We start from the raw sequence: 55,970 nt of genomic DNA, 5'->3' as shown, positions 1-55,970 counted from the left end.
CGGCGGGCTCCTGCCCGCCGCGCTCAAGCCCGCAGGCAGCCAGTGGATGCACAGTGCGCGGGCTTTCGCCCCCACTGCGCGCCCAACACAACAACTGACTGACCCACGAAAGCACTCCGCATTGATGTTCGTTATCGCGCCCCACCGCGGGGCGACGTCGCCTGTGGTCTCGGCTCCTGCCTCAACTCACAAGCCAGCGGCGGGTGCCGAAACCCGCTGCCTTCCGCAAATCCATAGGGTGGGACTTGACCCACCGCCCCACGCACCCAGGCTGCCACCTCAACACCGGCGCCAGAAACGCCAAAGCCGGGGTTCGAGACCCCGGCTTTGCGAGATTATCCGCGAATTGCCATCGCACCGCACGACCCTCGATATCGCGAGGACCGTTGCCCTGAACACGTCAGTCCGACGCGAGCGTGCGGACGACCAGACTCAGCGCCATAACAGTCGGCCCTCATCGGACGAACTGCAGGGCGATCAGGCCGCTGATGATCATCAAACCACCGACCTGGCGCAGGGTGCGCTGATCCAACTGCTGCAGTTGTTCCGCCGCGCGCTTCCAGGTTTCCGGGGCAACGAACAGCAGAAGGCCCTCAAGCACCAGCACCAGACACAGCGCAGCGAGCAGATCGGTCACGGCGGGCCCCAGCGGAGACGCTCGGCAGCACCAAGCCGCCGAGCGCCGTGATCTCAGCGCGGACGCTGTTCGAAGTAGCGCAGGAAGTCGGCCTCGCGATCCAGCACCAGCACGCTGTCGCCGTTGGCAAACGCCTGCCGATAGGCCTGCAGGCTGCGATGGAACGCGTAGAACTCGGGATCGCCGCCATAGGCCTGCGCGTAGATTTCCGCGGAGCGGGCATCGCCTTCACCGCGCAGGCGCTGCGAATCACGGTCGGCTTCGGCCAGGATCACCTGGCGCTGGCGGTCAGCATCGGACTGGATCGTTTCGGAGATCTCGCTGCCCTCGGCGCGCAGCTCGTTGGCAACCCTCAGGCGCTCGGCGCGCATGCGCTGGAACACCGAGCTGATGACCTCGCTGTCTTCAGGCAGATCGATGCGCTTGATCCGCACGTCGACGATCTCGATACCAAGATCCTTGACGCGCTGATTGCCGACATCGACAAAGCGCTGCGCCATGTCGCGACGCTCACCCGACACCACGGCCTGCAGGGTGCGCTGGGCGATCTCGTTGCGGATGACTTCGGTGATGATCGGACGCAGGCGCTGCAGGGCCTGGGCTTCGATGCCGCTGGTGGCGGTGTAGAAGGTGCGCGCTTCAGCGATCCGCCATTTGACGAAGAAGTCGACGTTGACGTCCTTCTTCTCAAAGGTCAGATAGCGCTCGGGCTGGGAGTCGAGCGACAGGATGCGACGGTCGAAACTCAGCACGTTCTGGATCAGCGGGATCTTGAAGTGCAGGCCGGGCCGGATCTCGCTCTCGACCACGCGACCAAACTGGAAGCGGATGCCGACGTGGCTTTCCTCGATGCGGTAGAAGCTGCCCAGTGCGAGCAACACGACGACCGCGACGGCGATCAGGATTGAAGGTCTCATCAGCGGTTCTCCTCACGACCCGGACGCTGCGGTCGGGTGGTATTGCGTGCGCTGCCGCGATCTTGCGTCTGCGTGGTTGGTGCGGCGGATTGCGGCATCGACGGTGTGGCGGCGGCCGCGGCCGGCAGGCGATTAAGCGGCGACTGGCTGCCCGCTTCGCCGCCCAGCGGCAGGTACAGCACGTTGTTGCCATCACCGGCATACACGGTGCGGTTCGCCGCCAGTACTTCCTGCATGGTTTCCAGGTACAGCCGGCGGCGGGTGACCTCCGGTGCCTTGGCGTACTCCTGCAGCAGCAGGCTGAAGCGTTCGGCTTCACCGGTGGCACGGGCAATCGTCGACTCCCGATAGCCTTCGGCTTCGGCGCGAACGCGTGCAGCTTCACCGCGCGCTTCCGGCACCACCTTGCTGCGATAGGCCTCGGCCTCGCTCTCGATGCGCTCCTTGTCCTCGCGGGCGCTGATCGCGTCGTCAAAGGCCTGACGCACTTCCTGCGGCGGGCGCGCATTGGGAATGTTCAGTACCGTTACCTGCAGCCCCGTGTTGTAGCTGTCCAGGGTCGCCTGCAGACGGGTCTGTGCCTCGGCCGCCAAAGCGGCGCGCTCGCCGGTCAGGATGGTGTCCATCTTGTTGCCGCCGATGACGTCGCGGATGGCGCTTTCAGACGCCTGACGCAGGGTTTCATCGGGCTCGCGGGTGCCGAAGAAATACTTCTGCGGGTCGCTGATCAAGTACTGCACGCCGAAGTCGATCTGCACGATGTTCTCGTCGCTGGTCAGCAGACGCACCTGCGCGGACTCACTGCGGACGTCGGTGACATTGATCTTGCGCACGCTCTCGATCGGGCTCGGCCATTTGAAGTTCGGACCCGGCGCCATCAGTCGATCAAACTTTCCAAAACGCAGCACCACGCCGCGCTGACGCTCGTCCACCAGGGTGATCGAGTCGAACACGGCCCATGCGGTGATGGCGAGCAAAACCAGCAACAGCAGCCCGCGACCGATCGGGTCGGATTCACCCTTGCGCGGCTCATTGCCACCGCCGGAGCCACCGCCGAATACGCGGTTGAGGCTGGCCTTGAGCTTGTTCAGGAAGGCTTCGACATCGGCACCGGGGTCCCTGCCATTCCAGGGATCCTTGCCGCCGCCATTGCCACCGCCAGGTTGATTCCAGGCCATTGATCACTCCATCGTCAGATTTCGGTATCCGCCACGGCCTGTGGCGGAGGGGGTGCGCTACCTGCGGTCTACGCAGCGGCAGCGCGAATTCTCAAGCTGCCGGGCTGCTGCCTCTACAGGCGTGAACCCCGGGGCGCCGGAGTGTAGCAGTCGCTCATCCCGTGCTTCGTGGACGCTGCGTCGCAAAGTGTCAAGGGCTGGGCTCAGCGGAATCGGGCTGTTCCCATTCTTCGACCGGGCTGGCAAGCACATCGCCCAGCTGTGCCGCAAAGCTGGGGAACTCGGCACTCAATCGGGCCGCCTGTGCCAGCGGCAGATCGATCTCAAGCGTCCAGCCCTCCTCGTCGGCGTGTTCTGAGCGCACTGCAGCCAGCGCAAACAGACGTGCGCGCAGGCGACCGTCGGCCGGGCCGAGTACCAGACGTGCGATACAGCGCGCCAGCGCGAAGCGTTCGCTGATGGCGGATTTCAGCAGGTCCAACCCGAGCTGATCGCGCGCCGAAACGAACACGCGCTCGCCAGCACCGGCCTCGGTCCTCTCGCGCCGCGGCTGTGCGCCTTCGAGGCGATCGATCTTGTTGAAGACCTGGATCTGCGGGATGTCGCCCGCGCCGATTTCGGCCAGCACGGCTTCGACGTCCTGGATGCGTTCCAGCACCTGCGGGTCGGCGGCATCGATCACGTGCAGCAGCAGGTCGGCTTCGCGCGCTTCCGACAGCGTCGAGCGGAAGGCGGCGACCAGCTCATGCGGCAGGTTGCTGACAAAGCCAACGGTATCGGCCAACACCAGCTCACCGCACTCCAAGCCAGCCAGCTTTCGCACCGTCGGATCGAGCGTCGCGAACAGCTGGTCGGCGATGTACGCGCCGGCACCGGTCAGCGCATTGAACAGGGTCGACTTGCCGGCATTGGTGTATCCGACCAGGGCGACACGCGGAATCTGGTTGCGCAAGCGGGCGCGCCGCGACTGCGCCTGCCGACGCTCGGCCTGGTCCAGCCGTTTGGACAGGATCTTGACCCGCTCGGCCAGCAGCCGGCGATCGGTTTCAAGCTGGGTTTCGCCGGGGCCACGCAGGCCGATCGAGCCACCGCGCTGGCGCTCAAGATGAGTCCAGCCACGCACCAGCCGCGTTGCCACGTGTTTCAGCTGGGCCAGTTCGACCTGCAGCTTGCCCTCGAACGAGCGCGCGCGCTGGCTGAAGATATCGAGGATCAAGCCAGTGCGATCGACCACCCGGCATTCGAGCTGGCGCTCGAGGTTGCGCTCCTGCACCGGTGACAGCGTGCAGTTGACCAGCACGAGGTCGATGTCGTGCAGGGTGCGAAGTTCTTTCGCCTCCTCGGCCTTGCCGGTGCCGATGTACAGCGCCGGGTTGGGACGGTCGACGCGCGCGTTCAGGGTGGCGAGCACCTCGGCACCGGCCGAACGCGCCAGCTCGGCGAACTCCTCCAGCGCGTCGAGGTCATTCACGCCCGGCGCCTGCGGATGGATCAGCAGAGCACGTTCACCACGCTTCTCACGTTCAAACATGCGCACGCGACCTCAGCGAGGCGACGGCCCGGAGGCCAAAGGACGCGTTCAGTCGGTCTCTCCGCCGACATCGGCACCGTCAGCCCCACCGGGGCCGATCCGCACATTGCGTGCGGGCACCACGGTCGAGATGGCGTGTTTGTAGACCATCTGGCTGACCGTATTGCGCAACAGGACCACGAACTGATCGAAGGACTCGACGGTGCCCTGCAGCTTGATACCGTTAACCAGATAGATCGAAACCGGCACGCGCTCGCGGCGCAGGGCGTTCAGAAACGGATCCTGCAAAGACTGGCCCTTGGACATGGTGGCTCCTTATGTTCGATGTGCTTGTTGTTCTGTACGGCCCAGCTGGGCGTACGGACTCCACCTTCGGCAGCCCAAGGGTGGGCCGATCCGGCGGCAATCGTGGCGAGTCTACAGGCTGGACCGCGTGATCGGATGTCAAGGCCACGACGGGCGCGCTATCGGCGCTGACTGCCGGCCGGCCGGCTGAGCGTGGCGATGGGTTCGTGAAAGGGCTGCGCTCGCAGGCACACCCGGACCTGACGGGGCAGGACTCGCGCGCTCAGCCCAGCGCGAGCCGCAGCAAGCCTTCCGCCCGCGCCGGGGCCAGCAGCGGATCGACCCAGAACGCATCAAGCTCGCCTCGCAGCCAGGTCAACTGCCGCTTGGCCAGCTGGCGGGTGGCCGCAATGCCCTCGGCGCGAAAGCCGGCCCGGTCGGTCAGCCCATCCAGGTGGCGCCAGGCCTGCCGATAGCCGACTGCGCGCATGGCGGGCAGGTCCGGATGCAACCCCGGTCGCTGTCTGAGCCCGCGAACTTCGTCCAGGAAGCCCTGCGCCAGCATCTGGTCGAAACGCTGCTCGATCCGTGCGTGCAGCACGCCGCGATCAGCCGGCGCCAGAATCAACTTGAGCACCCGGAACGGCGCCCGCGCGGCCGGCGCCGGCTCGCTCTGCCAGGCGCTGATCGGGCGGCCGCTGAGCCTGAACACCTCCAGCGCGCGGGTGATGCGCTGCGGGTCGGTGGCGTGGATGCGCGCCGCTGCGATCGGATCGATCCGCATCAGCTCCGCGTGCAGATCGGCCCAGCCGCGCGCTGCGGCGTCACGCTCGATCCCGGCCCGCACCTCGGGATCTGACGCGGGCATCACCGACAGCCCGCCAAACAGGGCGCGAAAGTACAGGCCGGTGCCGCCCACCAGCAGCGGCAGTCGACCGGCCGCATGCACTTCAGATACCGCCTGACGCGCGTCCACCGCGAAGTCACCGGCCGAATAGGCCTGCTCGGGCTCACGGATGTCGATCAGCCGATGCGGCGCCTGCGCCCGTTCCGCAGTCGTGGGCTTGGCGCTGCCGATGTCGAGTCCGCGGTAGACCAGGGCCGAGTCGACGCTGATGATCTCGCCGCCGTAGCGCTGCGCCCAGTCGATCGCCAGCGCCGTCTTGCCGGACGCCGTCGGCCCCATCAGGGCGATCACCCAGGGCCGAGCGTCCGCGCCATGCATGCTCAGGCCCGCCGGCAGCCGGACAGAGCCAGGCGCTGACCGGGCTTGATCAGGTAGCGCGGCGCGCGAACGCCGTTGCCGCGTGCCAGCTGCTCGACCGAGCACTGGTGACGACGCGCGATGCTGTGCAGGGAATCGCCGCTGCGTACGGTGTAGGCGTTGGCCGCAACCGCAGTGGCAGTTGCGGGCGCGCTGGGGCGGTTGGACGCCGCCAGTTCGCGCGCCCACGCCAGCCGCTCGCCTTCAACACAGCGCGCGGCGTACGCCTCGGCCATCGACTGCGGGCCCTGCATCACCGTGCCGGCCGGAATCACCGCGTGCGGCTCATGCCGCGGGTTCAGATTGCGCAACACCCGGAACCAGCCCTCGCGTGTGCCACCCTGCCCCAGGCAAAGGGTCAACTCATTGAGCGTGCTCGGGTGCGCCAAGGTGAAGCTTGCCGGGCGCGTGTCGACCTGGGGAAATTCGAGGCCGACTTCGTCGGGATGCAGGAACAGCCACGCCGCCGCCAGCACCATCGGTACGTAGTCCTGAGTCTCACGCGGCAACTGGCGATAGACCTGCGCGTTCCAGAACGGTTTGCCGCCGGTCGCCTGGTGCAGTCGGCGCGCACGGCCTTCGCCGCCGTTGTAGGCCGCCAACGCCATCTCCAGGCTGCCGTTCAACTCACGGAAGCGGTCGTTCAGGTAGCGAACGCTGGCGCGCGAGGCCAGTTGCGGGTCGAAGCGGGTATCAAAACCGTCGACCCGGCCGAGCCCATAGCCCATGCCGGTCTGGTACATGAACTGCAGCGGGCCGCTGGCGCCGGCGCGCGAAACGGCGTGCACGCGTCCGCCCGATTCCTTGGCGAGGATGCCGAAAAGCAGCGCTTCGGGCAGGCCGGCTTCGTCATACGCGGGCCACATCAGATGCCGCATCGCCTGGTAGTTCTCCCAGGCGGTGATCAGTTGCGGACGCATCCAGGTCAGCCACTCGACCATCGCCGACTTCACCGGCGTGTTGAGCTCGATCAGATCACGCAGCTCGCGGCCATTCAGCAGCGAAATCGAGCGCGCCGCCTCCGGAAGATCCGTCAACAGGGGCGAATCGGCGCGGGCTTCGGGCGCCGCGTTCGGCGCACTGGCGTCGAAGCCCTCGCCTACCGCCAATCCCATCGCCACCAGCTGCTCGTAGCCGCGCAGTACCCGCTCGACCTCGCAGCCCGGCTGCTGGATACACGCACGCGAGGCATCGCGCAAACGATCGCGGGCGGCCTCCAGCTCGGCGACATCCGGCGTCTCGCCGGCACGCAGACGTTCGGCCTGACCGAGCGCGACTTCCATCGCCGCATCGAACGCGCTGCGGGCCGCATCGGCCTGAGCAACGTCGACGACCGCCGCGGGCGGCGCCTTGGCTGAGCTGGCGCAACCGACCATCCCGCCCAGCAGCGCGATCAGCAGCAGGGTGCGCAACCCGATGGTGAATCCAGATGTTGTGGACATGCGTGAGCGCTACTTCCTGAGGATCGCGCGCCGCCCCAAGCAGCGCACACAGCCGGGCAGTGTAGCCGCTGGCGCGGGATCGACGCGCAGCGCGGCTAGAATGCAGCCCGTTCTCACCAACACGAGCGTGCGGATGGACAAGATCCTGATCGGCAAGGGCGATACCGCGGTCGAGCTGCTGGCGAAGTACGGCAATCGACACGGCCTGATCGCCGGCGCCACCGGCACCGGCAAGTCGGTGACCCTGATGGTGCTGGCCGAAGGGTTTTCGCAGTTGGGTGTCCCCGTCTTTCTGGCCGACGTCAAAGGCGATCTCGCAGGTCTGTGCCAGCCCGGTCAGCCGTCCGAGCGCATCAGCCAGCGGGTCGAGCAGATCGGCATCGAGGGCTACCGGCAGGAGGGCAACCCGGTGGTGTTCTGGGACATCTATGGCGAGCTTGGCCATCCGGTGCGCTGCTCCATCACCGAGATGGGTCCGAACCTGCTCGGCCGCGTGCTGGAGTTGAACGACACCCAGTCGGGCGTGCTCGACATCGTGTTCAAGCTGGCCGACGAGCAGGGCCTGCTGCTGATCGACTTGGACGACCTGCGCGCCCTGCTCGGTTTCGTAGCCGACAATCGCAAGCAGATCAGCACCGAGTACGGCCTGGTCAGCGCGCAAAGCATCGCTGCGATCCAGCGCCAGCTTCTGCGACTGGAAGCCGACGGCGCGCGCGAGTTCTTCGGCGAACCGGCACTGGACCTTGCCGACTTCATGCGCCAGGACATGTCGGGCCGGGGCCTGGTCAATGTGATGGCGGCTGACAAGCTCATCCTCAAGCCGCGTCTGTATTCGAGCTTCCTGCTGTGGATGCTGTCGGAGCTGTTCGAGAACCTACCGGAAGTCGGCGACCTTGATCGACCGAAAATGGTGTTCTTCTTCGACGAGGCCCACCTGCTGTTCGGCGACTGCCCGCCGGCCCTGCTGCAGCGGGTTGAGCAGGTGGTGCGCCTGATCCGTTCCAAGGGTGTCGGCGTGTATTTCTGCTCGCAGAATCCCGATGACATTCCCGGCAACGTGCTGGGCCAGCTCGGCAACCGCGTGCAGCACGCGCTGCGCGCCTTCACTCCGCGCGACCAGAAAGCCGTGCGCACAGCAGCCGAGACGTTCGCCAGCAACCCGAAACTCGATGTGGCGCGGGTGATCAGCGAACTCGGCGTCGGCGAGGCGCTGGTGTCGACCCTGCAGGACAAAGGCATTCCGATGCCTGTCGAGCGCACGCTGATCTGCCCGCCGCGCTGCCGGATCGGCGCGATTACGCTGGAAGAACGCGCCACCCAGAGAACGCGCAGCCCGGTGGGCGGCAAGTACGACACGGCTGTAAATCGTGAGTCGGCCTTCGAACTGCTGAACAAGCGGGCCGAGGCTGCCGCGACGGCGGCACCGCCCGCGCCGCCCGCCAGCACACCGCGTTCGAGCACCGGTGCGCCTGCGCCCAAGCCTGCCGAATCCGGCGGCATCGGCAGCAAGCTGAACGAATGGCTGTTCGGCACCTCACGCAGGCAGGGCGCAGTGGAGGCGATGGCGAAGTCGACGATGCGCACCATGGGCAATCAGCTGGGGCGCACCCTGCTGCGCGGCGTGCTTGGCAGCCTTGGTGGCAAACGCTGATGTGCTGACGACGGCGTGTTTGAGCGCTCAGCCGGACGAGCGCTCGGGCAGTTCAGGGCTTCAGGCTTGTCAAGGGGATGGACGTTCACTACAATGCCGCGTTTGTCGCGCCCAATTCAACGAAGGCAACCCCATGAAAGTCCTGAACTCGCTCAAGTCGGCCAAGACCCGTCACCGTGACTGCAAAGTCGTGCGTCGTCGCGGCAAGGTCTTCGTGATCTGCAAGAGCAATCCCCGTTTCAAGGCTCGCCAGCGCTGAGCGCAGGCCGCAGCAGCTGCCGCCACGGCAGCGCTTGAAGCGACAGAAGGCCGCCGAGTGCGGCCTTCGTCGTTTCTGTGCCCCGCAATACAAGCGTTCAAGCTCGGCCCCGCATACAATCCGCGCGGGGAATCCGCTCACCTCGACGGAGATCGACACATGTTTCGCAGCGCTGCCTGTCTAGCCCTTGGCCTTACCCTTTTTGCGTGTGCCGCCGAGGCGCAGGAAACAACCACTCAGCGAGTGATCGAAGGCGATGTGCTGCTGATCGATCGCGCCTCCCGCACCCATGCGACCGCCCGCCTGCCCAATCGCGGCATGCTGATGAACCAGGTCGAATCGCAGTTCGGCGCGCCCAGCGAGCGCCGCGCCGCGGTCGGCGGCGGCAGCGCGCAGACGCCGCCGATCACGCGCTGGGTGTATCCGGACTTCACCGTCTATTTCGAGAACAACCACGTCGTCAATGCCGTGGTGAACCGTGCCGGCCCGCTCGAGAAAGGCCCGAAGCGCACGGGGCAGCCGAACGGATGAATGCGGCGGTATCGCGTTTCCCCGCGGAGTGGGAACTCCAGTCCGCGGTCTTGATTGCCTGGCCGCATGCCGACACCGATTGGGCGGCTCGACTGCAAGCGGTCGAAGCCACCTATGTCGAGCTGGCAGCGGCCATCACCCGCCTGCAGCCCTTGGTCGTTTGCGTGCGCGATCTCGAACTGCAGCAGCATGTGCTGCAGCTGCTGGCCGCGCGCGGCGTTGGCCTCGCCCGCGTGCACTGCGTGCTGGCCGAGTACGACGACACCTGGCTGCGCGATTCCGGCCCGATCACCCTGCGCACGGCTGAAGGCTTCGAGCTGCTCGACTTCCGCTTCACCGGCTGGGGCGGCAAGTTCGAAGCCAGCTCCGACGATCGGCTGGTCCAGCATCTGGTCGACGCTGGCGTGTTCGCGCCCAACGCGCGGCGGCGCCGGATCGATTTCGCGCTGGAGGGCGGCGGCATTGAAACCGACGGCGCGGGCACCCTGTTGTCGACTTGGCATTGCCTGTCCGAACGCCACCCCGAACGAACCCGCGAAGACATCACCGTCCTGCTGTGCCGCGAACTGCAGCAGCAGCGCGTGCTGTGGCTGGACCACGGTTACCTCGAAGGCGACGACACCGACGCGCACATCGACACCTTGGCGCGTTTCGCCAGCCCGTCGCGCATCGTCTACCAGGGCTGCAGCGATCCCGCCGACAGCCACTTCGACGAGTTGGCGAAGATGGGTGAAGAGATCACCGCCCTGCGCCAGCGCAATGGCGAGCCCTACGAGGTGTTCGTGCTGCCCTGGGCCCAGCCCATCCTGGATGAAGGCCGCCGGCTGGCAGCGTCCTACGCCAATTTTTTGATCATCAACGGCGCCGTGCTGATGCCGGCCTATGGCGATGCCGCCGATGCCGCCGCGCAGGCTGTGCTGGCGCGCGCCTTTCCCGAACATCAGATCATCGCCCTGCCCTGTCGGCCGCTGATCTGGCAGAACGGCAGCCTGCACTGCATCACCATGCAGCTGCCGAATGGAGTGCTGAATGCCCGCGCCTAAGCCCGCAGCGACGCTCAAAGTCGCGCTGATCCAGGACCGCGACCGCAGTTCGGTTAAGGCCAATCTCGCGCGTATCGAAGCGCGCCTGGCCGAAGCCGCCGCAGCTGGCGCGCGTCTGGTGCTGCTGCAGGAGCTGCACAACGGTGCCTATTTCTGTCAGCACGAGAGCGTCGACGAGTTCGACCGCGCCGAGCCCATTCCGGGCCCCAGCACGGAGCGACTGGGTGCGCTGGCGAAGCAGCACGGCTTGGTGATCGTTTCATCGCTGTTCGAGCGTCGCGCGGCCGGCCTGTACCACAACACCGCGGTGGTGTTCGAAGCCGACGGCAGCATCGCCGGCAAGTACCGCAAGATGCACATCCCCGACGATCCGGGCTTTCTGGAAAAGTTCTACTTCACACCAGGCGACCTCGGCTTCGAGCCGATCAACACCTCGGTTGGCCGCCTCGGCGTGCTGGTGTGCTGGGATCAGTGGTATCCGGAAGCCGCTCGCCTGATGGCCTTGGCCGGCGCCGATCTGCTGCTGTATCCCACCGCGATCGGCTGGGACCCGAACGATGCCCGGGACGAGCAGGACCGCCAGCGCATGGCCTGGATCCTCTCGCATCGCGGCCATGCCGTGGCCAACGGACTGCCGGTGCTTTCCTGCAACCGCACGGGCTTCGAGCCCTCGCCGACCGGCGGCAGCGGCATCCGCTTCTGGGGATCGAGCCTGGTGCTCGGCCCACAGGGAGAGCTGCTGGCTGAGGCGGACACTGACTCCGACACGCTGCTGCTGGCCGATGTCGACCTCGGCCGCAGCGAGCAGGTGCGCCGGATCTGGCCCTTCCTGCGCGACCGCCGCATCGATGCCTACGCCGACCTGCTGAAGCGCTACCGTGATTGATCTCCTGCACGCGGGTGCTGACATCGAGGCGGGTTCGCCCCCAGTCGATGCGCTGACGGGCCAGCCGATTCTGGAGGTCGAGCGCGACGGTGTGCGCTACACGATCCTCGGCACTGCGCATGTCTCGCAGGCCAGTGTTGATGCGGTGCGCGCATTGCTGGCTCAACGTGATTTCGACGCTGTTGCGGTGGAGCTGTGCGAGCCGCGCTACCAGGCGATGCGCGATCCGGATGCTTTGGCCAAGCTCGATCTGTTCCGGGTGATCAAGGAAGGCAAGGTCGGCCTGGTCGCCGCCAATCTGGCTCTCGCCGGCTATCAGCGACGCCTGTCCGAGCAACTCGGCGTCGAGCCCGGCGCGGAAATGCGCGCCGCGATCGACGAAGGCATCGCGCGGGCACTGCCGGTGTGGCGGATCGATCGCGATGTCGCGATCACCCTGAAGCGCGCCGCCGCTGCGGTCGGTTTCTGGGAACGCATGCTGATGATGAGCGGCCTGTTCACCAGTCTGTTCGTCAGCGAGAAAGTGGAAGAGGAAGACATCGAGCGTCTGAAAGAAGGCGACCTGCTGGAGAGCACCTTCAGCGAGTTCGCTCGCCAGCGCGAGCCGCTGTATCGCGCCCTGATCGCCGAGCGCGACGCCTACATGGCTGCGGCGCTGCGTCAGGAAGCCAGCACGGGCACGCGCCCGAACGCGGTTCTGGTGGTGATCGGCGCCGGTCATCTGGCTGGCCTCGCCAAACAGCTGGAATCTGCAACCGAGGCACCGGCCGAGTTGCGCAGCCGCCTCAAGGAACTGCCGCCGGGCACGAACTGGGGCACCTGGATCACCGTGATCGTGGCCGCGCTGGTGATCGGCGGCTTCATCTACGGCTTCAGCCAAAGCCCGGAACTGGGCTTCAACGTGGTGCTGAAGTGGGTGCTGACTACCGGCGTGCTCGGCGCCGTCGGCTGCGCGATTGCCGGCGGCCACCCGCTGTCGATCCTGGGCGCCTTCCTGGCCTCACCGCTGACGCCTCTGCACCCGGCGCTGAGCTCGGGCATGGTCAGCGCCATGATCGAGGCGTGGAAGCGCAAACCGGTGGTGCAGGACTTCGCCCATCTGCGTGACGACGTCACCACCCTCGGCGGCTGGTGGCGCAATCGAGTCTCACGCGTGCTGCTGAACTTCTTCCTGACCAACCTCGGCACCATGCTCGGTGTCTATATCGGCGGCTGGGCGATGATCAAGACCCTGCTGGGCAGTTGAAGCATGCAGGTCGAACTGCCCTTCTCGCCCGCCTGCGAACGCAACCGCGGCCCGATTGCCGAGGTGCTGACTCGGCACTTCGCAGGCTGCCACAACGTGCTTGAGGTTGGCAGCGGCACCGGCCAGCACGCCGTGCATTTCGCCGCTCAGCTTACGCATCTGCGTTGGCACAGCAGCGACCGTGCGGAGTATTTGCCTGATCTCGCCGCGCGCATCGCACAGGCCGAGCTTGCCAACCTGCCGGCGCCTATCGAACTCGATGTCGCGCTTCGCGCACTTTGGCCGCGGGCGCGTTTCGATGCGGCCTTCAGCGCCAACACCCTGCACATCATGGCCTGGCCGGAAGTGGAGCGCTGCTTCGCGATGCTGGGCGAGACTCTGCAAGCTCGGGCTACGCTCGTGGTGTATGGCCCGTTCAACTACGGCGGCCGCTTCAGCAGCGACAGCAACGCAGCTTTCGATGCCCAGCTGCGCAGCACCCACTCAAGCCGTGGAATCCGCGACTTTGAAGCCGTGGATGCGCTGGCGCGCGCGCAGGGCTTGGCCCTGCTTGAGGACATCGCCATGCCGGCAAACAATCGCTGCCTGGCGTGGGCGCGCTCGGGCTGAAGCTTCGTTACGTCGACCAAGCGCGCCCGCTCTTCTATCAGCCTGCTGCCGCGTAGGATTCCTCGTACGGCTGCACCACCACCCAGCCCTCGCCCTGGAACTTCATCTGCAGTGACTCGCCCGACGCACGACCGAGGAAGGTGCCGATGGTGATGTCGGTGACGAAATCCGGGGTCAGATTGCCCGACCAGGCCACCGTCGCATTGGGGTCGGTGAATACCGGCGCATTGCGCGTCACCCGCAGGGTCAGCGGATCGAAATGCGAGGTGATCGCGACCAGGCCCGAGCCCGAAAGGCGGATGCTGAACAGGCCGCCGGCCATCATTCCGGCGACGCGGCGCATCAGGGTGATCTTGTTCTCGATGCCGTCCTCGAACGCCAGTACATCGTTGCCATTGACGAAGATCGACTCGCCCTGCAGGCGCAGCAGCGTGACCCGCTTGCCGGAATCGGCGAGATAGACCCGGCCCTGGCCTTCGATCTTCATCAGTCGCGTGCCCTCGCCGCTGACCGCCTTCTTCAGCAGGTTGCCAATGCCCTGCTCCAGCACGCCCTCGCGTTTGAACTTGGCCGAGCCGTGGTAGGCCACCATCGAGCCCGCCTTGGCCCAGACCCGGCCATTGAGCTTCAGCTCAAGCAGATGGGGGTTCTCGAGTTCAAAGGCGTCTGCGCTGACGTCCTTCTGGGCGGTGGTTTGCAGAAAATCACTGACGGTTTTGATTGCCACGGGACAGGCCTATCGAAAGGGAGGCGGGAAGATATCAGCTTGCCTCGACGCGCGTCCGCCACTGGCCAAATGCGGGCTCCCTCGCTAAACCACTAGCCTCGCTGTCGCGTCGGCGCTGATCCGGTGACTGCTTCGAGTCGATCCCGGCCGGTGTCCGCAGGATTCCCGCTGCGGGCACTCAGCCGCCGCGATGATACGGATGGTTCGCCAGCAGGCTGCAGGCCCGGTACAGCTGTTCGGCCACCACCACGCGCACCAGCGGATGCGGCAGGGTCAGCGGGCCTAGCGACCAGCTTTCGCCAGCGGCTTTGCGAACGCTGTCGTCGAAGCCGTCCGGGCCGCCGATCAGAAATGCGAGGTCCTGGCCCTGCATGCGCCAGGCCTGCATCCGGGTTGCCAGTTGTTCACTGGCATGCGCACGTCCACGACCATCGAGCAGCACGACATGCGCGCCCTTGGGCACGGCCGCGAGCAGGCGTCTGCCTTCGTCTTCCATCGCGCGAGCGGGGTCTCGGCCCTTGCCGCGGTCGCCGGGTGAGAGCTCCACAAGCTGCAGCGGCAGCCAGTGCGAGAGACGTTTGAAGTAGTCGGTGCAGGCGATCTGCACCCACTCCGGCATGCCGGTACCGACGGCGATCAGGCTGGCGCGCATCGGCCCGGCGCGCGATCAGTCTTCGGCGGTGTCAGCGTTGGCGGCCGAAGGGGTGTCGCCATCGACGCTCCACAGCCGCTCCAGCGCATAGAACTCGCGCACGCGCGGCAGGAACACGTGAACCACGGCGTCGCCAAGGTCAACCAGCACCCACTCGGCTTCGCGCTCACCTTCGACGCCGATCGGCATCGCGCCAATCGATTTCGCCTGTTTCTGTACTTCGTCAGCGATCGACTTGACGTGCCGGCTGGAGGTGCCGGAGGCGATAAAAAGGTGATCGGTGAAACCGGCCTTGCCGCGCACATCGATCTCGCGGATGTCGCGCGCCTTGAGCTCTTCCAGCGCAAAGCGGATGCGCTCAAGCAGGGCTTCGGCGCTCGGGCCCGCGCCGGTGCGGTCCATGGACTTCTTGGTGCCGCGCGCGCGCGTCGGCAAGGCTACTGGGGATTTGGGATTCAAAACGGACTGACCTGTTGCGGCTGGGCGCCGGCTGGCGCGTGGGCGCAAGTATAGGCGAGGCCCACGCGGGACGTCTGTCAGGGCGACTCTGGCGCCGGCCCGCAATACAGGCCGTGGCGCCGAATGTAGTCGGCGACCGCAGGCTCCAGCAGTGCGTTGGCCAAGCCCGGTTCGGGCGACGCCAGCGCAGCACGCACGGCGCTGGCCGAGGCTGGGTGCGGCGGCACGGCGAGTGTGACAACCGCCCCGGCCGGACGCTGCTGCAAGGCGTCCACGCCGGCCCGATGGCTGCGCTCAAGCTCCTGCAGAGCCGCACTGGGCGGCGGCGTGGTCTGGTCTGGGCGGTCGACCACCAGCAAATGCGCCAGTTTGGGAATCGACTGCCAGCGCTGCCAGCGATCAAACCCGCACCAGGCATCGAATCCCATCAGCAGCACCAGCGGCGCATGCGCGCCCAGTTCCGCGCGCAGCTCGCCCAGCGTATCGACCATGTAGGAGGCCCCGCCGCGGCGGATCTCGCGCAGATCGATACCGAAGCCGGGCGTCTGCGACAGCGCCAACCAGAGCATCGCCACGCGGTGCCCGGCATTTGCACCGGGCGCCTCGCGATGCGGCGGGTCTGCGTTCGGCAGAAAATCGAAACGCAGGCCATGCACGCCGTGCGCCAGCAGCAGCGCGCGCACCGCGCTGGCAATTGCCAGATGGCCACGATGCGGCGGATCGAAGGTGCCGCCATACACAAGATGCAGCGGCAGCGAGTTTGAATACTCAGTCATCGTGGAACGTGGTGCAGACGGGCCGCTGAGCATGCCGCAAGCGGGCATTTTGTGCGCGCCTGCGGCATCGGCGAAGGATTGCCTGAGATCACCTCGACCCTGCATCGATGGCGCGCGCCATCAGCGTGCGTCCAGCGCGAAGCCCGACCAACGCACCTTGCGTGTCGCCAGCATGAACACCGACAGGCAGCCGAACAGTGCCAGCGCGCCGAGCAGCAGGGCGTGATCTTCGGCCTTGAGCAAGCCGTACAGCAGCGCGTACAGCACCGACAGCAGCAGGGCCGAGGTCAAGGTGCTGCGCCGGCTGTCGAGCACGCCACCCAGGTAGCTGGAGATAAGCGCAACACAGGCCAGCGCGGCGAGCAGGTAGGCCAGGCCGAAGCCGATGTGCTCAGCCAGCGCGAGCAGCAGCAGGAAGAACATCGCCAGCGCCAGGCCGGTGAGGCCGTAATGCGGCGGATGCAGCTCACCCTTGCCGACCACCTCCATGAAGAACACCGCGCCGAACACCAGCACCAGTACCAGCAAGGCGTACTTCATCGCGCGGTCGGTCATCAGATAGCGGTCCACCGGATCGACCAGACGCAGGCCGAACGAGACCGCGTCCACCCCATGGCAGCTAGTGCCTTCGACCCCGCACTGCATGATCGTCTGCTGCGCCTGGCTGGCCAGGCGCGACACCGACCAGTCGGCACTGAAACCCTGCGCACTGATCTGCGGCGCGCCGGGCAGAAGATCACCGCGAAACGAAGGATGCGGCCAGTCGCCACTGAGTGCGATCCGGGTATCCGCCCCGACCGGCACGAAGTCCAGGGCTTCGGTGCCGGTCAGCAGCAGATCGAGTTCAATGCTCAAGGCCTTGCCATGCAGGGCTGTGGGCTCGATGGCTGCCTGCAGCCCGTTGCTCAACCAGGGCAGACGCGCTCCCGGCTCGATCGGTAGCGCGACCCCACCCGCGCGCAGCTCGACCTGCTTGATGCCGCGGTTATCGCCCAGACCCATCACCAGGTCCGCGCGGCGCAAGCTTTGTCGCGGGCCCAGCAGGGTGGTCAGATCGAACTCTGCGCTGCCTTTGAAGCTGGCGTGGTACAGCACGGCGCTGAACAATGCCCGCCCACGCAGCTCGGTCTTGAAATCGCCGGTCAACGCCAGCGACGCCGGCAACAGCAGGCGCTGCTCGCGCACTGCCTTGATCTCGGTGATCTCACGGGTCGTGCCATTCTCAAGCACCATCCGGCGCTCGTCCTTCTCTGTTTCAATTTCGACCAGAAGCAGCGGCCCGAGCAGACGCTGGGCGCGGCTGCTCGACTGCGCCACTTCGGTGCGCACCTCTTCGGCGCGCTGTTGGCGCTCCCACACCAAGCCCTTCAGCAGCAGGATCGGAACCAGCAGCAGCACCATCACCAGGCCGATCACCAGCAGCTTCAATCCAAGTTTCATCGCGGCTCTCCAAAGGCGTTCAGAGTGAGCATGCAAACCCATGCAGCGGGCAGAACACGGCGACACATCTGGCAAACCGCGGGCACCTGGCCCCAGCCGGCGCCCTGCTGCATTCACTCTGCTTTGTCAGGTAACCTTCACGGGCTGCGTCGCCGCTGCTTGTCCTTTGGCGGTGATTGCGCAGCCACCTCATCTAGCCGGAGGCATTCGCATGAAGATTTCGATCGCATTGGTATTCACCTTGTTGATGACGGCCATGGCAGGCACCGCCGCGCAGACGGAGCAGAAGCCACCGCTCGATGGTCTGCAATCTGGCGGCCGCGACAGCTTCATCTACCCGCGAAACGCGCTTTCCTCGGCCGACCCGGTGTTCGTGCTCTACGGCGACAATTGCGGCCGGCCGCACATCGATCCAACCCGAGCCGCGACCGTTACCGAAGTCGCGCATCAACCCTCCTTCGAGGCTTCGGCGCGCGTCGTCGATATCTATCTGGTGTGGAACCCGGAAGAGATCTGCCTCGCCGTAGTCATGCCGGATGTGCTGGTGCCGATCGCACTGGGTTCGCTGGGCAAAGGACTGCATCGGATCGAGCGCCGCCTGCACGTGCGCGAAAAGCGCGAAACCACCCATCGCCTGGTGGAGTCGCACCTCGGCTTCCTGGGGGTCGGCGATGTTCCGCACCAGTCGCTGTCCGGCGCCTGGTTTGACCCGAGCGCACCCGGCACCGGCGTCTTCATCAGTCTGGTTGATGTCGCTGAGGGCAGCCCCGGTGCAATCGTCCACATCACAGGTCTCGATGTCGCCGGCAAGCCGGTATGGCAGGTGGGCATGGGTCAGTTCGAGAATGCGCGGCTGCGCGTCGATCTGCAGACCGGTGGCACCAGCGACAGCGCGGGTCGACGCACCCTGGAGCTGACGTATCAGGGTTGTGGTCGCGCACAGATGCGCTTCATGGATGCTCCAATCGCGGTCAAACAGCTGACCCAGCTGACCAGCACCTACGGTGTCGAATCCTGCATGCCGCCCGCGCTGCAGCGTCCGTAGCGCGTTGGCGCCGGTCGCGCCGGCGTCGCCGCAACCAGCGCAGCCCAAGGAGACAGGATTTCGCATGCGCGCTCTGCTCCACGCAATCTCCCGCTCGCGGTTCTGCGCACCGCGCCTGCGGCTGCTGCGCTGGCTCGTTGCAGGTGTGTGCGCGCTGGCGCTGACCGCCTGTGGGCCGCCACCGATGCCGGTCGAAGCCGGGCGGATCGAGGGTGTGCAAATCGAAGACACCCGCGCCGGGAATGGCGAGGTCGCACGTGCCGGCCAGCGGGTCCAGGTGCACTACCGCGGCTTTCTCTACGACGAGCGCGCGCAGCACGCTCGCGGTGAGCAGTTCGACGAATCCTATGCGCGCGGTCGACCGTTCGAGTTCGTGCTTGGGGCGGGGCAAGTGATCCGCGGCTGGGATCAGGGCATCGAGGGCATGCAGGTCGGTGCGATGCGCGTGCTCAAGATGGGCCCCGAGTTCGGCTATGGCGACCGCGGCGCCGGCAACGCGATTCCGCCCGGCGCCTCGCTGGTTTTCGAACTTGAGCTGCTGGCTGCAAAGAACGACTGAGAGCTGCTGAGACTTCAGCAGCGTCCGCGCCTGCGCGCGCATGGGATAATCCGCGCCCGTTTGTTCCGGCTGTCTTCTTCCCATGTCCCACCAAGCTCCGCTGCTCGTCACCTGCGCCCTGCCCTACGCCAATGGCCATCTGCATCTTGGCCATCTGGTCGGCTACATCCAGGCGGACATCTGGGTGCGCGCGCAGCGCATGAACCACACGGACGCGTCGAAGAACCAGCCCGCTTGGTTCGTTTGCGCCGACGATGCCCACGGCACGCCGATCATGCTGGCCGCCGAGAAGGCCGGCGTGGCGCCTGAAGAGTTCATCCGCGGCATCCAGGCCAGCCACGAGCGCGACTTCGCCGAGTTCGGCGTCGCCTTCGATCACTACCACAGCACCCACTCAGACGAGAACCGCGCGCTCGCCGAGCTGATTTACGGCCGGCTGGAGCGCGACTACATCAAGCCCAAGAGCATCCTGCAGCTGTTCGATCCCGAGCGGCAGATGTTCCTGCCTGACCGCTATATCAAGGGCGAGTGCCCGAAGTGCGGCGCGGCCGACCAATACGGCGACAACTGCGAGGTCTGCGGTGCCGCTTATGCGCCCACCGATCTCAAGAACCCGCGCTCGGTGGTCTCGGGTGCCGTGCCTGAGCTGCGTGAGAGCGAGCACTACTTCTTCGATCTGCCTAAGTTCCAGGGCTTCCTCAGTGAGTGGCTGGACGAGCGACGGGAAAAGGCAGCGATCGCCCCAAGCGTCCACGCAAAATTGAGCGAGTGGCTGGTTGCAGGCCTGCGTGACTGGGACATCTCGCGCGACGCGCCCTACTTCGGCTTTGCCATTCCTGGAAAGGAAGGAAAGTTCTTCTACGTCTGGCTGGACGCACCGATCGGCTACCTCGCAAGCTTCAAGGCCCTGTGCGACAAGAACTCGCACAGCATGAACTTCGAGACGCTCACTGCCGCAGGCAGTTCCCTCGAGATGCACCACTTCATCGGCAAGGACATCATCAACTTCCACGGTCTGTTCTGGCCGGCGATGCTGAAGGGCGCGGGCATGAAGGTGCCCAGCGCGCTCCACGTTAACGGCTACCTGACCGTCAACGGCGCCAAGATGTCGAAGTCGCGCGGCACCTTCATCCAGGCCCGCACCTATCTCGACGCGGGCCTGAACCCCGAATACCTGCGCTACTACTTCGCCGCCAAGAGCTCGGGCGGCGTCGACGATCTCGATCTGAACCTCGAAGACTTTGCCCAGCGCGTCAACGCCGACATCGTCGGCAAGTTCGTGAACATCGCCAGCCGCTGCGCGGGCTTTATCGAGAAGCGCTTTGGCGGTCAGCTGTGCGCGCTCGCCGGGGAGTCAAAGGCCTACTGGACGGAGGCGAAGAATCGCATTGGGGACGAGCTGATCGGCAAGTATGAGAGCGGCGCCTTCGGCAGCGTTATCCGCGTACTGATGGCTGAAGCAGATCGCATCAACGAGCGCATTGCTGAGAAGGCACCTTGGGCGCTAGCCAAACAAGAAGGGAAGGAGGCGGAGCTGCACGATATCTGCAGTCTGGGTCTTCGCATATTCGGGCTGATCGCTGCGGACCTCTACCCGATCGTCCCAGGCCTGAGCGGTGCCACGCGTTCCCTCTTTGTCAATCAAACGATCAATCTTCCAGAGCAAAGCGAAGACCTCCGTGCCGACCGATTTAAGCGCCTTATGCGCAGCCCTACTGAGAGCCTCGCGCTACTCCCTTTCACCCCGCTCGCCACCCGAATCGACCCCAAACACATCGAAACCATGATCGACAACAGCAAAGAATCCCTCGCCCCCGCAGCGGAAGCCACCAAGGCCAATGCCCAGCCGGCCGCAGCGACCCAGCCCCCAGCTTCCACCCCGCCGCCGGCGAAATCCGAATCCCCAATCCCGAATCCCATCGCTATTGAGGACTTCGCCAAGCTCGACCTGCGCATCGGCAAGGTGCTCGAATGCGCCTTCATCGACGGCAGCGACAAGCTGCTGCGCTTCAAGCTCGATGCCGGCGATCTCGGCGAGCGCCAGATCTTCTCCGGCATCCGCGCCGCCTACGCCGACCCTGACAAACTCGTTGGCCGCAGCGTCGTCTTCATCGCCAACCTCGCCCCGCGCAAGATGCGCTTCGGCATCAGCGAAGGGATGATCCTGTCCGCTGGCAGCGGTGGCGAAGACCTGTTCCTGCTGGATGTCGATGCCGGCGCACTGCCGGGTGCGCAGGTCAAGTAATCCAGTGCTGCCGCGCGCTGAACGTGCGGCCCTGTCGTTCGTGTGTCGTTTCTCCAGCTGGATTCCGAATACAGAGATGCAGAAGCGTTCTGCACCCTCTCATTTCTTGGAGAACACACATGAAAACCCGACTGATGCGCCACAGCCTCGCGGCAGCCGTCGCCGCCTGCGTCCTGCAGCTGCCCATGGTCTCAACGGCCTTCGCAGCTGACTTTCCGGTGGTGCGGCCCGGCGACGGTGAACGCATGCAGATGCTGGCCGAGATCGAAACCGCCGATGGCCGCTTTGTGCAGTTCATCGCCTTCCCGGAGGACGGCGAAATCGTCTACGGCGAAACGGTGTCCGCCGGGGCCGACGAGGCGCGTCTCAGCGTCCCGACCGGCACGGCGCTGGACCGCTTTCTGGAGCTCACCCCGGAGCATGCCCCGGTACCGCGGCTGTTGGCGGAACTCGACGGACTGTTCGAAGCACCCGGTGACAGCGTGGGCGATGGTCGCGTCAACACCCGTGAGGGCGCAGCGGAAGGCACACCACGTGAGTCCGAGCTGAGCGCCTACAACCGCAGGGTGGCCGACAGCATCGCGCGGCGCGGCCTGGTCGAGCAGCTGTCAGCGCCGCTGCGGCTGAACCTGCTGCGCTCCGGGTCAGCGGCGAAAGCCGGTGGCGGCTCCTGCGGCGCGGACGGCAAAAACTTCTTCGAGCAGAACCATTGCGACACCCTGGGGCCGGGCGGCTACGGCGTCGGCCAGGGCCATTGCGACAGCAGCCTCAGTGCGAGCATTCAACGCACCAGCACGATCCGCATGCGCCATACCTATACCCGCATGGTGACCTGCGGCACCAGCGGCACCGTCAAACATCGATACAGCAAGGTCGGCGGCTGGCATCTGCAGTTCACCTCGCTGCAGACGCCGAACACGGTGACCAGCTGGGCCACATCCAAAGGCGGTGTCGCACGCTTCCGCCGTGCCAGCTTCGAGCGCATTGGCAACGTCGGCGGAATCCGCGGCTGGACCCATTTCTTCAAGCAACTGACTGATTGATCGCGGCTGCAAGCTGCGAGCGGAGTCCAGCGCCAGGCCGGCAGTCACTGCCGAGCCTGGCGCTGCAGCGGCGGCTCAGGCGTGCTTGGCCTGTGCGAGGCTCGCGTAAACTCCCGCGTTTTTCGGCGGGGACTTTTCGCGCATGCTTTTGAAGATCAGCACCACCCATCGGCCTGCGACCGACCTTGGCTATCTGTTGTCCAAGAACCCTTCGCGGCCGCAGTCGCTGAATCTCAGCTTCGGCGTCGCCCACGTGTTCTACCCGGAGGCGACCGATGAACGCTGTTCGGTGGTGCTGCTGGTCGAGGTGGATCCGGTTGGTCTGGTTCGCGGCCGTGGCGAGAACGATGGCCCCTTGAGTCAGTACGTGAACGATCGACCGTTTGCCGCTTCGTCATTCCTGGCGGTGGCGATTGCGCGCGTGTTCTCCAGCGGCATGGCAGGCACCAGCAACGCCCGCGCCGAGCTCGCCGCCAGCGCAATTCCGCTTGCGGTTGAAATCCCGGTGCTGCGCTGCGGCGGTGGTGAGCTGCAGCTGCGGCGCTGCTTCGAGCCCTTGGGCTATCTGGTCGAGGTTAGTGCACTGCCCCTGGATGAGCGCTTCCCCGAATGGGGCACCAGCAACTACTTCAGCCTGAGCCTGAAGGCCACGCTGAGGCTCTCCGAGCTGCTCTCGCATCTGTATGTGCTGCTACCGGCATTGGACGGTGACAAGCATTACTTTGTTGGCAGCGACGAAGTGCAGAAGCTGATCGACAAGGCCGGCAGTTGGTTGCCGACCCACCCCCAGCGCGACTGGATCATGGCGGCCTACCTCAAGCGGCAGCGCTCGCTGGTTCGCGAGGCCCTCGGCAAGCTTCTGAGCACGCCCGACGAGGCGATCGAAGCCGAGCAGACACAGCGCGACAGCGGCGAGCAGGCGCTGGAACGCGGCCTCAATCTGAACGACCAGCGCATGGCTGAGGTGGAGCGCGTGTTGCTGGCCACCGGTGCACATTCGGTGCTCGACCTGGGCTGCGGAGAAGGGCGGCTGCTCGGCCGTTTGCTGGAGCACACCCAGCTGCATCGCCTGCTGGGGGTCGATGTGTCCTGCGTAGCGCTGGAACGCGCGGCGGAGCGACTCAGTCTTGAGCGACTGCCGCCGACCAAACGGGCGCGCATCGAACTGCTGCAGGGCAGCCTGACCTATCGGGATACGCGGCTGGCCGGCTTCGACGCGGCCTGCGCGGTCGAGGTCATCGAGCATATTGATCCTGAGCGACTGCTGGCCTTCGAGCGGACGGTGTTCGAGTTCGCCCGACCGGGCACGGTCGTCATCACCACGCCGAACATCGAGTACAACGCGCGCTTTGAACGGCTTGAGCACGGCGCCTTCCGGCATCGCGACCATCGCTTCGAGTGGACGCGGGCCGAGTTCCAGCAGTGGGCGCAGAAGGTCTGTGATCGGCACGGCTACACGGTCGAGTTCTCGTCGATCGGTCCGGTCGATCCCGAGCTGGGTGCACCGACCCAGATGGGAGTGTTCAGCCGATGAATACCATCAAGCTGCCGAACCTTTCGCTGGTCGCGCTGATCGGCCCATCGGGCGCCGGCAAGTCAACCTTCGCGCGCAAGCATTTTCTGCCGACCGAGGTGATCTCCTCGGATTTCTGTCGCGGCTTGGTGGCCGACGATGAGAACGACCAGGCGGCGAGCAAGGATGCGTTCGAGGTGCTGTATTGCATCGCGTCCAAGCGGCTCGCGGCCGGCCGCTTCACCGTCATCGATGCAACCCATGTGCGCGCAGAAGACCGCAAGCGGCTGATTGCACTGGCGCGGGAGTTCCACGTACTGCCGGCAGCGATCGTGTTCGATCTGCCGGAGCGGGTCTGTCACGAACGCAACGCGGCACGCGCCGACCGCAGTTTCGGAGCACATGTGGTCCGCGGCCAGATGCAGGCGCTGCACAGATCGATGCGCGGTCTCGAGCGCGAGGGCTTTCGCAACGTCAGCATCCTGAAATCGGTGGAGGATGCCGAACTGGCGAGCATCGAGCGCCAGCGTCTATGGAACGACCGCCGCGAAGAACGCGGCCCGTTCGATATCGTTGGCGATATCCACGGTTGCCTTGATGAAGCCATCGCGTTGCTGACCCGGCTCGGATATCGCGTCGGTGGCACGCGCGAGACGCCAGACGTACAAGCGCCCGAAGGTCGCCGCGCGATTTTCGTGGGAGATCTGGTCGATCGCGGCCCCGACTCACCGGGTGTCCTGCGGCTGGTCATGCACATGGTCAGCACCGGCACCGCGCTGTGCGTGCCCGGCAACCACGACGTCAAGCTGATGCGCAAGCTGCGCGGCAAGGACGTTCGCATCAGCCACGGTTTGGCGGAAACCCTGCAACAGCTGGAATCGGAGCCCAGCGAGTTCCGCCAGCAAGTCGCCGACTTCGTGTACGGCCTGGTCAGCCACTATCTGCTGGACGATGGCAACCTCGTGGTCGCCCATGCAGGTCTGAAGCAGAGCCTGCAGGGGCGCGCCTCGGGCGCGGTCCGCGAGTTCTGCCTGTACGGCGAGACCACCGGCGAAACCGACGAGTACGGCCTGCCGGTGCGCTACGACTGGGCTCGCGAATACCGTGGCCATGCCATGGTCGTGTACGGCCACACCCCTGTACTTGAGCCCGAGTGGGTCAACCGCACGCTGTGCGTGGACACCGGCTGTGTGTTTGGCGGCCGCCTGACCGCGCTGCGCTACCCGGAGCGCGAGCTGGTTTCGGTGCCGGCGGCGCGCGTCTACTACGAGCCGATCAAACCCCTGGCGGGGCCGGCCCCGGCGGGCACGGCGCGCGACGCCAACATGCTCGACATCGACGACGTGCTCGGCAAACGGGTGTTGAAGCCACGGTTGGGAAACAGCATCACCATCCGCGATGAGAATGCCCGTGCGGCGCTGGAAGTCATGAGCCGCTTCGCCGTCGACCCGCGCTGGCTGATCTATCTTCCGCCGACCATGGCGCCACCGGCGACCGCGCCCGACGGCGATCTGCTGGAGCGCCCCAAAGAGGCCTTCGACTACTACCGGAACGAGGGCATTACCCAGCTGGTGTGCCAGGAAAAGCACATGGGCTCGCGGGCGGTCATCCTGCTTTGTCGTTCGGAGGCCGTGGCCGCGCAGCGATTCGGTATCAGCGGCGATGGCCGCGGCGTCATCTACACCCGGACCGGGCGGCGCTTTTTCAACGACGCGGCCATCGAAGTCGCCTTGCTTGACCGCCTCGACCATGCGCTGACGAGCGCTGGCCTGTGGGATGAGCTCGACACCGACTGGATCGCCCTCGATGTCGAGCTGCTGCCATGGTCAGCCAAGGCGCAGGAACTGTTGCGTACCCAGTACGCGCCGACCGGCACGGCCGGCCGCACGTCGCTCAGCCAGGCGGACGCCTGGCTGTCGCAGGCGCAGGCGCAAGGGCTTGATGTCGAGGCGCTGTCGGCACGCGTACGGGCGCGTCAGCAATCGGTTGATCGCTACATCGAGGAGTATCGGCGCTACTGCTGGAGCGTCGGTGGCGTGGAGGATCTACGCATCGCGCCTTTCCACGTGCTGGCCTACGCAGGCGTCGTCGGCCTGGTTCGCGACCACCGTTGGCAGCTGGACCTGATCGACCGGCTGTGTGCTGCAGATGCTGGACTGCTGCGCAGCACCCAGCGCCGCTACGTTGACCTTGCCGACGCGAGCAGTGAAGCGGAAGCCAGCCTCTGGTGGGAAACGATCACCCACCACACCAGCGAAGGCATGGTGATCAAGCCGGTTGACGCGGTTGCCAGCGGCCGCAAAGGGCTCGCTCAGCCCGCCATCAAATGCCGCGGACGCGAGTACCTGCGCATCATCTATGGCCCGACCTATACGGAGCCGGAAAACCTCAGCCGTCTGCGACAGCGCGGGCTGGGGCCAAAACGCTCGCTGGCGCTGCGGGAGTTCGCGCTGGGGCACGAGGCCTTGCATCGCTTCGTCGAGCACGAGCCGCTGTATCGCGTGCACGAGTGCGTGTTCGGCATCCTGGCACTGGAGAGCGAACCCGTGGATCCGCGCCTGTGAGCGCGGTGAGGCACTTCATCGAGAGGACAACGCATGCATCTCCGCCCCGTTTCGCCTGCTGACTTCCCCGCCCTGCTCGCGCTCAATGCCGAATCGGTGCGGTTTCTCAGCCCGCTGGATGCGTCGCGATTGGCGCATCTGCATGCGCAGTGCAGCTGGCAACGGGTGCTGGAGGACGCCGATGGCATCGCAGCCTTTCTGCTGGCATTCGCGCCGGGGGCGGACTACGACAGCCCCAACTACCGCTGGTTTGCTGCGCGCGGCGGCGCGTTCATCTACATCGACCGCGTCGTGGTGGCGCCACGCGCGCGCGGACTCGGTGCGGGGCGGGCGCTGTATGCGGCGCTGTTCGAACATGCACGCGCAGCGGGGGTCGCCGAACTGACCTGTGAGTACGATCTCGATCCACCCAATCCGGTATCGGCCGCGTTCCACGCCCGCTGCGGTTTTCGCGAGGTGGGGCGGCAGATGGCCAATGGCAAGCAGGTTTCGATGCAGGCGGCGTCGCCAGGCGGGGGATCATGAGTCGCAAACCAGGCGCAGCGCCGCCGGCACCTCGGCCACTGTGGACGACGACCTCGCCGCACTCGACCGCCCGCAGCTGGCCTTGATGGATGCCTCGCCTGCGCTGCTCAGGCGCGATGAGGCGCGCGCGCCACGGCGCTCGCCCCCGTAGCAGGCCTGCAAGCGGCTCGGACAGCGGTGGGTTGTTCGCCGTCAGCTGCGCCGTTCGTGCCCACCCAGCCCTCAGCCCTCGTCGTCGACGGTCTCGTAGTCCGGCCGCGGTGATGCCGCGGCCAGCGCATCCCCCTGCAGGTAGTCAACGCTCAATCCCCACAGGCTGCCGACCGCGGCCATCGACTCGACCTGGTCGACCAGCACCTCACGGCCCAGCGATTGCCAGGCCTTGATCATCGGCGCGAGTTCGTCGACGTCAGTCTGCGCCACCATCTGCTGCGACAATCGCAGCAGATGCACAGGCAGATCCGCCAGTTGCTCGAACAGTGCCAGGCTGGGCGCATGGCTGCTGGCGCCAATCGCGATTCCGCTCGTATGCAAGCGCTGCAGCATCGGCTGGTGCTCGGGCGCCTGCAGGGCGGCCGCATCAAGTTCGACCCGCAGATCGCTGTGCAGGTCGGGACGGCGACGCAGCTCGGCGTCGATCCAGGCCAGCTGGCGGGCGTCGACCGCCGCCAGATCAAGCGGCACCAGAATGCTGCTGGCGCGGCCGCGCTGGCGCTGCTCGGCAATCGCCTCGAAGGCATGGAACAGGCACATGCGATCGATGGTGGCCAGCATGTCCTGTTCGCGCGCGAGACCGAGGTACTCGCTGCGCGGATAGCCCTGCAGCGGCGCGCGCAGGTCGCGCAGCTTGGCGATCAGCGCGCAGCTGCCGCGCTCGCCGTGCAAGCGCAGCAGGGGCTGGAACTCGAAGCGCAGACTGCCGCCGCGGGCGAGGTCGCGCAGGGCGTGGTGGATCACCATCACCCGCTCCGGCGGCAGCGCATTCGGGTCTTTCGACAGCACGCCCTCGGCTCGATTGCCGCCGAGCTGACTGGCGACGCTGGCGGCAGCGAAGGCACTTGCGATCCAACGCTCGCTGTCGCGCTCGCGGCGCTCGCGCGGTTGCACGGCCATTCCGATTGAAAGTGTCAGCGCCAGGGCCTCGCTGCCGATGTCGAAATCCTCGCCGCGTGCCGCGCGCAGCAGGCCAGCGACGGTCGATTCAACCGCGTCGCGACGCTCGCGTTCGATCAGCACACCGAAGCCAAACTCCTCCCACAGGCTGTAGCGGTCGCCCTCGCCCAAGCACGCGCGCACGCGGGTCGCGAGGCTACGCTCCAGCGTATGCGCGCCGCCGAGGCCAAGCCGGTCGCGCAGGCCCGGGGACTGATCGACCCGCACGGCCAGCAGCACCCGCCAGGCGGATTCCGGACCGTCCTGACGGCGTTCAAGCTCCTGCAGAAAATCGCCGCGGCGCAAGCGCGGGCCAGACTCGTTCTGCGGGCCTGGCAGGCGTGTGCCAAAGCTGCGCGCGCGCTTGGCTCGACTGCGCACCGCGGCGATCAGGGCCTGCGGGCGCATCGGCTTGACCAGGAAATCGTCGGCGCCCAACCGCAGCGCATTCAGACGCGCCACAGGTCGCTCTTCGCCGGACAGAAACACGATCTGCGGCTGCGGCGCAGTGCGGCTGGCGCGCAGGCGATCGGTGACCGCCAAGCCGTCCATCCCTGGCATGTAGAGATCGAGCAGGACGATGTCTGGCCGGAAGCCGTCTACCGCCTGCAGCCCCGCCTCAGGATCGCCGAAGGTTTCCACCTGCATGCCCACCCGGCGCAGGATGGTGCTGCAGTACAGGCGACTCTCGGCATCGTCATCGATCACCAGCACCCGGAACGGCGCGTTGTCCTGTGCGCAGATCCAGTCGCCCAGGTGCGCTCCGAGCAGTGGCGCATTCGGGTCGGACAGAAACCAGTCGGCCCCCGCCAGCAGTGCGGGCAGCCGCTGATCCGCGTCGCCATAGCCCACCCTCAGCACCGAGGCCATGCGGGGATCGCTCAGCGCCAGCTTGTCCAGCACATCACCCGCCGCCGCGACTGCCGGGGCCGCGGTCAGCAGTGCACAGGGCACCTCGAACTGCAGTGCCTGCAGCCAGTCTTCCACCCGGTCAAAGCGTCGCGGCAGCAGGCCGCGCTGGCGCAGATCAGCATCGATGCGCTCGGCCAGGGCCGGGTCAACCCGCAGCAGATCGATCCAAAGCGAGCCCGCGGCGGGCGCAAGCGAGGGACTGTCGGTCATGCGGGGGCTTCATCGAGGGCGATGGCTGCCATCGTAGTCAGTCGCGACAGCGCCGAAACGGGCGCGAACCGCAGTTGCGGGCGGACTGCGGCCGGATCAGGCCCCCGAACGCTCCGCCCCTGCGCGCTCAGCAATCGTCTGCGCGACCTTCTCCCGCAGGTAGACCGGCTGCACGTCCTCAGGCCGAGCGGGATAGTCGCCGTTGCTGAAGCGGCGCGCGGCGATGCGGGCAAGGTCCTCGGCGTTGGGAAGGGCATCGGCAGCTAGGGTCCAGCCCTGCGTCGACAGACGTGCGCCGAGCGCGGCATCGACGGCCGCAAGGCCGGTGCCACGGGCGTGGCCGCGTGGCCCAGAAGGCAGCTCGATCGCTGCCGGGGCGCCCAAGCGCGCCGGGCCGATCTCGGTCGGCAGGCCCTCGGCGTCGAGCTCGAATTCGGCCGCGTAGACCTCGGCCATGCGCGCATCAATGCTGGCGTAAACGCGACTGCCGGCGGCAAGACCACGGCTGCCCGCAGCCAGTACAGCCAAGGTGCTGACGCCGATCAGTGGGCGATCCAGTGCGCGCGCCAGGCCTTGGCCCAAGGCCACCGCAAGTCGCACGCCGGTAAACGCGCCAGGGCCGATGCCCACGGCGATGCAGTCGAGCTCACGGCGCCCGATACCGGCTTCCGCCAGCAGTGCCTCGGCCCAGGGCAAAGCGAGCTCAGCGTGGCGACGCGGCGCGATCTCGAAGCGATGCAGCAGCCCGCCGAGGTAAAGCACGGCAACGCTGCAGGCTTCAGTAGCGGTTTCGATCGCAAGCAGTTTCATGGGCGGGACACGAACAGCAGGGGGCGGCGAGTGTACGTGCTTGGGGCCGTTGCAGCGTTTCCGAGACGGCGTGGCTGCTGGAACGCTGCGGGGGAATCGGGATTCGGGAGCGGCGCCCCGCGCTTCACGGCGCCCGTCGATCTAGACGCAGTCCGGCTCGTCGATGTCAAAGCTGCGGATCACGCTCAGGTTCGCCAACGGCTCCGGTTCCGGTTCCGGTTCCGGTTCGCAGATTTGCGGGGCGCTGAAGAACGCGCGCACATCCTCGATATCGGCCGTTCGCGGCAAAGGCGGCAGGCTTTTCATGAAGCTGCGGCCGTAGCTCTTGCTGGTCAGGCGCGGGTCGCACAGCACGAGGACACCGCGATCGGACTCGGTGCGGATCAAACGCCCCACACCCTGCTTGAAGGCGATCACTGCGGTTGGCAGCTGCCAGTCGCGGAACGGGTTGCCGCCGCCCTGTTTGACGTGATCCAGCCGCGCTTCCAGCACCGGATCATCAGGCGCGGCGAACGGCAGCTTGTCGATCAGCACCACCGACAGTGCGTCGCCGGCCACGTCCACGCCTTCCCAGAAGCTCGCCGCGCCCAGCAGCACACCATTGCCGGAATCGCGGAAGGCCTGCAGCAGGGTGTGGCGTGGCTGGCTGCCCTGCACGAACAGCGGGAAGTTCGTCTTCGCCTGCAGCCAATCGGCCGCCTCGCGCAGCGCGCGGTGGCTGGTGAACAGCAGAAAAGCGCGCCCACGTGAGGCCTCAAGCACCGGCAGCGCTGCGCGCAGGATCGCCTCGACATAGCCGCGTTCGGCCGGGTCCGGCAGGCCCGGCGGCAGGTAGGCCAGCGACTGCCGGGCGTAGTCGAAGGGGCTCGGCTCCAGCAGGGTTTGCGGCGCTTCCAGTCCGAGCTGGCGGGCGTAGTGATCAAAACTGCCGCCCACCGCCAGGGTGGCCGAGGTGAACACCCAGGCGGCGCGCGCCTTGGCGCGGAACTCGCTCAAGGGACCGGCAATGTCGAGTGGCGTCTGGTGCAGGCTGAAGCCGTGCCGGGCAAGTTCGAACCAGCGCACGCACGGCCCGTCTTCGGCACCGGGATGCAGGGCATTGAAGCGCTGCTGCAGCGCCTGGCCGCGGGCGAAGCAGGCCGTCAGCCCGGTACTGCGCTCGGCCTGGCCTTCCAGCGCCAGCACCAGCGCACGCAGGGCGTCTTCCAGTGCTTCAAGGCTGTCGGCGCAGGGGTCGTGACGCACTGCCTGGGCGATCGGGCCGCGCGCAGGCAACGGATCCCAGGCCAGTCGGAACTCCTTGAGGCAGCGCTCGAGATCATCGACGACGGGCTGCAGGCTGGAGATCGCGCCCGAGGCCTGCAGCGCTTCGGCCAAGGCGTCGCGGCCGAGCTCCTGCAGCTGGCGCGAGGTCACCGTCTGGCCGAAGAAGCGCGTCGCAAGCTCCGGCAGCTGGTGGGCCTCGTCGATCACGAAGGCATGCGCGCCGGGCAGGATTTCGCCGAAGCCCTCGCGCTTCAGCGCCAGATCGGCGAACAGCAGGTGATGGTTGACCACCACCACGTCGGCCGCCTGCGCCAGCGTGCGCGCCTTGACCACGAAGCAGTCGGCATAGAACGGGCATTCGCTGCCGAGGCAGTTGTCGGGCGTTGAGGTCAGCTGCGGCCACAGCGCCGAATCCTCGGGCACGAAATCGATGCCGGCGATATCGCCATCCGCGCTGGCGCCCGCAAACGCGGCCACGCGCGCCAGCTGTGCGGCCTGTTCGCGGCTGCTGAACAGTCGATCGGTACGCGCACGCTCCAGCCGATACCAGCACAGGTAGTTGCTGCGGCCCTTCAACAAGGCCGACTTGAGGCCCACACCGAGCGCTTCGCGCAGGCGCGGCAGATCGCGGTGGTAGAGCTGATCCTGCAGCGCGCGGGTGCCGGTGGAGACGATCACCCGTAAACCCGACAGCAGCGCCGGCACCAGATACGCGTAGGTCTTGCCGGTGCCGGTGCCGGCCTCGGCGATCAGCTCGCCGCGCGCAAGCAGGGTGGCGGCGACAGCATCGGAGAGGCGCTGCTGCGCGGGGCGCGCACGGAAGTCGGGCCAAGCCCGTGCCAGCGCACCCTCGCCGGCCAGCGCAGAGGCGGTCGCGTCGAAAAGATCCATCCGCGAAGGATACTTGGGAACGCGGCGATGGCGGATCGGGCCGAACCATCAGCACCCGCCCACGCCTCGCCGCTTCTGCATCTCGGAAGCGCGAGAGCCGCACCCGGCATCGCTGCCCCAGGTTCTCCGAGCCCGCACTGACCGCATCTGCCCGCGGACCTCAGACCCAGGTCCCGCACTTCATCGCGCCCGCTCTGAATCCCCAATCCCAACTCCCGAATCCAGCCCCACCTACTTGTCCGGCAACGGAATGAACTCGGTCTCACCGGGCACGCGCTCGAAGCGGCCTTCGCTCCAGTCGAGCTTGGCCTGTTCGATGCGCTCGCGGCTGCTGGCGACGAAGTTCCACCACACGAAGCGCGGTCCCAGCGGCGCGCCGCCGCACAGCATCAGCCGGCAATCGCTCAGCGCGCGCAGCACCGGAGTGGTGTCGGCATCCAGCACCACCAGCGCCCAGGGCGGCAGCGGCATGGCGTCGAGTTCGGCCTCGCCTTCGACCAGATACAGCGCGCGCTCGACGTGCTCGGGTGGAATCGGCAGCGCGGCGCCGGCGGCGAGGTCGATCGCCACGTACAGGGTGTCGGACTGCACGCTGACCGGCGAACGCAGGCCGAAGCCATGGCCGGCCACGCAGACCAGACGCACGCCATCACGCTCGCTGCTGGGCAAGCTTGCGGCAGGATGATGTTCGAACGCGGGCGCCATCTCGGCACGATCTTCCGGCAGGGCGATCCAGGTCTGCAGACCGTGGATCGGATGGGTCTGATCGGCGAAGCGCTCGGGGCTGCGCTCGGAGTGGACGATGCCGCGGCCGGCGATCATCCAGTTGACGTCGCCGGGCAGGATGTCCTGCTGGCTGCCCAGGCTGTCGCGGTGGCTGATTGCGCCCTCCCACAGGTAGGTCACCGTGGCCAGACCGATGTGCGGATGCGGGCGCACCGCGATGCCCTCGCCCACTGGAAACCGGTGCGGTCCCATGTGATCGAAGAACACGAACGGGCCGACCCGGCGCCGCTTCGCATCGGGCAAGGCGCGGCGCACCTTGAAGCCGCCCAGGTCGTGCTCGCGCGGGTTGATGATTTCAGGCATGAACAGCTCCCTTCTCTGGAGAGGACGTGAGCATGGCAGAGCCGCCGCGACGAACAAACCGTGCGCGCGGAACGCTGCGTTGCAGGGTTCCGCATGGGTGCATCGATGGTTCGGATCCGGCAGCGGGGCCGCTGCGGCCGCCGAATCAGGCGCCGGGAATCTGCAGCCGCTCACCCACGCGCACCACATCGCCGCTGCGCCGATTGACCGAACGCAGGCTGGACAGGCTGACCCCGTGGCGCACTGCAATGCCGCTCAGGGTTTCGCCGCGCGCGACCACATGCTCGCGGGCGCGTGCGCTGACGTTTGCGGCCACCCAGGTGCCCGGCGGAGGCTGCAGACTGAAGTAGTCGCGGATGCCGTCGAAGACCGCGGTCGACAGCCGCTCGCGATAGTTCGAATCGTTGAGCTTGCGCTCCTCGCCCGGGTTGCTGATAAAGGCCGCCTCGACCAGCATCGAGGGCACATCCGGTGAGCGCAGCACCACGAAGTTGGCGCGCTCCACCGCCGGCTTGTGCGCCTTGCCGACCCGCTTCAGCGCGCTCAACACGTGATTGGCCGCGTCGTCCGAGGCCTTCATGGTGGCGCTTTGGGCGAGGTCGAGCAGGACCGCGGCGAGCGTGTTGTCCTTGTCGTCGAGCTTGACTCCGCCGACCAGGTCGGAGGAGTTCTCACGGTCGGCCAGCCAGCGCGTGGCCTCGTTGGTGGCGCCGCGGGTCGACAGCACATACACCGAAGAACCCGCTGCCGTCGCGCGCGGCGCGGCATCGGCATGCACCGAAACAAACAGGTCGGCCTGGGCTTCGCGGGCGATGCGGTAGCGGTCCTGCAGCGGGATGAAAACATCGCGCTCACGGATCAGCACCGCCTTGTAGCCGCGGCTGGCATTGATCTGGCGCGCGATCTCGCGGGCCACCGCCAGGGTAATGGTTTTCTCGTAGGTGCCACCGGGGCCGATTGCGCCGGGATCCTGCCCGCCGTGGCCCGCATCGATCGCGACGATGATGTCGCGGTCGGCGCTGGGCACTGATGTCTGCACGGTACGCGCCGGCGCCTCGGCCTCAGTGCGCGCAGCGGTCGGCAAGTCGATCACCAATCGGTGGCCGAGCCCGCCCTGGGGAGACTGCAGAAAACTGCGCGGACGCACGCCGCGGTCGAGATCGAGCACCAGCCGCAGATCGGTGCGGTTCTGCACGCCAGTGCGAACGCGCTGCAGCAGGCTCGGCTGGAAGTTCGGCACGCGGAAGCCCGAGGCCAGGCCAACACCCTTGAAATCGAGCACCAAGCGATCGGGGTTGGCGAGCGCGAACAAGCGGTAGTCGATCGGTCCTGACAGGTCCAGCACGATCCGGGTTTTGTCGGCCGCGGTCGCCACGCGCATGTCGCGCACCTCCGCTGCCCCGACGCTGAAAGCGACGAGGACGAGCAGCAGCGCGCACGCGGTATGGAGAAGGCCCCTGGACATGCCGCACATTCAAGCCCATGGCGAATCGGATCGCAAGCAAAATCGCTTTCAAATCCACTACATGCAGCGGGTTTCTAAACGCAGGCTGAGCATCGGAATGGGAGTCGAGTGCAGGACAGCCGCGTGCGGCGACGCTGAACCCTCGCCGCGAAGCACTGCAAACAATTGATTCAGCTGCCTTTTTCGCGCAGATCGCGCAGCCAGTCGCTGCCGACAGGGCTCAGCGCAGTCAGTACCGCACGGCGCCCCGTACCGGCCACCTCCAACCGAACCTGCAGGTCAGCCGGCGGCAGAAAGCCACGCCCACGCGCCGGCCATTCGACCAGCCACAGCCGCGCCGACGCGTGCAGCTCGTCCAGGCCGAGGAATTCGAGTTCTTCAGGATCGGCGATCCGGTACAGATCCAGATGCGCGGCTTCACCGCCGTAGACCGAATAACGCTCGATCAGGGTGTAGGTCGGGCTCTTGACAGCGCCTTCGACGCCGAGTGCGCGCAGCAGCGCCCGTGCAAGCGTCGTCTTGCCCGCGCCCAGATCGCCTTCCAGATGCGCCACCGCACGCCCCGGCAGGGTCGCTGCCAGCCGGGCGCCGAGCGCTTGGGTTGTGGCCTCATCGATCAGATCAAGCTGCAGCTCAAGCTCAGGCAAGCCCGCGCTCATGCGCGGCCACCGCGGTCGCGTGCAGGGCTGCGATTGCCCGGCAATGCAGCAGCGCCGGCATCGTTCAGCAGCTGACGCATGGGGCTCAGCAGATCCGAAGGCAGCAGTCCGCGCTCACCGCCCTCGCCCGCCGCGAGGTCGCCAGCGGCGGCATGCAGCAGCGCTCCGGTATACGCGGCCTCGAACGGCGGCAGGCCTTGCGCGAGCAAGGCCGCGATAACGCCCGTCAACAGATCGCCCATGCCACCGACCGCCATGCCCGGGTTGCCGGCGTCGATCAGGCGCGGGGTTTCGCCGGGCGCGCCGATCAGGCTGCCCGCGCCCTTGAGCACCACTGCGCAGGTGTAGCGCTGCACCAGCTGGGCCAGCGCGGCGAAGCGGTCGGCCTGGATCTCCGCCGTGCTGACGCCGAGCAGGCGCGCGGCCTCGCCGGGGTGCGGCGTCAGCACCGCGCCGGACAGTGTGCGTGGTGCGTCGGCGAGCAGATTCAGCGCATCGGCATCCAACACCCGCGGCCGCGAGTCAGCCAGCACCCGCGCGAACAGCGACTGCGCCCATTCGCCGCGGCCAAGGCCTGGGCCCAGCGCGATCACGCTGGCGCGGGCCAGCATCGCGTCGAGTTCGTCGGCGGCTTCGAGCCCGCGGACCATGCATTCGGGCTGGGCCGCGACCAGGGCAGCGGCATGCTCGGCGCGCGTGCCGAGGCTGACCAGGCCGGCCCCGCTGCGCAGTGCGGCGCGCACACACAGCAGGGCCGCACCGGCCATGCCGCTGTCGCCGCCCAGTACCAGCACGTGGCCGCTGTCGCCCTTGTGCGCATTCAGATCACGCGCCGGCAAGGCCTGTTCAAGCGCGCTGACCGACAGCGCGAATGCCGCCGGCGGCAGCGGATCAGCCGCGGCTTCGGCGGCGGATTCGAGCAGATTCGACAGCACCCGGCGCCCCGACAGCGCGCGGCCTTGGCCGGTGTACAGGCCACACTTGGCGGCGACGAAGCTGACGGTCAGATCTGCCCGCACCGCCGCGCCCGGCGCAGTGCCACTGTCGCCCATCAGGCCCGAAGGTAGATCCAGCGCGAGCACGGGGCGCTCGCAGCGGTTGATCGCCTCGATCAACGCGGCGTGCAGGGGCTCCGGCGCGCGGCGCAAACCAATGCCAAACACTGCATCGACCACCACGTCAGCCAAGGCGAGTGATTCCGCCGTGCCGTCAGGGTCGTCTTCCCACACCAGGCTGCGCCCATGCCAGTCGCGCCGCGCGCGCTGCGCTTCGACGCTGCCGCGGCTCTCATCCGCGCGCAGCGACACCACCCAGGCGTCGAAACCGGCGTCTTCTGCCAGCCGCGCCAGCACCCAGCCATCACCGCCGTTGTTGCCGGGGCCGCAGACCAGCGCCAGCGTGCGAGCGCGCGGCCAGCGCTGCCGCAGGGCATCCAGCGCGGCCCAGGCGGCGCGCTGCATCAGCACGTAGGGATCACCGCCCACGGCCGCGATCAGGCGCGCATCGATCTCGCGCACGGCAGCTTCGGTGAACAGTTCGGTGACGCGGGGCGGGCGGGATTCAGGGATGTTCATCCGCGAAAGTGTACGCATCGCCTCCGGCACATGGACCGCCACGCTGCGGCCCGATAACATCGATTCTCATTTCCAACCCCGCCGAGCCCCATGCGCACTCTCGTCGCCGCCCTCTGCCTCGCCTCTGCCTGCTTCGCCGCCCACGCTGCTGATCTGGTGGTCTACACCGCCCGCAACGAGCAGCTGGTCAAGCCGCTGTTCGAACGCTACGAGGCCGAAACCGGCCTGAAAATCGAATACCTCACCGACAAGGAAGCGCCGCTGATGGCGCGACTGCAGGCCGAAGGCGCACGTACGGAAGCCGATCTGTTCATCACCGTCGACGCCGGCAACCTGTGGCAGGCGGCAAACCTCGGCCTGCTGCGCGAGCTGAATTCACCCGCGCTGGACAGCGCCATTCCCGCACATCTGCGCGATCCGCAGAACCGCTGGTTCGGGCTGTCGGTGCGCGCGCGGACCCTGGTCTACAACACCGACAAGGTGCAGCCCTCCGAGCTCAGCACCTACGAGGCGCTGGCGGAGGCGCAGTGGAAGGGCCGGGTCTGTCTGCGCAGCTCGAAGAAGGTCTACAACCAGTCGCTGGTGGCCGGCCTGATCGAGGCCCACGGTGCCGAGGGCGCTGAAACTCTGGTGCGCGGCTGGGTCGAGAATCTGGCCGCCGACCCCTTTGCCAGCGATGACGAAGTGATCCTCGCGGTCGGCGCCGGCCGCTGCGATGTCGGCGTCGTCAACACCTACTATTTCGGCCGCCTGCAGCGCGACAACCCGGCCCTGCCGGTGGCGCTGTTCTGGCCCAACCAGGGCGATGGCGAACGCGGCGTGCATGTAAACGTGTCCGGCGCTGGTGTCACCACCCACGCCAAGCGGCCCGAGGCCGCGCAGGCCTTCCTGGAGTGGCTGGCCGCGGGCGAAGCACAGGCACAATTCGCCAGCGCCAACCTGGAGTTCCCGGCCAACCCGAGCGTGCCGGTGGACCCCGCAGTTGCCGCCTGGGGTGAGTTCCGCCAGGACCTGATCAACGTCTCGCGCGCCGGCGCACTGCAGGCCGAAGCGACCATGCTGATGGACCGTGTCGGCTATCGCTGAGCGCTACCCACGGCCGCGCACGCGGCGCATCGGCGGGCTGAGCCTCCTCGCGCTGGCGCTGTGTCTGCCCAGCCTGGTGCCGCTGCTGTCTGCCCTGCTGGCGCTGCTGAATCCGGACCCGAAGACGCTGGCCCACCTGTGGCAGTTCACTCTGCCGCGGGTGGCCGGCAACACCTTCTGGCTGCTGCTTGGCGTCGGCATCGGTACGGCGGTGCTGGGCACCGCACTGGCGGCGCTGATCGCACTCACCGATTTCCCCGGCAGGCGTCTGTTCCGCTGGGCGCTGGTGCTGCCGCTGGCCCTGCCCGGCTATGTGTTCGCAGTCGCCATGATCGGCCTGTTCGACTACAGCGGCGCGCTGGCGGCCGCGCTGCGCGAACTCGGCCTCGGCCTGCCCGAGGTGCGCTCGCGCGGCGGCGTAATCGCCGTGATGACGCTGGCGCTGTATCCCTACGTCTACCTGGTCGCCAGCGATGCCTTCGCCAGCCAGGGCGCACGCGCGCTGGAGGCGGCGCGCGCGCTGGGCATGTCGCCGCGCAGGGCGTTCTTCCGCGCCAGTCTGCCGCTGGCGCGCCCCTTCATCGCTGGCGGCGTGCTGCTGGTGCTGATGGAAACCCTGGCCGATTTCGGCACCGTCGCCGCGTTCAACTACGACACCTTCACCAGCGCCATCTACAGCGCCTGGTTCGCCCTGTTCTCCACCGACACCGCCCTGCAGATCGCCGCCGTGCTATTGCTGGTGGTCGCCCTGCTGGTGGCGCTGGAGGCGCACTCGCGGCGGCGGCAGTCATTCGCACGGCTCGGCGCACCGACGCAGGACCTGCTCGCACTGGGCCGCTGGCGCTGGGCAGCCACGGCTTTCTGCACACTGGTGCTGGCGCTTGCCTTCGCGCTGCCGGTGGGGCGCCTGCTGTACGTGGCCGCAGCGCATCTGGATGAGCTCGACGCCCGCTACTTCGGTCTGGTCTGGAATGGTTTCGCGTTGGCGGCGATGGCGGCGGCACTGACCGTGCTGGCCGCTCTGGTGCTGGCCCTGGCCGCGCGCGAACAACCCGGCCGGCTGAGCACCCTCGCACTGCGAATCGGCACCGTGGGCTATGGCCTGCCCGGCGCCCTGCTGGCGATCGGTCTGTATGTGCCGGTGACCAAGGCTACCGGCTGGCTGCTCGACCGCTTTGCGATCGACATGGCCTTATCCGGCGGCTTGGCCCTGCTGTTGATCGCCTACGGCGTGCGCTTCACCGCGGTGGCGCATGCGCCGGTGGCCGGCGCCCTGCTGCGCATCCGCGACAGCCATCTGGAAGCCGCCCAGCTGCTGGGTGTCACCGGCCTGCGCCGGCTGCAGCAGGTGCACTGGCCGCTGCTGCGCGGCGGCCTCGCAACGGCCGCGCTGCTGGTGTTCGTCGACGTGATGAAGGAAATGCCGATCACCCTGATGATGCGCCCGTTCGGCTGGAACACCCTGGCGACGCGCGTGTTTGAACTCACCAACGAAGGCGAATGGCGGCGCGCCGCCCTGCCCGCGCTCAGCATCGTGCTGGTCGGGCTGGTGCCGGTGCTGCTGCTGACAAGGCGATCCCGCGATGCAACTTGAACTGAACGATTGCGCCGTCGGCCACAATGGCTTCGCCGTGCTGAGCGGAGTCAACCTGCGCCTGCAGCAGGGTGAGATCGGCTGCCTGCTCGGCCCATCCGGCGCCGGCAAGACCACCCTGCTGCGAGCCATCGCCGGCTTCGCGCCGCCGTATCACGGCAGCATCCACAGCCAGCTCGACGGCGTGCCTCGCCTGCTCAGCGGCGACGGCGTCCAGCTGGCGCCCGAGGCACGCGGCATCGGCATGGTGTTCCAGGACCACGCCCTGCTGCCGCATCTGAACGCGCTCGACAACGTGCGCTTCGGGCTGTTCCGGCTGCCGCGCAGCGAGGCCGCTGCACGCGCGCGGCGCATGCTGGATCTGGTCGGCTTGGCCGGCTTCGAGCAACGCTATCCGCATGAACTGTCCGGCGGCCAGCAGCAGCGGGTGGCGCTGGCACGCGCGCTGGCGCCACAGCCCGGCCTGGTGCTGCTGGATGAGCCTTTCTCCAGCCTTGATCCCGACCTGCGCGAAAAGCTGGCGCTGGACGTGCGCTCCGCGCTCAAGGCCGAAGGCGTCGGTGCACTGCTGATCACCCATTCGCAGACCGAAGCCTTCGCGATGGCCGACCGCATCGGTGTGGTCGCCGACGGCGCCCTGCAACAGTGGGACAGCGCCTACGCGCTGTACCACCGCCCGGCCAATGCGATCGTTGCGCGCTTCGTCGGCGAAGGCGCCTTCGTCGCCGCCGAAAGCCTGGGCGGCGGACGTCTGCTGACACCGCTGGGCGAGACCACCTGTTCAAACTCCGAACTGGTCACCGGCCAGCGCGTACGCCTGCTGCTGCGCCCCGATGACGTGATCCACGACGACGCAAGCCCACAGCAGGCCGAGGTCGTGGCACGCGCATTCCGCGGCGCCGACTTCCTGTACAGCCTGAAACTCGACAGCGGCGACCGCGTGCTGTCCCTCGTGCCCAGCCACCACGACCACGCGATCGGCCAGCGGATCGGAGTGCGGCTGGATCTGGAGCATGTGGTGGTGTTCGGGGGATGAGGCAGGGATTGGGATTCGGGATTCGGGATTTGGGATTGGACAGCTCGCGCGATGGAGGTTTTGCCGCGCAAGCCCCTCTCCCCGTGGGAGAGGGGTTGGGGAGAGGGTTCGGAAGCACCGGGACGCTTGATCCAGCGCAGTCATCCTGAGTTGCTCCAGACCCTGCACCGCTGCCTGTCAAGCTACTTGTCGCGTGTCCGTGGTTGCTCCTCGCCGTTCAGTGCCGCCGTGGCTGCACCTGCTCCCCTCTCCCGTGGGAGAGGGGCCGGGGGAGAGGGTTCGGGTGTTGGCCTGACTTCCCGAGAGCGACGAGCACAGCTGTTGAGGCCGCGCCTTGCACGGCTGCGCTCCGCCCTCTCCCCAACCCCTCTCCCACGGGAGAGGGGCTCGATGCGTGGGGCGCGGGGGCGGATGGCGGTGCAAAGGTTGACTGTTCCGCGCCGGGCGAACCCTCTCCCGCTGCCCGTCAAGCAACCTGCAGGACTGTTCACTCGCCGACTTTCGCTGCTGCCAGCACAGCCGCCACGCGTTTCGTCTCGAACGGCAGCATCGCTGCGCGCACCACCGGTATCGCTTTGCGAAGCGAAGCGCGTGCAGATGCGCGCTCACTCCAACGCCAATTCTCGCGCCAGCTTCTCGGCCATCGCACGGGTCACCTCGCTCGGCAGCACGGCCTGACGCAACACCGGCAGCGACTCGCTCAACAGCGCTCTGGCTTGATCGATTTCGCCCTGCAGTTCGTGCACGCGGGCGCGCTCCGCCTGCAGGCTGGCGATGTCGAAGGCCGCGCCCTGGATGCGCTGAAGATGTTCGATGCCTCCGTCCAGGCTCTGCGCTGCCGCTTGCAGGTCCCCCCGCAGCGCCAGCAGGTGGGCACGCACGCGCGCCATATAGGCGTAGATCGAATGCGAGGCCGGCAGCAGCGGGCGCATGCGTGCTTCCGCGATCTCCAGCGCTGCGAAGCCGTCTTGCGGCTGGCCCGTGTGCCGCGCCAGCACCGCGCGCTGCCAGGCCAGCATGGCCGGCTCGAAGGCGTCAGGGCCATCCTGCGCCAGCGCCTGTTGCTCCAGCGACAGCAGGATTTCGCGTGCTTCCACGCCCCGCCCCAGCAGACCCAGAGTACGGGCGCGTGAGCGCCGGGCCTGTCGCAGGCGCAGGCTGTCCATCTGCGATTCGCTGGTTTCCAGCAGTTCGATGCCGGCATCGAACTGCTGCAGGGCGCGCGGGTAGTCGCCGGCCGATTCCGCCACCGCCGCCAGGTTCAACAGCACCGGCCCGCGCTCGGCCGGCACCTGTGCAAGTGACTGGCTGGCCGCCAGCGACTGCTCGAAAGCCTGCTGCGCCTCGATGAAGCGCGCCTGTTCGTTCAGCGCAAGACCTAAACCATTCAGCAGCAGGGCCATGCGCGCGTTGCGATCACCGACGGTGCGCGATTGGATTTCGATCGCCTCCCGCGCGAGCGCTTCCGCTTCGTCGGCACGCCCGAGCTGGACCAGCGCTTCCAATCGACCGCGCAGGAAGGTCACTCGCTCCGGCGATTGCGGATCCACCCGGCCGCGCATCAGCTCATCGGCGGCATCGAGTACGGCGATCGCTTCCTTCGGGCGGCTGAGGTTGTTGTACATCCCGGCCAGCGCTTGGTGCGCGTTCATCAGCACGTCGAACGGCGCCCCGGGCAGCGAAGCGCCCGCCAGCACTTCGCGCCACAGCTGTTCGGCAAGTTCGAACTCACTCAGGCGGTACTGCGCGTAAGCCAACTGGTCGGCGCTGCGCAAGCGCTGCAGCGGGTCGCCGGCCGCATGGCGTTCGCGCAGGGCGACCGCGCGCTCGGCTTTGACCAGCGCCGTCTGCGGGTCGCCGAGCAGACCCAGCACGCTGGACCAGGCGTCCAGATCCTGCGCCAGTGCAAGCGCCTCGGCCGGGTGCTGCGGGTCTTCGATCGGCACGCCGCGCGCGAACAGATCAGCCCCGATGTCGGGCTCGCCCAGCGCCTTGTACAGATGCCCCAGCACGCGCTGTACCTCGCCCTGCACGCGCGGCCGATCGGCCAGCACCTGCTCAAGATCAGTGCGCGCGGTGTCGGCCAGTTCGCGCACGCTGATCTCGCGCTTGTGGACCCGATCCGGCGTCAGCGCCACCAAGGTGCGCGACAGAAAGCCCAGCGCGGCGCGCGCGTCTGCAGCTTCGTCCTCGGCGCGCACGCGATCTGCCTGGGCGACGACCTCGGCCGCCAGCGCGCGATCGCGCTCCACGTCCAGCCGCCAGACGAACATGAGCGCCGCGAGCAGCAGGCCGGCCGTGACGACCACGCCGGTGCGATGCCGGCGCACAAACTTGCGCAGGCGATAGCTCGCGGTGTCCGGCGCTACCCGCACGGTGCGCCCGTCCAGCCAGCGCTGCAGATCGGCGCGCAGCGCCTCGACTGTGGGGTAGCGCAGGCCCGGGTCTTCCGCGCTGCCCGCTTCCAGAATGCCGCGCAGCTCGGCGCCCAACTTCAAGCCGATGAAACCCGCCGGCACCGGATTGGCCTGGCCCGACTGGCGCTCACCGGTGAGCATTTCGCGCAGCAGGATCGACAGCCCGAAGACATCGGTCGCGGTGGTGATCAGCCCGCCGCTGCGCTGCTCCGGGCTGGCGTAGCCGGGCGTCCACACCCGTGTCGAAGTCTGTCGGCTGTCCTCGCCCTGGCTGACATCGACCAGCTTGGCGACGCCGAAATCGAGCAGGCGCGGGTCGCCATCGGCACGCACCATGACATTGTTCGGCTTCAGATCACGGTGGATCACCAGCCGCTCATGCGCGTGCTGCACCGCATCGGCGAGACGGTCGAACAGGGCGAGACGCTGGCGGAGGTCAAGCGGGTGTTCGGCCAGCCAGTCGAGCAGGGTCTGGCCGTCGACGTACTCCATCACCACATAGGGCTGACCATCGGCGGTCTCGCCACCGTCCAGCAAGCGGGCGATGTTTGGATGGTCGAGCTGGGCGAGGATGCGGCGTTCGTGGCGCAGGCGACGACGCTCGTCCTCGGTCGGAAAGCCGCGGATCAGCTTGATCGCGACCTTTTGCTCGAAGTCTCCATCGACGCGCTCGGCCAGCAGCACCGTGCCCATCCCACCGGCGCCAAGCTCGCGCAACACCCGCCAGGGGCCGATCCGCAGGCCGGCGTTGAACTCAGGGCCGGTGGTCAGCCCCGCGACCGCTTGGGCCATCGCATCGGCCAGCGGGTCCTGTACCCGCCAGGTGCCCCCTGCATCCTGCGCCAGCAGACGCTCCAGCTCGGCGCGTTGCGGTGCTGGCACGGCCTCCAGCCGCAGGCGCTGCTCAGCCGCAGGCAAGTCCACCAGCTGATCGAACAGCTCGGCTATCGGCCAGCCTTGCGCTGGCGTCCCGTCGCCGACCTCGCCTTCACTGCCACTCATTGCAAGCCTCCGCGCGCAGGCGGAAAGCATACGGCCCCGCCGCCCGCCGCGGCGATGCCCGGCCAGGGGCGCGCGCGCCTGACCGAACCCGCAGACTCGTGCCGCCGCGGCCCACAGCGACCCGGAAACAGCCCATGGATGCGCAGACGCGCGGCCGGTGGTGGAGCTCTGGCGAGGTGATACTCGACGACTCAGCGCTTGTGCTCACGGCCGCCGGCGAGGTGGCCGCGGTCGAGCCCATAGCGCTGGAGCTGCTGCGCGTGCCGGTACGCCGTACAGGCGAAGTGGTCACCAAGGACGCGCTGCTGGACGCGGTCTGGCCGCTCCGGGTCGTTCCGAAGGCGTGCTCGGCGAGTCCGTGGCGAAGCTGAGAACAGCGCTGCGCGATGACGACGACCAGACCGGCGCACGGCCCGCGGCTGCGGCTGCGGCTATCGCCAGATCATCGAGGTCCGCGCCGAACCGCTGTAGCGCAGCGCCGAGCCCAGCCCGCTGGTGGTAGCAGCCGGTCACGCCGTGGCCGGTCACCGACGTTCAAGTACAGACGCACGCCCAGCGCATGGCAGACAAGCGGTCCAACTGCCGTGACCTGAAGCGGATGGCATGCCGCAGAAGCATTGACCGGGTCAACGCGGTCGATTCCGGAGGCTGCACCGAAGCAGCGTGCGCGTCCGTTTCCCAGCATTGTCGAGCACCGCTGACCAGCCGTCACACGGCGAGCAGTCTCGATTCCGCTGATCCTTGCTCGCAGTGTTCATGAGGTGACTCGTATGAAAAGCACACATCCAGACATCGACTCCAGGCGCCGCAACTTCCTGGTTTCCGGCAGTGGCATCGCGGCGGGCGCGGTCGCGTGCCTGGGCGGCGCAATCTCGCCTGTAGCCGAGGCGGCGCCCCCTCAATGCGCCAGCGACAAAACCAGCGATGCATTCCACGGCGAGTTCGGATCGCTGCGCCTTGCGCTGATCGGCGATGGCGCCCGCCAGTCAGCGATCCCCGTGATCATCCGCACGCCGGACTCACGCGCCTCGATCGACCTCAGCGGAAGCAGCCCACAGATCCGCATTGGTGTCGGCAGTTCGGCCATCCTGCTCGAACCGAACGGTGTGCGTCTGAAGGCGGATCGCAGCCCACGTCGATGGAGCGAAAGCGCGGTTTCTGCGGTGCTCGACCAGCTGGCATCCAGCCCTGCGCTTCTCAGCGATCTGTTCGCGTTGCGATCCGCAGCGTTCGCGCTGTATCCGGAGTACCTGGCGCGCACCGGCAAGACAAGCAACAAGGCCCTGGCGCAGCACCAGGCGCGTAGCGGTGCGCAGATTGCAGGCTTCGGGCGCAAGCGCTCCGAGGAAAACTGCAAGCTCGAAAATGTGGTGGAAGAAACCACCCGTACGGTGCGCACCACGGTCGAGCTGATCCTGACAGCCGCAGAGCGCTATGCAGCCTGCAGCGATCGCTGCGACCGACGCTTTCTTCCGCGCGGACGTGAGGACCTGATCGGTTTCGGCTTGTGCGAGGCGGAGTGCCTGGCCTCGGGCTTCGTCGATCTTGTCGTCGGCACGATCGAGCTGGTGGAAACGCTGGTGGAAACGGTCACGCGGCAGGTGCTCGTGTGTGCGCAACGGCCGATCAAGGATCATCTGATCGACCCGTTTCGCGGACGCTTCGATGCGCGCCCGCACGCGGGTCTGCTGGCCGGCGCGACCGGCGTCCAAACGGCCATTCCAGCGGATGTGCTGGCCAAGGCAACCGATGTGCTGGTGAAGATGGTCAAGAGCCTCCCCGCGGCCATCCAGTGCATCGCCACCGGTCAGTGGTCGATCACCGAACTGCAAACGGTCGGCCTCGATGTCGCAGGCATCGGACAAGTGCCGCTTGGCGTCACCGTGTGCATGGACCACGAATGCGCCATGAAGCTGATCGGGGCAGGTCTGGGTGCGGAAGCCTTCAGCATCATCTCCTCGCTGATCGCACTGGCCAGCGGTGGTGGTGTTGCCGGCGCTGTAGCTGCGGCCGGCATCACCGGCGCTGCAGCGGCCATCGTGGCGCAGGTCGTGCTGGCCATGCTGGCCGTGTTGATCGTGATGCTGGTGCACTTGATGATCGTTGCCGGGCAGATTCTCGTGTACGAGAGTCTCGGCCTGATCGAACAGGGAATCTGCATCACCCATCCCTCGCTGCCGGTCATCCTGGCCGGTGTCGCGAATCCGCTGCTCGGGCTGCTGGCGCTGGGCAACATGCCGCTGGTGGTGACCCCGCGCAGTTAGCGAAGCTCGGATCCATCGGAGCTTCCGCCGCGCCAGGGACGGCGCGTCCTGCGACTGCCAGCGACCGAGCCGCGCCGCGGAAGGGTCCTGCCCCATCGGCATCTGGTTCGCAGGCGCCGCTCCTTCCCCGAACGCATCCGGCGCGCCCGCAGCGCCCCGTCTCGACTGCGCCGGCCGCGCACGCAGTCACGCAAGCACGCGCGGACCTTCCCAGCCTGTGACCGCCGCCTTGATCTCGTCACCACCCTGCCCCGGTATACTTCGCCGCTGTCCCGCCGAGGGGCGCTGCGACCGGGCAAAGCTGCCGGCCAGGCTCGGTTTGTGGATTTCCGTTCCAACGGCGCCCGGTGATCGCGACGCACGCGTCGCAAGCAGGCAGATCAGCCTGCACAACCCGGAGCTCTACCCATGAATGCACAAGTGAAAGAACTGCCCTTCACCGACTTCAAAGTCCGTGACCTGGGCCTGGCCGAACTCGGCCGCAAGCGCATCCGCATGGCCGAAGAAGAAATGCCCGGCCTGATGTCGATCCGCGCCAAGTACGCCCCGCTGCAGCCGCTGAAGGGCGTGCGCCTGTCGGGCTCGCTGCACATGACCAAGGAAACCGCGGTCCTGATCGAGACCCTGAAAGCACTCGGCGCCAACGTGCGCTGGGCCAGCTGCAACATCTTTTCGACCCAGGATGACGCCGCCGCCGCCATTGCCACCGCCGGCATCCCGGTGTTCGCGTGGAAGGGCGAGACGCTGGAAGAGTACTGGGACTGCACGCTCGACATGCTGACCTTCCCGGGCGGCAAGGGCCCCGAGCTGATCGTCGACGACGGTGGTGATGCGACCCTGCTGATTCACAAGGGCCTGGACATGGAAAACGGCGACACCTGGGTCGACAGCCCCGGCGCCAACCATGAGGAACAGGTCATCAAGGATCTGCTGAAGCGCACCCGCAGCGAGCGCCCGGGTTTCTGGAAAGTCGTGGCCGCCGAGTGGAAGGGTGTGTCGGAAGAAACCACCACCGGTGTGCACCGCCTGTACCAGATGATGGAAGCCGGCAAGCTGCTGGTGCCCGCCATCAACGTCAACGACTCGGTGACCAAGTCGAAATTCGACAACCTGTATGGCTGCCGCGAGTCACTGGCCGATGCCATCAAGCGCGCCACCGATCTGATGATCGCCGGCAAGGTTGCACTGGTCTGCGGTTACGGCGACGTCGGCAAGGGCAGCGCGCACAGCCTGCGTGGCCTGGGCGCCCGCGTCATCATCACCGAGATCGACCCCATCAACGCCCTGCAGGCGGCGATGGAAGGCTTCGAGGTCAAGCGTCTGGACCAGGTGCTGGGTGAGGCCGACATCTTCGTCACCACGACCGGCAACCGCGACATCATCACCCTGGAAAACCTGCAGGGCATGAAGTCGAACGCGCTGGTCTGCAACATCGGCCACTTCGACAACGAGATCCAGGTGGACCGCCTGAACGCCGAAGTCGCCGCCGGCCGCGTCGAGCGCGACACCATCAAGCCGCAGGTCGACCGCTACACCTTCAAGGCCACCGGCCGCAGCCTGTACCTGCTGGCCGAAGGCCGTCTGGTCAACCTCGGCTGCGCCCACGGCCACCCGGCCTTCGTGATGTCGAACTCGTTCTCGAACCAGACCCTGGCCCAGATCGACCTGTGGGCCCACAAGGACACCTACGAGAACACCGTTTACCGCCTACCCAAGAAGCTGGACGAAGAAGTAGCCCGCCTGCATCTGGAGCAGATCGGCGTCCACCTGACCACGCTGACGGAAGCGCAGGCTGCGTACATCGGCGTGCCGGTGGAAGGGCCGTATAAGCCGGATCACTACCGGTATTGATCGGGGTTCGCGCTGGTCCTTGCGAGGGCTGGCGTGGGTGATCGGGGTTCAAGCAAACGGGCGCCCTTGGGCGCCCGTTTGCTTTCGCGCGCTCGCCGCCGTTTGTAGCCGCCAGGGTGTACCAAGGCGCATTACGCAGGTGACGGCTAGACTCAGCTACCGAACGGGATGTCGAATCTCACCAAGCTTGGCGTCCCGTTTCCCCTCCGAGAGCAGCGTCGATGATCAAGCACTTCCAGATCAACAGCTTCAAACCGCTGGCCGACTTCATGCTGACCCGGGAGGGAGGCGGCCCCGCCAAGTTCACAGGCCTTTTCGGTGAGAAGGGCGCAGGCAAATTGACATCCTTGAATTGACCGGAACTTATCACAGTGATAAATTCCTCGGCCTTCTGGCGCGTCCCACGAGCGAGTCTGCCGCCACCCAGCTCCCGAATGCGAAAGATCAAGGGCGGCCCGTTGATCGACCTCGCCGCCCTGCAGCAGGCGATCGGTTTAGGTGGGATCAGTGAGGATTCGGTCGATGTGGTCAACAAGAGCTGTGATGACGAACTCGACAAGCTCAAATGGAACTTTCAGCACGTTCTCGACTGTCTGCTCTGCGCAAGCGCACGCGACTTCAAGGGATCCGAGTGGTGCGACACCAGCTGGGCGGGCTGCCTGCCCTGCGATGCCTATTCGATTCCGTACGACGAGGCCAGCAAACGCCGCGCACCCGGCGCGCTGGAGTTCTACCTGAAGTTCTCGTTGGATAAAGGCAACACCCTGAGGGTCCAGATGGTTCGGGCCCATTTGTCCCGATAGCACGGAGACACCGATGAAAAACGCGACCGCCACTGAGCGTACCTGCCCCGCCTGTCACCAGGCCGCGCTGGTGGAGGCTGTTGGGGAAAAGTGCTTCCACCCGCAAGGCAAGACCGTCACGGTCACGCTGCGGGTGTCGCGCTGCCCGGCCTGCGGTACCGAGCTGATCAGCGCGGAGCAGCGTCGCGAAAACCTGCAGCGCCTGCGCGAGCGTAAATCCGAGTACGGTCCTCTACTGCTGGGCGAGGAGATCGTGGCACTGCGCAAAAAGTACGGCCTGACCCAACAGGCGACCGCGAAGATCTTCGGCAAGGGCCTGATCGCCTTCTCGCGCTACGAGAACGAGGCCAGCTATCCGGACCTCTCCACCACCAAGCTGCTCAAGCAAGCGATGGCGCGCCCGGAACTGCTGAAGGCGCTGGCGGACGAGGAAGGCGTAGAAGTCCCGCTGTGGGAGGCGCGCTGTGAGGATGAGCGTCGCGAGAAGCGCGTGGACCTGCGCGTCATCGAGAGGGAAGCCATTTCGGGCACTGACTGGGACGCACTGCGCACCCAGCCAACGCGGCCCCGGCGTCGCTGGGCAAACAAGCGCGTGCCGGCCCCGGAGAAGTCGACAGTGCTGCAGGTGTCTACACCCGCCGAAAACGACGAGAGCTACGCGGAAGCGTCATGAAGATTTCACCGCTCCAACTGGTGCACTTGAGCTTTCGCAAGATCAGCGTGGAGGTCGATGCTGAGCACCTGCCGTCGGAGCCTCAGACTGAGGTCGACGAGCACTCGCTGTTCGACGGCGTGGTGATCAAGAGCCAGGTGAGCAGGACACCGCTGCCGGACGAAGACGCGCGTGGTGCGCCCTACTTTCTGACCTTCAGTCTGGTGCTCGATAACGAGCCGGACCCAGCTAGCACGCGCCAGAAGTTCAGCCCCTACCTGCTCGATATCGAGGTCGGCGCGGTGGTGGTCTTGCGCAACGGCGCTGAGAAGTTGGGCGACCCGGAGGATCTGGTGGCGGTCAATGGACCAGCCCTGATCTGGGGCGCGATTCGCGAGCAGGTGGCAGCTTTGACCGCGCGCATGCCGGCCGGAACGGCCCTGCTGCCGTCGGTCAACTTTCATGACCTCAAAAAGGGTGCGCTCGAAGCCGCCAGTGGGCACTCGGGTGTCCCTGCAGTCATGCCTGCAACCAAGCGCGCCCGCAGGCCGAAGTCCTAATGCGGAGACTGGCGCTCAAGGGAAGATTCGTAGCACCCAAAGTACCTTGGTGCGGCAGCCTTTTCCCAAAGGCAGACCATGCGCCCGGGAATCCCGTTGAAGACGGCGCTACCTCCACTCGCACCAAAGCGATCGCAGGTAGTGCGAAGGCCTTTCGACGGGGCGGCACAGGCCCTGTGCTCTGAAGGTCCACCGATACGCAGCGACGCAAGGCTTCCAGTACGTCATCTCCCAATCGGCGATTTCGATGGTGCTCTCGCGGTCGATGCTCTGCTCGGCGCGCACGGTGTCCTGATAGCGGCGCAGCCAGGCAGGGTCGAGCGTGGTCACTTCCCGCAGTTCGGCTTCGGTGTCCGCCTCGAACGTGTAGCAGTCATCGATATAGCGGTCCCACTCGGGGCGGGCGAAAGCCTCCCACACCTCGCCACCGAGCGCGGTAAGCACGACGTAAGCTCCTTCCGCGAAGCGACCGGGCTCACTCAGCCACGACCGCGTCTGGGAAAGCGAGGGGAGACCTTCGACGGAATCAGTGTCGCGCGAAGGTTGGATCCAGCCCTTGCGCATCGCCCCGTGCAAACAACGCGCGAACCCGTCGGGAGCGAGGCCATGGCCGCGGCAGTTGTAGACCATTTCTAGCGTGGCTCGGTCCCAGGGCGGCCCCTCTGGCCCTCCCAGCGCGCGAAGCGACTGTCCGAACTCTGCAAGGCGACTGAGCAACCAGAACTCGGCACGAGTGAGGCGTGGATTCATTGCATGCGCGGCTGAGCCGCTTGGGAAGCGTGGGCTGCGAGGAGGTTCGGCAGGCCCTGATGAGTAGGCGACTGACGGAAGCCAACCCAAGTGAAACCGAAACGAGCGCGGACGGCAAGCGGGCCATGCGTCCGCACCAATGCCTTGGGATGCATCGCGATTGGCAGGCTTCGTCTCGCTGCATGGTGGCGAGCACTCACAAAATCGGCATCGATGTCCCCGAACTCAGTCGCGCGGCCGCACTTGGTGAGGCCGGATCTCTTCGGATTGGAGTGCATGGGCTGCTAGCATCGGCGCCCCGCGCTGCCACACAAGCTTGCCGAAATCCGCCCAGACGCGAAGGGCCGACGGACGGAATCCTCGCCTTCCGCGCGATGGCATCTGCAGCTTCGCGAGCATCGACGTGATCCGCCCGAGCACCGCTGCATCTCAGCCCATCTCCCTTCCAACCCCAGCGCCCTAACCGCCCTGTGGACACCCATCACTATCTGTCGCAGCCCGTGCGATCGTGGCACCCCCGCCCGCCTGTTCAATGATGTTCAGGAGATGACATCGAGGGCCGGCAAGGCGTCAGCGCGGAGCTTCGCGCGCGCCTGCGCAAACGCTTGCGCGGAGACGTGCCGCACCAGCGCCGCCTGCTGCTGCAGGCGGGCGAAGAACCCATCGAGTTCAGCCTGCAGGCTTTTGCACAGCCCTGACACCAAGCTCGCCAGCAGCGCGGGCAGCGGCAACTTGCGCTCGCGCGAGAAGGCGGATGCTCGGCATGACGCGCGATCTGCAGGAAACCATCCGAGTGCGGATACTCGTCAAACCACGTGTACAGGCGTGACAGATTCATGGGCCGCTGGAGGTTCGAAAACGAAGCTCACTGGCCGCCGACCAGCGGCGCTGAAGCGCTACGGCAAACGTATCGCTCGGGAGGGTGACGGCTCAACTTGGGTGGATTGGCCCGCTCGACCGGCATGCCGTGGAATCAGTGACCGGTTTGGGTGGAATGCGCATCAGCTTCGGTGTGGCGGCAACTCCAGACCCTGAAAGTGCCTGCGCGGAGCGACACTTGCGGCTTTGCCACACCGCGATGCGATACCCCCATCCTCAGCGGCGCCGCTTGGCGGCGAATCCCGAATCGCCGATCCCGAAGCTCCCAACCCGTACCATTGAGTCCCCTGCCCGCTTGAGCCTCAGCGTGAACCCAACCACCACCACCACGGCCGACGGCCTCGACCGCGCCGATCCGCTCTCGCGCTTTCGCGAGCACTTCCATATTCCGCGCCGTGGCGATGGCGAGCTCGCCTATTTCGTCGGCAACTCCTTGGGGCTGCAGCCCAAAGCCGCCGCCGCCGCCGTGCAGGCGGAACTCGACACCTGGCGGGATCTCGCGGTGGAAGGGCACTTCCGCGGCGAGCGGCCGTGGCTGCGCTATCTCGAACTCATGAACGCACCGCTGGCGGAACTGGTCGGCGCACAGAACATCGAGGTCGCGGCAATGAACACGCTGACGGTCAATCTGCACCTGCTGATGGTCAGCTTCTATCGGCCCACGACCGAGCGCCCGGCGATCCTGATCGAAGCCGGCGCGTTTCCGTCGGACTGGCAGGCGGTTGAATCACAGATCCGTTTTCATGGGTTTGAGCCGGCCGAATGCCTGATCGAGGTGCAGCCGGATGAAGCCAACGGCACCGTCTCGATGCAGGCGATCGCGCGCGCCATTGAACTCCACGGACCACGGCTGGCGCTGGTGCTGTGGCCGGGCGTCCAGTACCGCACCGGGCAGGCTTTCGATCTGCAGGAAATCGCGCGTCTGGCGCATGCCCAAGGTGCCCAGGTCGGATTCGACTGCGCGCACGCAGCCGGAAATCTGGCACTAGCCCTGCACGATTCCAACGCCGATTTCGCCACCTGGTGCCACTACAAGTACGTCAATGCGGGGCCGGGGGCGATCAGCGGGATCTTCGTGCACGAACGCCACGCGCACGATCACACGCTGCCGCGGCTGACCGGCTGGTATGGCCACAAGTTGTCGACACGCTTTCAGATGGCGGCGGATTTCGACCCCACACCGGGCGCCGAGGGTTGGGCGATGAGCAACCCGCCGATCCTTGCGCTGGCGTCGGTCCGCGCCTCACTGGAAATCTTCCGCGCTGCGGGCGGCATGGCTGCGCTGCGCGAACGCTCGTTGCGACTGACCGGCTATCTGGAGGCGCGTATCCGCGACCAACTCGCGAACGTGCTGGAGATTCTCACTCCGGCCGAGCCCGAGCGCCGCGGCTGCCAACTGTCGCTGCGCGTGCGCGGCGGCCGTGAACAGGGCCGCGCCCTGTTCGAGCATCTGGCCGCGCAGGGCGTGCTGGGCGATTGGCGCGAGCCGGATGTCATCCGGATCTCGCCAGCACCGCTGTACAACCGCTTCAGCGAGATCGACCGTCTGGTGTTGGCCGTGCTGAACTGGCGGGGCTGACTCTGCAAGCCTCGTCAGCGCTCGAACAGGCTCAGCAACAGCTCGGCATCTGAACGAGCAGCAGACCGACTATCCCAGCGGCGGCGCAGCCCGGTTCGAATCTCCAGTTCGAAAGGGACAACGGCAGGCTCGATGTTCGGTTTCGCTGCTTGCGGCCTCGCTTTACCGAACCAGATCCAGCGCACATGTCTTCAGCGAGCCGGGGCCGCGGCGAATCGGCGGCCACCGCTAGCGCATGCGGATGAAATCGATCAGGTCCTTGCTGAGCCGCTGCTTGTGGGTCGCGAACAACCCGTGTGGCGCGCCGTCGTACTCGATCAGTTCGGCCTGGGCCACCAACCTTGAAGCGGGCCGCGACGATGCTTCGATCGGCACGGTCGCATCATCGGTGCCGTGGATGAACAAGGTAGGTGTATTGAAGGCTCTGAGGTCCTCGCGGAAATCCGTCGACGAGAACGAATGCACGCACTCCAGGGTTGCCCTCAGGCTGGCATGCAAAGCGATGCCTTGAGCCCAACGCAGGGTTTCATCGCTGGTCGGGTGGCTGAGCAGGCCAACCCCGAAGAACTTCTTGAAGAAGCCGGTGAAAAAGGCGGCGCGATCGTCGCGCAGCCAGGCCATGGTCTCCTCGAACGCTGCCGCATCCGTGCCGCCCGGGTTGTCACGCGTTTGCAGGCGGAAGGGCAACACCGACGACACCAGCGCAGCTTTGGCAACGCCCTTGCCAGCGTGCCTGGACATGTAGCGTGCCACCTCACCGCCGCCCATCGAAAAGCCGATCAGCACAGCATCCTCAGCCCCGACGTGGTCGATCAGCGCGGCCAGATCATCAGCCAAGCTGTCGTAGTCATAGCCGCCCCACGGCTGCGATGACCGTCCAAACCCGCGCCGATCGTAGGAGATCGCGCGAAAACCCGCCTCGGCGATGGCCAAGGCCTGGTCGTCCCAGCTGTCCGCTGACAGCGGCCAACCGTGGATCAGGATCACCGGCGTACCGGTGCTCCAATCCTTGAAGAAAAGGCGCGTGCCATCGGCAGTGGTGATATAGCTCATGAGCGACAACTCCGGTCAGGAGCTGCAGCTTCAGCTCTGGCCGCCGCGAACGTCTGTCTGCTGGGGAACATTGCGGCGCCGCGCAAAGCAGCCCGCTTGAGTGGAGCAGAAGCGGTGTCGGTGACCCAGGGCGGAACCGATGCGTGTTTTGGGGCAGCGATGCCAAGGGCTGGAAATCGCCTCAACCAGAATCTCGCGAAGCATGCTTCACGGCTGCTGCGGCCGAGGCCCGCAGCCTTGTCGAGAACGCGAGCGGGAACGGTCGAGCCAAGAGCGGGTCAGCGGGAAAAGTGAAAAGCCCGGAACACGGGAGGAGTTTTGTCGGCCCTGTTGACACGGGCGGCGCGATGGTGACCCCGGATCTGCCGACCCCGGATCTGCGCTCATCGGTCACGTGCTGGGCCTGGGCGGCGCGGGCGGCATCGGCGCGGAACTGGCTGTATTGAAGGAAATGTTCCGCTACGATCAGGCCGCCTTCATCATCCTGCTGGTCTTGATCCTGCTATTTGCTGTCGCGCAGGTGTCGACTCGCCTGCGCCAGAGGCCAATGCGGCAGGGGCGTTGATCAAAGAGCTGTCGCGGCTGCGGGCATGCGATGGAATGAGGTTCCCAGCATGGAGCAAGAGACAATTCCATCCGCTGTGAAAACCCTGCTGAAGCATACCGATCTGGCGATGCTGGGCCTGTGCGTGCTGTGCCTCCTCGCCGCAGAACGCTGGGGCACTGCGCCATGGGGCGGCTTGGCGTTCGCCGCGCTGGGCCTGGGCGGATTGGCGCGCGGGCTGATCATCGTGGCAGCGCGCTACGACGAAGACATCGACGGCGAGAGTGGCGTTCACGCCACCCGAACGGGTTTGGCCGCTGTGCTCTACGGGCTGCATTTCCTGATCGCCGGCGTCGTAGCCATCGCGCTGGGTGTGAGCCTCGCGCTGGAATGGCGCGGACTCGGCGCTTGGGCTCGCGAGCACCTGTGGGCACTGGTCGGCTGCGGCGGCATCTGGCTGGCCATCATCGGCGCCACGACCCTGCTCGGGTCCCGCGAAGGCCGTCCGGAATCCGGGCTCGACGCACTGCTGCAGGTGCCCGGCCGCTTGGTCGGCGTGATCATCATGCTGGTGGGACTAGCCATCGCGATATGCGGGCTGGGCGGCATCAATCCGCTGCGATTGCTCTGAGCTTGCGACGGTTGTCCATCAGGCAAGCGCGGGGAGTGGGCCGGCCGCCGTAGCGGGGGCATCGCCCAGCGTTCGTGGCAAGGCGCGACGTAAGCGTCCGCCCACCTCACCTACCTTCCTTACCTGATTCTCCCGACCGTCTCCGGTTTCCCCAACGGAGGACCGGTCGATGGCGTGTTCGGAGGCGTGGCGGTGGCGGGCGCATGTGCGCTCG

General features: G+C 66.8%; 50 protein-coding genes and 1 riboswitch. Of the genes, 27 read left to right on the top strand and 23 right to left on the bottom strand.

The annotated features are described in order from the left end of the window. Positions 1-454: 454 nt before the first annotated feature. From ACIQ7H_RS10735 to ACIQ7H_RS10705, 7 genes are all read right to left on the bottom strand, one after another. Positions 455-637, bottom strand: a complete 183-nt coding sequence (locus ACIQ7H_RS10735) for a DUF2065 family protein (RefSeq protein ID WP_395791237.1) — start codon at positions 635-637, stop codon at positions 455-457. 53 nt (positions 638-690) lie between these two features. After that, positions 691-1,554: a protease modulator HflC gene (gene hflC / locus ACIQ7H_RS10730; RefSeq protein WP_395791235.1), complete on the bottom strand. Its 864-nt coding sequence runs from the start codon at positions 1,552-1,554 to the stop codon at positions 691-693. After that, entirely contained in the window at positions 1,554-2,732 is a 1,179-nt protein-coding gene (gene hflK, locus ACIQ7H_RS10725; protein ID WP_395791233.1) for an FtsH protease activity modulator HflK, read from the bottom strand. Before hflK ends, hflC begins: the two co-directional genes overlap by 1 nt. Positions 2,733-2,922: 190 nt before the next feature. After that, complete coding sequence (gene hflX, locus ACIQ7H_RS10720) at positions 2,923-4,263, bottom strand: ribosome rescue GTPase HflX (RefSeq protein WP_395791231.1); 1,341 nt, start codon at positions 4,261-4,263, stop codon at positions 2,923-2,925. Positions 4,264-4,311: 48 nt separating this feature from the next. Then, positions 4,312-4,569 (bottom strand): RNA chaperone Hfq, encoded by a 258-nt coding sequence (gene hfq / locus ACIQ7H_RS10715; RefSeq protein ID WP_395791229.1) that lies wholly within the window; start codon positions 4,567-4,569, stop codon positions 4,312-4,314. Between the two features lie 262 nt (positions 4,570-4,831). Beyond that, positions 4,832-5,773 (bottom strand): tRNA (adenosine(37)-N6)-dimethylallyltransferase MiaA, encoded by a 942-nt coding sequence (miaA, locus tag ACIQ7H_RS10710; protein WP_395791227.1) that lies wholly within the window; start codon positions 5,771-5,773, stop codon positions 4,832-4,834. 2 nt (positions 5,774-5,775) lie between these two features. Further along, positions 5,776-7,254: a transglycosylase SLT domain-containing protein gene (locus tag ACIQ7H_RS10705; protein ID WP_395791225.1), complete on the bottom strand. Its 1,479-nt coding sequence runs from the start codon at positions 7,252-7,254 to the stop codon at positions 5,776-5,778. A gap of 133 nt (positions 7,255-7,387) precedes the next feature. On the opposite strand from ACIQ7H_RS10705, the gene ACIQ7H_RS10700 reads away from it, so the two are divergent. The 7 genes from ACIQ7H_RS10700 (at position 7,388) to ACIQ7H_RS10670 (ending at position 13,479) form a co-directional block, all read left to right on the top strand. After that, positions 7,388-8,905, top strand: coding sequence for a helicase HerA-like domain-containing protein (locus tag ACIQ7H_RS10700; RefSeq protein WP_395791223.1), 1,518 nt, complete (start codon positions 7,388-7,390; stop codon positions 8,903-8,905). Positions 8,906-9,038: 133 nt separating this feature from the next. Continuing rightward, positions 9,039-9,164 (top strand): type B 50S ribosomal protein L36, encoded by a 126-nt coding sequence (ykgO, locus tag ACIQ7H_RS10695; protein WP_091238229.1) that lies wholly within the window; start codon positions 9,039-9,041, stop codon positions 9,162-9,164. 258 nt (positions 9,165-9,422) lie between these two features. Next, complete coding sequence (locus tag ACIQ7H_RS10690) at positions 9,423-9,695, top strand: hypothetical protein (RefSeq protein WP_395791221.1); 273 nt, start codon at positions 9,423-9,425, stop codon at positions 9,693-9,695. After that, complete coding sequence (locus tag ACIQ7H_RS10685; RefSeq protein WP_395791219.1) at positions 9,692-10,738, top strand: agmatine/peptidylarginine deiminase; 1,047 nt, start codon at positions 9,692-9,694, stop codon at positions 10,736-10,738. Before ACIQ7H_RS10690 ends, ACIQ7H_RS10685 begins: the two co-directional genes overlap by 4 nt. After that, positions 10,725-11,624: a carbon-nitrogen hydrolase gene (locus tag ACIQ7H_RS10680; RefSeq protein ID WP_395791217.1), complete on the top strand. Its 900-nt coding sequence runs from the start codon at positions 10,725-10,727 to the stop codon at positions 11,622-11,624. Before ACIQ7H_RS10685 ends, ACIQ7H_RS10680 begins: the two co-directional genes overlap by 14 nt. Beyond that, positions 11,617-12,870: a TraB/GumN family protein gene (locus ACIQ7H_RS10675; protein ID WP_395791215.1), complete on the top strand. Its 1,254-nt coding sequence runs from the start codon at positions 11,617-11,619 to the stop codon at positions 12,868-12,870. Before ACIQ7H_RS10680 ends, ACIQ7H_RS10675 begins: the two co-directional genes overlap by 8 nt. A 3-nt stretch (positions 12,871-12,873) precedes the next feature. Further along, the gene (locus tag ACIQ7H_RS10670; protein WP_395791213.1) at positions 12,874-13,479 is read left to right on the top strand and encodes a DUF938 domain-containing protein; all 606 of its coding nucleotides are present in this window, start codon (positions 12,874-12,876) and stop codon (positions 13,477-13,479) included. Between the two features lie 37 nt (positions 13,480-13,516). Here the strand turns inward: ACIQ7H_RS10670 and ACIQ7H_RS10665 are convergent, their stop codons facing one another. From ACIQ7H_RS10665 to creD, 5 genes are all read right to left on the bottom strand, one after another. Further along, the gene (locus tag ACIQ7H_RS10665; protein WP_395791211.1) at positions 13,517-14,206 is read right to left on the bottom strand and encodes an AIM24 family protein; all 690 of its coding nucleotides are present in this window, start codon (positions 14,204-14,206) and stop codon (positions 13,517-13,519) included. A gap of 178 nt (positions 14,207-14,384) precedes the next feature. Further along, positions 14,385-14,858: a 23S rRNA (pseudouridine(1915)-N(3))-methyltransferase RlmH gene (rlmH, locus tag ACIQ7H_RS10660; RefSeq protein WP_395791209.1), complete on the bottom strand. Its 474-nt coding sequence runs from the start codon at positions 14,856-14,858 to the stop codon at positions 14,385-14,387. A gap of 15 nt (positions 14,859-14,873) precedes the next feature. Next, positions 14,874-15,260: a ribosome silencing factor gene (rsfS, locus tag ACIQ7H_RS10655; protein ID WP_395791207.1), complete on the bottom strand. Its 387-nt coding sequence runs from the start codon at positions 15,258-15,260 to the stop codon at positions 14,874-14,876. Between the two features lie 134 nt (positions 15,261-15,394). Further along, positions 15,395-16,093 (bottom strand): nicotinate-nucleotide adenylyltransferase, encoded by a 699-nt coding sequence (gene nadD / locus ACIQ7H_RS10650; protein ID WP_395791205.1) that lies wholly within the window; start codon positions 16,091-16,093, stop codon positions 15,395-15,397. A 120-nt stretch (positions 16,094-16,213) separates the two neighbouring features. After that, positions 16,214-17,533 (bottom strand): cell envelope integrity protein CreD, encoded by a 1,320-nt coding sequence (creD, locus tag ACIQ7H_RS10645; protein WP_395791203.1) that lies wholly within the window; start codon positions 17,531-17,533, stop codon positions 16,214-16,216. A gap of 211 nt (positions 17,534-17,744) precedes the next feature. Here creD and ACIQ7H_RS10640 point away from each other — a divergent pair, with 211 nt between their 5' ends. From ACIQ7H_RS10640 to ACIQ7H_RS10610, 7 genes are all read left to right on the top strand, one after another. Beyond that, positions 17,745-18,578, top strand: coding sequence for a hypothetical protein (locus ACIQ7H_RS10640; RefSeq protein WP_395791201.1), 834 nt, complete (start codon positions 17,745-17,747; stop codon positions 18,576-18,578). Positions 18,579-18,702: 124 nt separating this feature from the next. Further along, complete coding sequence (locus tag ACIQ7H_RS10635; protein ID WP_395791241.1) at positions 18,703-19,137, top strand: FKBP-type peptidyl-prolyl cis-trans isomerase; 435 nt, start codon at positions 18,703-18,705, stop codon at positions 19,135-19,137. An 82-nt stretch (positions 19,138-19,219) separates the two neighbouring features. Continuing rightward, positions 19,220-21,382: a methionine--tRNA ligase gene (metG, locus tag ACIQ7H_RS10630; RefSeq protein WP_395791199.1), complete on the top strand. Its 2,163-nt coding sequence runs from the start codon at positions 19,220-19,222 to the stop codon at positions 21,380-21,382. Between the two features lie 119 nt (positions 21,383-21,501). Further along, a complete protein-coding gene (locus ACIQ7H_RS10625) occupies positions 21,502-22,425 on the top strand; it encodes a hypothetical protein (RefSeq protein ID WP_395791197.1) in 924 nt (307 codons plus the stop codon). Positions 22,426-22,567: 142 nt separating this feature from the next. Beyond that, the gene (locus ACIQ7H_RS10620; RefSeq protein ID WP_395791195.1) at positions 22,568-23,959 is read left to right on the top strand and encodes a 3' terminal RNA ribose 2'-O-methyltransferase Hen1; all 1,392 of its coding nucleotides are present in this window, start codon (positions 22,568-22,570) and stop codon (positions 23,957-23,959) included. Continuing rightward, positions 23,956-26,502, top strand: a complete 2,547-nt coding sequence (locus ACIQ7H_RS10615) for a polynucleotide kinase-phosphatase (RefSeq protein WP_395791193.1) — start codon at positions 23,956-23,958, stop codon at positions 26,500-26,502. Before ACIQ7H_RS10620 ends, ACIQ7H_RS10615 begins: the two co-directional genes overlap by 4 nt. A 33-nt stretch (positions 26,503-26,535) precedes the next feature. Continuing rightward, entirely contained in the window at positions 26,536-27,027 is a 492-nt protein-coding gene (locus ACIQ7H_RS10610; RefSeq protein ID WP_395791191.1) for a GNAT family N-acetyltransferase, read from the top strand. A gap of 222 nt (positions 27,028-27,249) precedes the next feature. Here ACIQ7H_RS10610 and ACIQ7H_RS10605 read toward each other — a convergent pair whose 3' ends face one another. The 7 genes from ACIQ7H_RS10605 to ACIQ7H_RS10575 form a co-directional block, all read right to left on the bottom strand. After that, positions 27,250-29,301, bottom strand: a complete 2,052-nt coding sequence (locus tag ACIQ7H_RS10605) for a response regulator (protein ID WP_395791189.1) — start codon at positions 29,299-29,301, stop codon at positions 27,250-27,252. A 96-nt stretch (positions 29,302-29,397) separates the two neighbouring features. Next, positions 29,398-30,111: a tRNA (adenosine(37)-N6)-threonylcarbamoyltransferase complex dimerization subunit type 1 TsaB gene (gene tsaB / locus ACIQ7H_RS10600; RefSeq protein ID WP_395791187.1), complete on the bottom strand. Its 714-nt coding sequence runs from the start codon at positions 30,109-30,111 to the stop codon at positions 29,398-29,400. Positions 30,112-30,252: 141 nt separating this feature from the next. Continuing rightward, a complete protein-coding gene (locus tag ACIQ7H_RS10595; protein WP_395791185.1) occupies positions 30,253-32,268 on the bottom strand; it encodes an ATP-dependent DNA helicase in 2,016 nt (671 codons plus the stop codon). A 231-nt stretch (positions 32,269-32,499) separates the two neighbouring features. Next, complete coding sequence (locus ACIQ7H_RS10590; RefSeq protein ID WP_395791183.1) at positions 32,500-33,357, bottom strand: pirin family protein; 858 nt, start codon at positions 33,355-33,357, stop codon at positions 32,500-32,502. 145 nt (positions 33,358-33,502) lie between these two features. Continuing rightward, positions 33,503-34,738 (bottom strand): N-acetylmuramoyl-L-alanine amidase, encoded by a 1,236-nt coding sequence (locus tag ACIQ7H_RS10585; protein ID WP_395791180.1) that lies wholly within the window; start codon positions 34,736-34,738, stop codon positions 33,503-33,505. A 254-nt stretch (positions 34,739-34,992) separates the two neighbouring features. Beyond that, entirely contained in the window at positions 34,993-35,481 is a 489-nt protein-coding gene (tsaE, locus tag ACIQ7H_RS10580) for a tRNA (adenosine(37)-N6)-threonylcarbamoyltransferase complex ATPase subunit type 1 TsaE (protein WP_395791178.1), read from the bottom strand. After that, the gene (locus ACIQ7H_RS10575; protein WP_395791239.1) at positions 35,478-37,055 is read right to left on the bottom strand and encodes an NAD(P)H-hydrate dehydratase; all 1,578 of its coding nucleotides are present in this window, start codon (positions 37,053-37,055) and stop codon (positions 35,478-35,480) included. Before ACIQ7H_RS10575 ends, tsaE begins: the two co-directional genes overlap by 4 nt. 90 nt (positions 37,056-37,145) lie before the next feature. Between ACIQ7H_RS10575 and ACIQ7H_RS10570 the strand changes: the two genes are divergently transcribed. From ACIQ7H_RS10570 to ACIQ7H_RS10560, 3 genes are read left to right on the top strand one after another with little or no spacing between them, the layout of a single operon-like run. Further along, positions 37,146-38,141: an extracellular solute-binding protein gene (locus tag ACIQ7H_RS10570; RefSeq protein WP_395791176.1), complete on the top strand. Its 996-nt coding sequence runs from the start codon at positions 37,146-37,148 to the stop codon at positions 38,139-38,141. Next, positions 38,125-39,735, top strand: coding sequence for an ABC transporter permease (locus ACIQ7H_RS10565; RefSeq protein WP_395791174.1), 1,611 nt, complete (start codon positions 38,125-38,127; stop codon positions 39,733-39,735). The genes ACIQ7H_RS10570 and ACIQ7H_RS10565 overlap by 17 nt, the downstream gene beginning before the upstream one ends. After that, positions 39,725-40,771: an ABC transporter ATP-binding protein gene (locus ACIQ7H_RS10560; protein WP_395791172.1), complete on the top strand. Its 1,047-nt coding sequence runs from the start codon at positions 39,725-39,727 to the stop codon at positions 40,769-40,771. Before ACIQ7H_RS10565 ends, ACIQ7H_RS10560 begins: the two co-directional genes overlap by 11 nt. A 605-nt stretch (positions 40,772-41,376) precedes the next feature. Here ACIQ7H_RS10560 and ACIQ7H_RS10555 read toward each other — a convergent pair. After that, positions 41,377-44,190: a protein kinase gene (locus ACIQ7H_RS10555; RefSeq protein ID WP_395791170.1), complete on the bottom strand. Its 2,814-nt coding sequence runs from the start codon at positions 44,188-44,190 to the stop codon at positions 41,377-41,379. 134 nt (positions 44,191-44,324) lie between these two features. Here ACIQ7H_RS10555 and ACIQ7H_RS10550 point away from each other — a divergent pair, with 134 nt between their 5' ends. From ACIQ7H_RS10550 to ACIQ7H_RS10520, 7 genes are all read left to right on the top strand, one after another. Further along, complete coding sequence (locus tag ACIQ7H_RS10550) at positions 44,325-44,561, top strand: transcriptional regulator (protein ID WP_395791168.1); 237 nt, start codon at positions 44,325-44,327, stop codon at positions 44,559-44,561. A 399-nt stretch (positions 44,562-44,960) separates the two neighbouring features. Continuing rightward, positions 44,961-46,454 (top strand): hypothetical protein, encoded by a 1,494-nt coding sequence (locus ACIQ7H_RS10545; protein WP_395791166.1) that lies wholly within the window; start codon positions 44,961-44,963, stop codon positions 46,452-46,454. A 271-nt stretch (positions 46,455-46,725) separates the two neighbouring features. After that, a riboswitch (S-adenosyl-L-homocysteine riboswitch) is annotated at positions 46,726-46,807 on the top strand. A gap of 55 nt (positions 46,808-46,862) precedes the next feature. Next, on the top strand, positions 46,863-48,305 hold the full coding sequence (gene ahcY / locus ACIQ7H_RS10540) for an adenosylhomocysteinase (RefSeq protein WP_395791164.1): 1,443 nt from the start codon (positions 46,863-46,865) through the stop codon (positions 48,303-48,305). Between the two features lie 221 nt (positions 48,306-48,526). Further along, a complete protein-coding gene (locus ACIQ7H_RS10535) occupies positions 48,527-48,661 on the top strand; it encodes a hypothetical protein (RefSeq protein WP_395791162.1) in 135 nt (44 codons plus the stop codon). A gap of 78 nt (positions 48,662-48,739) precedes the next feature. Then, positions 48,740-49,108 (top strand): hypothetical protein, encoded by a 369-nt coding sequence (locus ACIQ7H_RS10530; RefSeq protein ID WP_395791160.1) that lies wholly within the window; start codon positions 48,740-48,742, stop codon positions 49,106-49,108. A 13-nt stretch (positions 49,109-49,121) separates the two neighbouring features. Beyond that, on the top strand, positions 49,122-49,781 hold the full coding sequence (locus ACIQ7H_RS10525) for a type II toxin-antitoxin system MqsA family antitoxin (protein WP_395791158.1): 660 nt from the start codon (positions 49,122-49,124) through the stop codon (positions 49,779-49,781). Continuing rightward, a complete protein-coding gene (locus tag ACIQ7H_RS10520; RefSeq protein ID WP_395791156.1) occupies positions 49,778-50,320 on the top strand; it encodes a hypothetical protein in 543 nt (180 codons plus the stop codon). Before ACIQ7H_RS10525 ends, ACIQ7H_RS10520 begins: the two co-directional genes overlap by 4 nt. Positions 50,321-50,428: 108 nt before the next feature. Here ACIQ7H_RS10520 and ACIQ7H_RS10515 read toward each other — a convergent pair whose 3' ends face one another. Together ACIQ7H_RS10515 and ACIQ7H_RS10510 are read right to left on the bottom strand one after the other, a co-directional pair. Next, positions 50,429-50,950: a hypothetical protein gene (locus ACIQ7H_RS10515; RefSeq protein WP_395791154.1), complete on the bottom strand. Its 522-nt coding sequence runs from the start codon at positions 50,948-50,950 to the stop codon at positions 50,429-50,431. A 659-nt stretch (positions 50,951-51,609) separates the two neighbouring features. Continuing rightward, positions 51,610-51,801 carry a hypothetical protein gene (locus tag ACIQ7H_RS10510; protein ID WP_395791152.1) on the bottom strand — a complete coding sequence of 64 codons (192 nt, stop codon included), beginning with the start codon at positions 51,799-51,801 and terminating at the stop codon, positions 51,610-51,612. Positions 51,802-52,256: 455 nt separating this feature from the next. Between ACIQ7H_RS10510 and kynU the strand changes: the two genes are divergently transcribed. Beyond that, the gene (gene kynU / locus ACIQ7H_RS10505; RefSeq protein ID WP_395791150.1) at positions 52,257-53,528 is read left to right on the top strand and encodes a kynureninase; all 1,272 of its coding nucleotides are present in this window, start codon (positions 52,257-52,259) and stop codon (positions 53,526-53,528) included. A 228-nt stretch (positions 53,529-53,756) separates the two neighbouring features. Here kynU and ACIQ7H_RS10500 read toward each other — a convergent pair whose 3' ends face one another. After that, on the bottom strand, positions 53,757-54,581 hold the full coding sequence (locus tag ACIQ7H_RS10500; RefSeq protein ID WP_395791148.1) for an alpha/beta fold hydrolase: 825 nt from the start codon (positions 54,579-54,581) through the stop codon (positions 53,757-53,759). A gap of 394 nt (positions 54,582-54,975) precedes the next feature. On the opposite strand from ACIQ7H_RS10500, the gene ACIQ7H_RS10495 reads away from it, so the two are divergent. Both ACIQ7H_RS10495 and ACIQ7H_RS10490 read left to right on the top strand, forming a co-directional pair. Further along, entirely contained in the window at positions 54,976-55,146 is a 171-nt protein-coding gene (locus ACIQ7H_RS10495; protein ID WP_395791146.1) for a hypothetical protein, read from the top strand. Between the two features lie 49 nt (positions 55,147-55,195). Next, entirely contained in the window at positions 55,196-55,756 is a 561-nt protein-coding gene (locus tag ACIQ7H_RS10490) for a hypothetical protein (protein WP_395791144.1), read from the top strand. Positions 55,757-55,970: the final 214 nt, after the last annotated feature.

Origin of the sequence: Aquimonas sp. (genome assembly GCF_044377145.1) — a bacterium.
GTDB lineage: Bacteria > Pseudomonadota > Gammaproteobacteria > Xanthomonadales > Xanthomonadaceae > Aquimonas.
The sequence above is the reverse complement of the archived record's forward strand: the minus strand, read 5'-3'. Positions and strand labels throughout refer to the sequence as shown.

What these genes read in the sequence shown, in the direction of transcription:
- hflC (WP_395791235.1), bottom strand. Translation starts at nt 1,554, where the DNA reads ATGAGACCTTCAATCCTGATCGCCGTCGCGGTCGTCGTGTTGCTCGCA.
- hflK (WP_395791233.1), bottom strand. Translation starts at nt 2,732, where the DNA reads ATGGCCTGGAATCAACCTGGCGGTGGCAATGGCGGCGGCAAGGATCCC.
- hflX (WP_395791231.1), bottom strand. Translation starts at nt 4,263, where the DNA reads ATGTTTGAACGTGAGAAGCGTGGTGAACGTGCTCTGCTGATCCATCCG.
- hfq (WP_395791229.1), bottom strand. Translation starts at nt 4,569, where the DNA reads ATGTCCAAGGGCCAGTCTTTGCAGGATCCGTTTCTGAACGCCCTGCGC.
- miaA (WP_395791227.1), bottom strand. Translation starts at nt 5,773, where the DNA reads ATGCATGGCGCGGACGCTCGGCCCTGGGTGATCGCCCTGATGGGGCCG.
- ACIQ7H_RS10705 (WP_395791225.1), bottom strand. Translation starts at nt 7,254, where the DNA reads ATGTCCACAACATCTGGATTCACCATCGGGTTGCGCACCCTGCTGCTG.
- ACIQ7H_RS10700 (WP_395791223.1), top strand. Translation starts at nt 7,388, where the DNA reads ATGGACAAGATCCTGATCGGCAAGGGCGATACCGCGGTCGAGCTGCTG.
- ykgO (WP_091238229.1), top strand. Translation starts at nt 9,039, where the DNA reads ATGAAAGTCCTGAACTCGCTCAAGTCGGCCAAGACCCGTCACCGTGAC.
- ACIQ7H_RS10685 (WP_395791219.1), top strand. Translation starts at nt 9,692, where the DNA reads ATGAATGCGGCGGTATCGCGTTTCCCCGCGGAGTGGGAACTCCAGTCC.
- ACIQ7H_RS10680 (WP_395791217.1), top strand. Translation starts at nt 10,725, where the DNA reads ATGCCCGCGCCTAAGCCCGCAGCGACGCTCAAAGTCGCGCTGATCCAG.
- ACIQ7H_RS10670 (WP_395791213.1), top strand. Translation starts at nt 12,874, where the DNA reads ATGCAGGTCGAACTGCCCTTCTCGCCCGCCTGCGAACGCAACCGCGGC.
- rlmH (WP_395791209.1), bottom strand. Translation starts at nt 14,858, where the DNA reads ATGCGCGCCAGCCTGATCGCCGTCGGTACCGGCATGCCGGAGTGGGTG.
- rsfS (WP_395791207.1), bottom strand. Translation starts at nt 15,260, where the DNA reads ATGGACCGCACCGGCGCGGGCCCGAGCGCCGAAGCCCTGCTTGAGCGC.
- nadD (WP_395791205.1), bottom strand. Translation starts at nt 16,093, where the DNA reads ATGACTGAGTATTCAAACTCGCTGCCGCTGCATCTTGTGTATGGCGGC.
- creD (WP_395791203.1), bottom strand. Translation starts at nt 17,533, where the DNA reads ATGAAACTTGGATTGAAGCTGCTGGTGATCGGCCTGGTGATGGTGCTG.
- ACIQ7H_RS10640 (WP_395791201.1), top strand. Translation starts at nt 17,745, where the DNA reads ATGAAGATTTCGATCGCATTGGTATTCACCTTGTTGATGACGGCCATG.
- metG (WP_395791199.1), top strand. Translation starts at nt 19,220, where the DNA reads ATGTCCCACCAAGCTCCGCTGCTCGTCACCTGCGCCCTGCCCTACGCC.
- ACIQ7H_RS10625 (WP_395791197.1), top strand. Translation starts at nt 21,502, where the DNA reads ATGAAAACCCGACTGATGCGCCACAGCCTCGCGGCAGCCGTCGCCGCC.
- ACIQ7H_RS10620 (WP_395791195.1), top strand. Translation starts at nt 22,568, where the DNA reads ATGCTTTTGAAGATCAGCACCACCCATCGGCCTGCGACCGACCTTGGC.
- ACIQ7H_RS10615 (WP_395791193.1), top strand. Translation starts at nt 23,956, where the DNA reads ATGAATACCATCAAGCTGCCGAACCTTTCGCTGGTCGCGCTGATCGGC.
- ACIQ7H_RS10610 (WP_395791191.1), top strand. Translation starts at nt 26,536, where the DNA reads ATGCATCTCCGCCCCGTTTCGCCTGCTGACTTCCCCGCCCTGCTCGCG.
- ACIQ7H_RS10605 (WP_395791189.1), bottom strand. Translation starts at nt 29,301, where the DNA reads ATGACCGACAGTCCCTCGCTTGCGCCCGCCGCGGGCTCGCTTTGGATC.
- tsaB (WP_395791187.1), bottom strand. Translation starts at nt 30,111, where the DNA reads ATGAAACTGCTTGCGATCGAAACCGCTACTGAAGCCTGCAGCGTTGCC.
- ACIQ7H_RS10595 (WP_395791185.1), bottom strand. Translation starts at nt 32,268, where the DNA reads ATGGATCTTTTCGACGCGACCGCCTCTGCGCTGGCCGGCGAGGGTGCG.
- ACIQ7H_RS10590 (WP_395791183.1), bottom strand. Translation starts at nt 33,357, where the DNA reads ATGCCTGAAATCATCAACCCGCGCGAGCACGACCTGGGCGGCTTCAAG.
- ACIQ7H_RS10585 (WP_395791180.1), bottom strand. Translation starts at nt 34,738, where the DNA reads ATGCGCGTGGCGACCGCGGCCGACAAAACCCGGATCGTGCTGGACCTG.
- tsaE (WP_395791178.1), bottom strand. Translation starts at nt 35,481, where the DNA reads ATGAGCGCGGGCTTGCCTGAGCTTGAGCTGCAGCTTGATCTGATCGAT.
- ACIQ7H_RS10575 (WP_395791239.1), bottom strand. Translation starts at nt 37,055, where the DNA reads ATGAACATCCCTGAATCCCGCCCGCCCCGCGTCACCGAACTGTTCACC.
- ACIQ7H_RS10570 (WP_395791176.1), top strand. Translation starts at nt 37,146, where the DNA reads ATGCGCACTCTCGTCGCCGCCCTCTGCCTCGCCTCTGCCTGCTTCGCC.
- ACIQ7H_RS10560 (WP_395791172.1), top strand. Translation starts at nt 39,725, where the DNA reads ATGCAACTTGAACTGAACGATTGCGCCGTCGGCCACAATGGCTTCGCC.
- ACIQ7H_RS10555 (WP_395791170.1), bottom strand. Translation starts at nt 44,190, where the DNA reads ATGAGTGGCAGTGAAGGCGAGGTCGGCGACGGGACGCCAGCGCAAGGC.
- ACIQ7H_RS10550 (WP_395791168.1), top strand. Translation starts at nt 44,325, where the DNA reads ATGGATGCGCAGACGCGCGGCCGGTGGTGGAGCTCTGGCGAGGTGATA.
- ACIQ7H_RS10545 (WP_395791166.1), top strand. Translation starts at nt 44,961, where the DNA reads ATGAAAAGCACACATCCAGACATCGACTCCAGGCGCCGCAACTTCCTG.
- ahcY (WP_395791164.1), top strand. Translation starts at nt 46,863, where the DNA reads ATGAATGCACAAGTGAAAGAACTGCCCTTCACCGACTTCAAAGTCCGT.
- ACIQ7H_RS10535 (WP_395791162.1), top strand. Translation starts at nt 48,527, where the DNA reads ATGATCAAGCACTTCCAGATCAACAGCTTCAAACCGCTGGCCGACTTC.
- ACIQ7H_RS10530 (WP_395791160.1), top strand. Translation starts at nt 48,740, where the DNA reads ATGCGAAAGATCAAGGGCGGCCCGTTGATCGACCTCGCCGCCCTGCAG.
- ACIQ7H_RS10525 (WP_395791158.1), top strand. Translation starts at nt 49,122, where the DNA reads ATGAAAAACGCGACCGCCACTGAGCGTACCTGCCCCGCCTGTCACCAG.
- ACIQ7H_RS10520 (WP_395791156.1), top strand. Translation starts at nt 49,778, where the DNA reads ATGAAGATTTCACCGCTCCAACTGGTGCACTTGAGCTTTCGCAAGATC.
- ACIQ7H_RS10515 (WP_395791154.1), bottom strand. Translation starts at nt 50,950, where the DNA reads ATGGTCTACAACTGCCGCGGCCATGGCCTCGCTCCCGACGGGTTCGCG.
- ACIQ7H_RS10500 (WP_395791148.1), bottom strand. Translation starts at nt 54,581, where the DNA reads ATGAGCTATATCACCACTGCCGATGGCACGCGCCTTTTCTTCAAGGAT.
- ACIQ7H_RS10490 (WP_395791144.1), top strand. Translation starts at nt 55,196, where the DNA reads ATGGAGCAAGAGACAATTCCATCCGCTGTGAAAACCCTGCTGAAGCAT.